This window comes from Brevibacillus sp. NL20B1 (assembly GCF_018195675.1).
Classification (GTDB): domain Bacteria; phylum Bacillota; class Bacilli; order Brevibacillales; family Brevibacillaceae; genus Brevibacillus; species Brevibacillus aydinogluensis.
Window position 1 is genome coordinate 115,344 of the sequence record NZ_JAGTPT010000005.1, and the last position, 41,545, is coordinate 156,888.

Consider the following 41,545-nt stretch of genomic DNA (forward strand, 5'->3'; position numbering starts at 1 on the left):
GTAAACCCTTTTTGCGCCAACAGGGCGGCCAAAAGCCCGTTCATCGCCGCTTTGCCGGTGTGAAGCTGTTTGGACATCGCACCGTCGACGATAAACTCCCACAGTCCCGCCGCCTGCGTCCCCGCATTGCCCAGCGCGTGGACGATCTGCTCCTCGTCCAGTCGAAGCAGGGAGGCCGCTGCCGCTGCTGCGCCAAACGTGCCGCAGGTGGCGGTGTTGTGCCAGAAACGGTAGTGAGACGGGCTGACCGCCTCGCCGACGCGGAAACAGACGTCGTAGCCGACCGCGACCGCCGCGATCAGTTCTTTGCCGCTTCTGTTCAGCCACTCGGCAACGGCCAGCGCCGCCGGGATGACGACGGTGGCGGCGTGAATGATCGACTGCTTGTGGATGTCGTCCAGTTCAACGACGTGAGAGGCGGCTCCGTTGACCAGTGCCGCGTTGGCGACCGACGACCTGCCGCCGGTGACCAGCGTCGCCTGTCCGCTCCCCCCCAACTCCCTCGCCAGCTCGTCAATCATCCGCACCGGCGGTTTGGCCGCGCCGGCCAGCGCGGAGCCGAGCCAGTCCAGGATGCACAGTTTGGTGAACGCCACCGTCTCCGCCGGCAGGTCTTCATAGCGGGTCCAGGCGATAAAACCGGCCAGTTGTCTGCTCAGTGACATTTACTTCGCCTCCTTTGCCGCCAATACGGATTGCAGGACCTCGATCAAATCATCGTATCGCTCCACCACGTGGGCCCCCGCCTCCCGCAACTTTTGCGCCTTGCCGGACGGGCGTCCCACATTGCCGGAGATCAGTGCCCCGGCATGGCCGAACACCGTTCCCTCCGGCATCCGCTCTGTAAACCGCCCGGCGATGAAGGAAATCAGCGGTTTGCGAAAGCCGCCGCTTTTGACGAACTCGGCCGCCTCTTCCTCAAACGTCGTGCCCGGTTCGGAAAACGTCACGACCGCATGCGTATCCGGGTCTCGTTCGAACAATTCCAGCAGGTCGCGGATCGTCGTGCCGATCAGCGCGTCGCCGCCGATGCCCACGCTGGTGCTGACGCCAAATCCGGCCCGCTTTACCATCCACGACGTTTCCGCCGTCATCCCGCCGCTGCGGGAGATCACGCCGACATGCCCCGGCACGAAGCAGCGGTCGGGGTTGTCGCCGCCGATCGAGCCCAGCTTCACCCGGTCTTTCGGGTTGATCATGCCCACCGTGTTGGGGCCGATGATCCGGACGCCGTTCTGCCTGGCGAGGTGAAGCATCTTGACCGTGTCCAGCTGCGGAATGTTCTCCGTCGTCACCACGATCACCTTGATGCCGTTGTCGATCGCTTCCCGCACGGCATCCAGCGCAAAGGCGGGCGGCACGACAACCAGGCTGGTGTCTGCCTGATGGGCGTCAACCGCTTCCCGCACCGTGTTGTACACGGGAACCCCGTGCACGTGCTGCCCCTTTTTCCCCGGCGTCACCCCGGCCACAACGTTGGTGCCGTAATCGAGCGTGTGGCGGGTCACCATCGTCGCTTCCCGCCCGGTGATTCCCTGGATGACAATGCGCGAGCGCTTGTCTATCAAAATGGCCATACTCTCTCCTCCTCGTTTTCCCGTTTTACGCGTACAAGTCCGGATAGGCGGACTGCATACGCGCGATCATCGCAGCTGCCGCTTCGCAAATCGTCACCTCTTCGCCGTAGTACTCCACGCCCGCCTCGGTAAATATCTGTCTGCCCAGCGCGTCGTTGACGCCCGCTTCCCGCACGACGACGGGAAACGTCCGGGGATCGATGCCCATGTCGGCCAACGCGCGTACGATCCCCCGGGCCATTACGTCGATCTGCGTGTTGTTGGTGATGTTGTGGGCGACAAACAGCCCTTTGACGCCGGGCTTGGAGAGGATTCCTCTGGTCAGGCCGTACACTTTTTCTTCCGGGGGATTGCCACCCGTTTCCGAGTAGTTGGCCGGCCGGCCGCCCAGGTCGACCAGCGCGTCAAAGCTGAGCAGGCTGCCCCCGCCGCCGCCGCACATGAAGCCGATATCCCCGCCGTCCATCTCCGTGTAGCGGGCGGTCCCCCGGTAATCGGCGTCATTCACGGCGATCATTCGCTTTTCCAGCTCCGTCAGCGGACGCCACGCCCGTTCGCCGCCCACTTCGACCAGCCCCTCCAGCCCCTTCTGCCGAAACATCGCGGCGTCGTCGACGGCCATCACCGATGCGGCGGCCACCAGCGAGCCCTGTGCGGTGACGGCGAGCGGATTGATCTCCAGCAGTTGGCAGTCGTAGCGGAGAAAAGCGGCGTACAGCCTGGCGAGGACGTCGCTCGCCTGCAGCAGTTCCCTGCCGTTTAAGCCGAGGCGGCTCCACACCTCTCTCGTCTTGTAGTCGGCCAGCCCCGTCAGCGGATCGACGTGCTCGATCACCACCTTGTCGGGATGCTCGGCCACCAGCTCTTCCACCTCCACGCCCCCTTCGGTCGAGGCGATGATCACCGGCAGTTGTTTCTGCTTGTCAATGGTGATGGAGACGTACAGTTCCTTGGCAATCTCCAGCATTTCCTCGACCAGGATCTTGTCGACCGGAAAGTGGCTGACCGTCATGCCCAAGAGTTCCCGGGCCCGCTCTCTCGCTTCTTCCGGCGTCTTTGCAAAGGTGACGGCCCCCGCCTTGCCCCGCTTCCCGACCGGGACCAGCGCTTTCAGCACCACCGGCTTGCCGAATCGTTTGGCGATTGCTTCCGCCTCCGCGGCGGTGTCCGCCACCCAGTGTTCCGGCGTCGGGACGCCAACCTGACGAATCAACCGTTTGCTGTGATGTTCCAAAACCTTTCCCATTACAAGCTCCTCCTCTGGCTCAACTCGGATATTGGATATTGGATCCAATGCAAAGAAAAATTGTGAAGGATTGAAAAAACAATCCCCACACATGTATCGCTCGGTTACTCGTCCTGCGCCAGGTGTTCCTTAAACGCTTCCCCCGTACGCAAGATGTGTTTGCGGATCACTTCGGACAGCCGCTTGGCATCACCTGATTCGATCAGCTCCAGCATCTCCTTGTGCTCGGCCTGCGACCGCTCCATCTGCCCCGGCAGCATGCCGGGCGTGTGCGGCGGAAAGCCGTGCCACAGCATCTCCAGGATCATGTGCGCCCTGCGCCAGCGACATCCCTTGCGGATCAAACGGTGAAATTCGGCGTTTTTCGCGATGAACTGCTCCGCGTCCTCCCGTTTGACGGCCTGCTCCATCTCTTCGACCAACTGCCCAAGCATCCGTTTGTCGTCATCGGTCAGATGGGGCAGGGAGCGTTCCACCGCGATCGCTTCCAACACCGAGCGCAGATAGTAAATCTCTTCGATGTCATCGGATGTCACCGGTGTCACGATGGCTCCCTTGTGCGGCTCCAGCGTGACCAGCCCCTCTTTTTCCAGTTGGCGCAGCGCCTCCCGGACCGGCATCCGGCTGACGCCCATGGCTTCGGCCAGCTCCTCCTGCACGAGCCGTTCCCCCGGCTGAAACTCCCGCCTGAGAATCGCTTCCCTTAGACGGGAGACGACCCGCTCAAGCAGCGTGGAACGGTCATGTAATCGCAAGTGGCTTCGCTTCATGGGTGTATCCTCCTGACAATCGTGTGCTTTTCCCGTACGCCTGTTGGCAACTATCTCCCATTTTTACAGAATCGGCCGCTTCCAGTCAATTCCCGCTCAGTTGGCCATCTGCACCGGCAGCCAGAGCGAGAGCTGCGGCCAGACGACAATGACGACCAGGACGAGGATCATCAGGGCGATAAACGGCATGATCCCCCTGACCACCTCTTCCAGCTTGGCCCTGGCGATGCCGCTGACCACAAACAGGTTCAGGCCGACAGGAGGCGTCACCATCCCCAATTCCATGTTTACGGTCATGATGATTGCAAAGTGAATGACGTCGATCCCCAGCAGCTTCAAAATCGGCAGGAAGATCGGCAGGGTGATCAGGATGATGGAGGTCGGCTCCAGGAACATGCCCATGATGAAGAACAGGATGTTGCACGCGATCAAAAACGTCCATTTGTTGATGTCGCCTTCCATGATCCAGGCGGCGATGTTTTGCGGAACCTGCTCATTGGTCAGGTACAGGCCGAAGACGGTGGCGCCGGCGATGATGAAGAACACCATCGAACTGGTGTTGACCGTCTCCCGCAGGATCGTCCGCGCGTCCTTCCACGTGATCTGGCGGTAGACGAACACGGCGACGAGCAGGGAGTAGACGCAGGCGACCACGGAGGCTTCCGTCGGCGTCGCGATCCCCTTGTAGATGGAGCCGAGGATCAAGAGCGGTAGCAGTGCGGCGGGAAGCGCCCTGACACTCAAGACGAAGCGGTCGTGCCAGCTCGCTTTCGGCAGGCGGCCGAAGTTTTTCCAGCGGGCGTACACGATGGCCACCACCACGAGGACGGCAGTCAGAAACAGTCCCGGCAAAAACCCGGCCATAAACAGCTTGCCGATGGACTCCTCGGCCACCGTTCCGTACACGATCAGCGGAATGGACGGCGGGATGAGAATCCCCAGCGTGCCGGAGGCGGCCACGAGGCCCATCGCGTATCGCTTGCTGTACCCGGCCTCCACCATTCCCGGGATCATGATCGCTCCGATGGCGGCGGCGGTCGCCGGACTGGAACCGGAGATGGCGGCAAAGACCGCACAGGCGAGAACGGTGACGACGGACAGCCCGCCGGAAAAATGGCCCACCCACGCCCTGAGCGCGTCGATCAGCGCTTTGGAGATGCCGCCACGCGCCATCAGGACGCCGGCGAGAATAAAGCCGGGGATGGCCATCAGCGTGGAAACGTTGAGCGACGAAAAGATTTTTTGCGGCAGCACGTCCAGGTTGAACCCGCTGTCCATGAGCGCGAGCGCGGCCGACACCACCAGCGAGACCGCCACCGGAACCCGCAGGAGCAGCAGCAGAAAAAAGACGAGAAACACTATCCATTCCACTCGATCTTCACCTCTTGTTTCAGGCTGGCCAGCAGGTTGTCAAGGAATCGGTAGCCCAGCATCAGTCCGCTGAGCGGGATCACCAGATAGACGATCCAGAGGAAAATCCCCACATCGGTGGACTGCTGCTGCGTCTTCCAGTAGAGCGCCAGCAGTTTGCCGCCGAAAAAGATGAAACAGAGGCAGAAGAGAACGCCAAGCGCATTGGCAAACACGTTGCACGCCTTCTGGAGGGAGGAAGGCAGGCGGTCGTACAGGACGTCCACCTGGATGTGATGCCCTTCCCTCAAGGCAACCGCCGAGCCGATCAGCGTTCCCCAGACGACGAAGTAGGTGGAAATTTCGTCGACCCACGCTTTCGGGCTGTTAAACAAGTAGCGGCACACCACTCCATAGAAAATCAAGGCAACGCCGATCACGATCAGCGAGCCGGCGAGACAATCTTCAAAAGCGGCATACCGTTCCCGCCATTTGGACATCACTTTCAACCTCCCCGGTTTGGTTGGTTCCCCCAAGGCACCGGTCCCCGGCGGAAACGGTGCCCCGTCTGTTTCTTGAAAGCCGCCCGCGGTCGTTACAGCTGACGGGCGCCGTCGATAAACTCCTTGCCGATCGTCTTTTCAAACTCGCTGTAGAGCGCTTCCATTGCTTTGACGAAGTTTTCCCGTTCCGCTTCGCTGAGATCGATCACCTGCATTTTACCGGAGCCGCGCAGCTTCTCTTCGGAGCCTTTGTCCAACTGGACGGCCAGCTCCCGCTCGTATGCGGTCGCTTCCGCCATCGATTCGTCGAAGGCCTTGCGGATGTCTTCGGGCAGGGCGCTGTACCACTGCTTGTTGGTCAGGACGATGTAGTCGATCCGCCCGTGGTTGGACACCAGCAGGTACTTTTGCACTTCCTCGTACTTCTGCGTGTCGATGTTGTTCCAGGTGTTTTCCTGGCCGTCCACCGTTCCCTGCTGCAGGGCGGTGTAGGTTTCCCCGAACGGAATGGTTGCGGCCCCCGCTCCCAGCGCCTTGAACTGCGCTTCCAGCACCTTGCCCGCCTGCGTGCGGAATTTTTGCCCTTTGAAATCTTCCGGCTTGGCAATCGGTTTGGTGGAGGTGAACACTTTAAACCCGTTTTCCCACATGGCCAGCCCCTGCAGATTTTTGCTTTCCAGGGAATTCATCAGCTTTTTGCCCAGCTCCCCGTCCCAGAATTTGATGACCGCCTCGTGGTTTTTAAAGAGGAACGGCATGTCGACAATCTGGAAGGAAGGGTTGAAGCCGACCAGCTTCGTCGCCGAAGGAGCGATGACATGGACGTTCCCCGCCTGCAGCGCTTCCAGTTCGTCCTTGTCGCCGTACAGTTGGGAAGACGGATATACTTCCACCTTTACCCTGCCGCCGGTCTTTTCCGCCAGCAGTTCGGCGAACCTGTTCGCGGCCTTGCCCTTTGGACTATCAGCCGTGGTGACGTGAGAGAACTTGACGATCAGCGGATTCTCTTTCGTGTAGGCGTTACTGTCCTGCGGCTTGGAACCGCCGCATCCCGCCGCTGTCAGCAGCAGTGCAGCGAGACAGCCTGCCATCCATGCGTGCCAACCTCTTTTCATGCGAAGACCCCCTTTTTTGGTATGGATCGCTTTCCAACCTGACGTTCGTTAATGCTGAAAATTCCGAAAAATTTTCGCGGACGACCTGCTTTCCCCGATGTATCCGCTGTCTCCTGCGAACCATCGCGATTTGCGCCAAGGCTACTCCTGCTTCAACACCTGATTCCGCACGCGCCGGACCCGTTCGCTGACCGATTCGGGACCGTGACCGCGCTTGTACACCATGAAGGTGCGGGTAAACTGGATGACCACCTCGTCGCGCTGGTTGTAGCCAACCGTTTTCACCTTGACGATGCCGACGTGGGGGCGGGACTTGGACTCCCGCTTCTCCAACACCTCGCTGTACGAGTAGATGGTGTCACCTTCAAAGACGGGGGCGGGAAGCCGCACGTCGTCCCAGCCGAGATTGGCCATCACGTTCTGCGAGACGTCCGCCACCGATTGGCCGGTGACCAGCGCCAGCGTAAACGTGGAGTCCACCAGTGGCCGCCCAAAATCGGTCCTGGCCGCGTACTCGGCGTCAAAGTGGATGGGATTGGTGTTCTGTGTCAGCAGGGTGAACCAGATGTTGTCCGTCTGCGTCACGGTCCGGCCGAGCGGATGGGGATACACGTCCCCCACCTCGAAATCCTCGTAAAACCGCCCTGTCCATCCTTCCTGTATGCTCATGGCTCCTCCTCTCTCCAGACTTAATGGATATTGGATCCAATTCTTAAGATCATGATAGTATTCCCATCAAACCCTTGTCAATCCTTTTATTAAAGCGCTTTCATTAAAAAACGGCTACATGTAGCCAAGCCAGGACCACCAGGTTACGGCCATCAGATAGGTGATCGCCGTCGTCGCCAGCGTCAGCCAGAAACCGGGCTTGAAGAAATCCTGCTGCGTCACCCAGCCGGTCCCGTGCACCATCACGCCCGGGATCGTCTCCACCACCAGGATGAAGCCGAACAGACACGTTAGCCCCGCGACAAACGCCAGCAGCAGGGCGGGCGCACTCTGCGCCTGGGCGGACAGCGCCATCACCACCGGAACCGTCGCGATGACAGCCGTGGACACGTTGGACGTCACCTTGTGAATCAGCTGGGTCAGAATCGTCACCGTCAGGACCGCCAACGCCGGATTGGAAAAGAGGTACAGCGTGAGGTCGTTCTCCATCCATCTGGACAAGTAGTCCGTCACCCCCGTCTCGTAGAGCGCCCTGCCCAGCGAAAGCGTAACGCCCAGCATGATCAAGGGGGCAAATTGGATGTCGAGAATTTTGTCCCAGTCGGCCACCTTGATGCCGGGCCAGGCCATCAGCACGGCACCGATCAGTGCCGGAATCACAGGAGGCCAACCGTGGATGCCTTCCAGCGCCCACATTGCGCAGACGGCGCAGAGAATGGCCAGGAGCCGTTTTTCCCGCGCAGTCATCGGCCCGAGCTCCGCGATCATCTCCTTCATTTTTGCCTTGAGCCCTGTGGGGATTCCGTCTTTCTCGGGAAAACAGCGGTACAGCACCCACCAGGAGACGGGAACCAGGATCAGCCACATCGGCAGCGCCAGCAGCAGCCAGTCCAGGTAGGTGACGCGCTGCTGCAGGTAGGTGTTGATCAAATCAACGGTGATGACGTTGCCGATCGCCGCCGGCAGCACGGCGGTTCCGCTGATGCCGCAGCCGACCACCACGCCCATCATCCATGTTTTCCCCTGCACATCGCCCGCCTTCACGCCCAGGATGGAAGTGATTGAAAACACGATCGGCAGCAGCATGGCGGTGCGAACCGCAGCCGCCGGGATGAAGAAGGCCATCACCTGCGGGATGAGGATGATGCCGGCGAGGACACCGCCCTTCTTTTCCCCGAACCAATACAGCAGCTGGAACGCCAACCGCTTGCCAAGCGGGGTCTGCTCCACCGCGCTGGCGATCATCATGCCCGCCACGATGAGGAATATGGCCGGCGAGGCGAAGCCGGACAGGATCAAATCGGTGGAAACCGCCCCCGCCATGGGCAAAGCAAATAAGACGAGCACGGCCGTCATGGAAAACGGAATCGGCTCCAGCACCCACAAGACGATGACCGCGAGCGTAATCGCCAGCGTCACCCGCGGCGCGTACTCCATGTAGTCCCATAGGCCAACGTACACGAGGAGGAAGGCCAGTGCCGAAAGTGCGAACCAGAGCGGCTTTTTCAGCACGAGCCACATCCCTTTTTTCTTCTGCTGAACCGCGACACGTTCCTTTTCTGTTTGTGGATTAATGGTGGACATAGGTTTTCCCTCGTACGAAAAGGATTTTTCTTTTAGGATATTGTATCCATTTTTAATTGTCTATCTATTTTGATTATTTTCAAAAACGTCCGGGAGATATCAAATCTCCCGGACGTTTCCCTCCGTTCCGTAGCCTGATGACAGTCTGCGAGTGTTGCCTCGGTTCAGGCCAGACCATGCTTCTACAGCAGAGCCGACACCGCGAACGGGCGTTACGCCCGTTTCGGCGCCAGTTCGACCGCCTGACGGATCGCCTCTTTCATGCTCAGCTCGTCAGCCACGCCTTTTCCGGCAATATCGAACGCTGTGCCGTGATCGACACTGGTGCGGATAATCGGAAGTCCGACGGTAATGTTCACCCCGGCTTCCAGGCCGAGCACCTTGACAGGGCCGTGTCCCTGATCGTGATACATCGCGACGACAATGTCGAAGTCTCCCCGCGTCGCGCGGAAAAAGAGGGTGTCTGCCGGGAGCGGTCCCACCGCGTCAATGCCCTCCTGCTGCGCCTGCCGCACCGCGGGCACCACTTTTTCCTCTTCTTCACCGTATCCGAACAACCCGTTTTCGCCCGCGTGCGGGTTGATTCCGCAAACGGCTATCTTCGGGGAGGAGATCCCCGCCTTCTTCAAGGTCTCATGAGCCATGACGATGACTTTGTAGACCCGCTCCGGCGTGATCATGTTCACCGCATCGATCAACCCCACGTGGGTGGTCACATGGATCACTCTCAGTTTGGGAGCGGACAGCATCATGGACACATCCTTGGTATTGGTCAGCTCCGCAAGTATTTCCGTGTGACCCGGGTAGATGTGCCCGCCCTTGTGCAGCGCTTCCTTGTTGAGCGGCGCCGTGCAGATGGCGTCGATCTCCCCGGATTTCGCCAGGTCGATCGCCTTTTCCAGGAAGCGAAACGCGGCGTCCCCGGCCTGGGCGGATACCTGTCCAAACGGCAGGTCTTCCGGCAGCAGATCAAGGTCGAGGCAGTCGATCACGCCGTGTTCGTACTTCGCCGTGCCCGCATCACTGACCCGGCTCACGGACAACCCGGCTCCCGTGATGCGGTTGGCGCGTTCCAACATTTTCGCGTCGCCGATGACAAGCGGCCGGCACATCTGATAGACAGCCGGATCTGCCAGCGCCTTTACAATAATTTCCGGACCGATCCCGGCGGCATCGCCCATCGTAATGCCTACAATCGGTTTACTCATGTTGCCGATCTCCTTTCAAAACATGTAACGCATGAAGCAGCGTGTGCCTGGTGCCAAAAGCTCCCGCCTTCGTAACGACAAACAGCGGATGTGCACCAACGATGCGGCTGAGCGGAATCCCCGGCTCAATCTCGTCCAGGAGCTGAATGCCGCTGACACCCAAGTGGCGGCATACGGCTTTTGCCGTGTCTCCTCCGGTGAGAATCAACCCCTGCAGGTCATGCCGGGCGGCAATGGCTGCGGCGGCGGTGCCCAGCGCATCCGCGATCCGGTTGGAGATGTCCGTGTCCGTCATCCCCCGAGCCTCTCCCAACGCCTTGGCCCCTTTTACATGGGCGGAGGTGGCAAGGGAATAGAACGCCGCATTCCGTCCGCTCTGGACCGCTTCCTCCAGCTCATGGACACACCGCTTTAGTTCCCGCTGCTGCTCGTCCTCCCCTGCCAGCAGGGCGAGGGGATTCAGTTCCACGCAAGCCACGTGCGGCTCTTCGCAAACGCGCCTCACCTGATCCTGTGTCGTTTGCGAGATGCTTCCCGCAACCAGCAGCACCGGTTTTCCGGACGGAGCAATCATCACCTTCGGCCGGAGGCGTCCCGCAAGCCCAAGCGTCACGGGAAGAGCATCGGCCAATCCCGCAGAGCCGGTCCACAAGATTCGTGCCCTGTACCCCGACATGATTGACGCAATCCGCTGCATGTCGCTGTCCGACTCGGCGTCGAAGACCATCACGTCCACGCCGTCCTGCCGCAGTCTGTCCACCTGTGCCCGAACGGCTTCCTCTCCCTCCCGCAGCACTGCCAGCGGGACCAGTCCCGTTTTCCGTTTGGATTGAGAGGCGATCAGCTTGAGGATGTCCGATTCGCTTACCGGGCATTTGGGATCGCGGGCCATCTCCGTCTGGTCGATCGGCGTCCCGTTGAGAAAGTGTCTCCCGCCTCTCGTCACACGGCCGATTTTGGGATATGCCGGGGCGACGACGGCGAAATCAAACGAAATCGTGTCCATCACCGCGTCAATTTCCGCCCCAAGATTGCCGCGCAGCGTCGAATCCAGTTTTTTGTAAACATGCTGGAACTCCAGTTCACGCAAATACTGCGCCGCTTGCCTCACCCTGGCGTACGCGTCTGACATCGGGAGGGAGCGGCTGTCCGTATCCATGACCGCGACGTCCGCATCGACGCACTCCGCAGCTGCGTTTTTCCAATCAAAAAGAACGCGTGTCTCCAAGCCCATCCGCGCAAACTTAACGCCTGAATCCGAGGCGCCTGTCAGATCGTCTGCGATGATGCCTATTTTTCTCATGACTGTTGCCTCGCCTTCTGTCCATGTTTCTCCCCTCCCGGGCTGTCTGGCCAAACCGTCCGCACATCATCGTCCGAGCCGCAGCGAAATAGCAGGACAGCCAGCCGGGAGCCTTTTTCTTCTGACGATCGAAGCGGAGCGTCCCGAGCCGCCTGCCGCGGGACCCTCCCTTCTTCTCGATGGCTCATCATTGAGCCGTGTTGCTGTTGACGCCGATCCGCTTCGCCCACCAAGCCGTTACGATCGGTGCCAGAATGGCGGTCACGATCACGCAGGAAGCAATCAGCGCCGTTGCCGACGGCACCAATGGTTCGTACACGGGATTGGCGGCAGCTACTGCGGCCGGCACACCCACGGCGTTACCCGCGGTGGTGGCTGCAGCCAAACCGGCAATGCCGTTGCCGCCGGTCAATTTGTCTGCGGCAAAAAGCACGATGCCGGTGATGGCGACCACCGCCACTCCCAACAATACCCCCAGCAGGCCGGCTTTCCACACATTCTGAAGATTCAGACCTGCGCCGAGCGCAAAGGCGAAGAACGGCACCAGTACCGGCACGGCTTTGCCCAGATAGTCGCGCATGTCTTTGTCGAGGTTGCCGAGGATCATGCCGACGACGAGCGGCAAAATGGCGCCGACCAGCGTTTCCCAGGGAAAGGCGGAAAGACCTGCCACACCCAGCGTCACCATCGTCAGGAACGGCCCCGACTCCAGACTCATGATCGAGTACGCCCCGACGTCTTCCTTTTTCCCGAACTGTCCCATCAGGGCCATGTACATGCCGCCATTCGTGTCGTTCATCGCGGCCACGATCGCCAATACGGACACTCCGGCAAAGAATCCACTTTCAATCATGCCTTCGCCGAGAAATTTCGCTGCGATAAAGCCAAGCACGACAGCCGTCCCCACTTTGGCAGCCAGCAGGGCACCGCCCTTTTTCGCGATATACGGCGTCGCCTTGAAGTCGATGGTCGCGCCCATGCACACATAGAAAACAGCCAGAATCGGGAGTGAGCCGGTCAAAAGCGCGCCTGTAAACGAACCAAACGTCTTCGCCGCCTCGGGAAACACGGTATTGATCACCGCACCGAGCAGCAGCGGAATGATCATCATCCCGCCCGGAATCCGTTCAATGGATGCTTTAATTTTCATGCGCAAGTGCCCCCTTTGATGTCATTGTTTAAAAATGAAACAATAACTATTTGAAATCGTTTTCAGTAGTCATTGTAAGACGAATCAAAGGGGAGATTCAATATTCAAACTGTTTATTTTTTCAACACATCTCCTAATTTTCTCCACAGCGTTGTTCGATTGATGCCCAATCGTTTGGCCGTGCGTGATTGATTCATGCCTTCTTCTTTCAGCACGTGCAGCAAAATTTGCCGTTCAATTTCTTCCCACGTTCCCTCCAAATTCAATTCGCCCAGGGGCAGCCCCGCGTTTCCGGCCCGTGTTTCCGCACTGTACCGCTGCCACGCTTCCTGCCATTCTTCCAGGCCCACATAGTGGCCCTCCGTCAGCAGCAGCATTTCTTCCACGACGTTTTGGAATTCTTTCAGGTTGCCGGGCCAGTCGTATTCGGCGAGCCGTTCAATTACCTCTTCCCTGATGCCGACGATGTGCTTGCCGTACGCCGAATTGTGATGGGCGATGAGCACACGCACCAATTCTCCTATGTCCTCTACGCGTTCCCGCAGCGGAGGAATGCGCAGTTGGCACTCGGCGAGCTGGTGGAGCAGATGAGAGGAAAAGCCGCCTCGTTTCGCGACCTGTCCGGGCGACAGGGGGGAGGAGGCAATCAGCCGCAGCCGCCCCCCTTTTTGCAGCTCGGCCGCCAACTGATCCTGCAGGCGAACAGGCAGCTTGTCCACTTCCTCCAGGTACAGGGTTCCTCCAGATGCGGTTGCAAGCAAACCTGGTTTTCCTTCCGTTCCGAACAGTTCTTCCGCCAGCCTCTCTTCCTCTGCGGATGAACAGCAGACGGAATAGAATCGGTGCCGGCCTTGTCTGCTCGCTGCGTGGATAGCCTGGGCAAAATGCATGCGGCCGCTGCCCATCTCCCCGGTGAGCCAGACGCTTTTGTTCGTCTGCGCGTATGTCTGGGCCCGCTTTACCGTTTTCGCAATCTCCCGGCTGGACCCGATCACCTGCGCAAACGCAGCCAGCCGCTCCGGCGTCTGTATCTCCCGGAATGGCTGTGGCGGCACGCCCTTGCTATCCTGCAGGTAGAGCATGAAAGCGGACGGCTCCTCCTTTGTGCGGGCAGCAATCCGGATATCGCACAAACGGCCTTGTATCGCCACGTGTTCCGCTGTGACCGTTGTGCCGTCCGGCTGGTCGGCGGAAAGCAGGGACGCAACTGCCGGCGGAATCGCGTCGGCATTGCCCAGCCACGCCTGCGCCGCCGGATTCGCGTACAGGATGTCGCCGTTCGCACGCACCGCCAGCACACCTGTCGTGTCGTGCTGCAGGAGTTCCTCGTAAAAGCGCGCCTTTTCCAGCCCCTTCATGTAGATATCGTGGACGTACACCAGCTCCGTCAACATCTCCTGGACGGACTCGCGGCCAGACGTGATGAGGATGCCGTGATAACCCATTTCCTGTGCGGTCCTCACCGTGACGACATCGCCCAGTACGATTTGCGCGCCCTGATTGGTCGCACGCTCCAGCGCGCCTCTGACTTCCGACTCATGGTGAACAGGGTAAACGGGTATTTCAAGGTTGAGCAGGCTGGAGACCGTCGCCGCCCCCTGGCAGATTCCCGGGAAGCCGATGATGGCCGGCTTGCTGTTGGAATCCTTGATCAATGTGAGCACACGCAGGATGTCGTATCCGGAGACGGGAATGTCCACGACCGGAATGGACACGTGCTTGCGGATGAGCTGAGCCGTTCCGCCGCGGCTGACAATCGCGTCATACCTTTGCTTCTCGGCCTGCAGCACAATGGGCAGAGCCTCTTCCAGATCAGCGATTTCCACATCCATCTCGATCCGGTCGTCTTCTTTTGCAATGTCCAGCAGCAAATCACGCAAGCCCGGGTACGGCGCGATGCCTTTTACCTTGATTTTCGCCATGTTCTTGCCCCCAATATGTTGCGAAATGAAACAGATATCGCTAAAATTATACAACTTTGGCCGGAAAAAGCAAAAGAACCGGAACACCCGTTGTCCGGGCTTCCGGTTCACGAGATTTCGTTCAAGGTTTCCCCAGGGTTCGGAACACCTGCTCCGCTTCCTGATCGCGCCGCTTTGTCTCTCCCGCCGCAGTCAACCGCAGGAAGCGGTCGTCCAGCAGTTCGGCCAGAACGGCCCGGCGCTGTGTCTCGTCCAGTCCGAGCGCGAGCACCCTGTCCCGCATCGCGCCCAAAAAGGCTGTGTATTCTGCGTACTCCGGACCGAACTGCTCCTCCAACTGCCGGCGCAGTTTTTTTGCCAGACCGGGGTTGTGTCCGCCCGTGGATATGGCGATCTGCAAGTCGCCCCGCTCCACCACGGACGGGACGGTAAACGTGCACAAGTCGGGGCGGTCCACAATGTTGACCCACTGGTGCGAGCCGCACGCCCGGTGAACGGCCAGATTGACGCCGGGATCGTCCGTGGCTGCGATCACCACGACCGCATCCCGCACGTCGTCAGGGTCAAACCGGCGGCGGTGCAGCGTAATGCGCCCCGCTTCCGCCCACGACTGGACTGTCGGCGTGCAGGCGGGACTGACGACCGTGACGACGGCTCCTGTGTTCAGCAGGCCGCCAATCTTTCGCTCCGCCACACGTCCTCCACCGACGACAAGACACTGTTTGTCCCGCAGATTCGCCATCATCGGGTAGAGCCGCACCCTGCCTCACTCCTCGAACCACTTGATCTTCTCCCGCAATTGTACCACGTCTCCGACCAGAATGATCGCGGGGTTGGAGATGCCAGGGTGGCGCTGGACTGTTTCCACGATGGTGGCCAGACTCCCGGTCACTGTCGCCTGCTCCGGCAGCGTCCCCCTGGCGATCACGGCGACGGGCGTGTCCGGCCGGCGTCCATGTTCCAGGAGCCGGGCACAAATCAGCGGCAGATTGGCAATCCCCATGTAAAAGGCGACTGTGTCCACGCCGCGTGCCAGCGCCCGCCACCTTTCCTCCTCCTCTGCCGATTTGCCGCCGCTCAAGTGCCCGGTCACCATGGCAAAGGAAGAGCCGTGCTCCCGATGCGTGACCGGGATGCCGGCGTAGGCGGGAGCGGCGATGCCGGCCGTAACGCCGGGAACGATTTCAAACGGAACGCCTCTTTGCGCCAAATGCTCCGCTTCTTCACCAACCCGGCCAAACACGCACGGATCACCGCCCTTGAGCCGGACGACCGTTTTGCCCTCCAACGCCTTTTCCGCCAGCAGCTCGTTGATCGCCTCCTGCCGCATCGTGTGGTTGCGCGGCAGTTTGCCGCAGTAGATGCGTTCGGCGTCTTCCCGGACGTGCTCCAGCAGCGCCGGATTGGCCAACCGGTCGTAGATGACCACATCCGCCGCGCGCAAACACTCCAGCCCTTTGACGGTGATCAGCTTGGAATCGCCCGGGCCCGCACCGACAAGGTACACCTTGCCGCGCTGCGTCATCGATTGCTCACCCCTGCCGACTCAAATGTCGCCATCTCCCGAATCATCCGGGTGGCCGCCTCCACGATCGGAAACGCCACCGCCGCCCCGCTTCCTTCGCCCAGCCTGAGGCCCAGGTCGATCAGCGGCTCCATGCCCAGTGCCCGGAGCGCGTGGAGATGACCCGGTTCCTGGGAGCGGTGGCCCGCAATCAGGTATTCAGCCGCTCCCGGATTGAGACGGACGGCCAGCAGTGCCGCCACCGTGGAGATGAAGCCGTCCACCAGCACGGGGATGCGGCGTGCCGCGGCTCCGAGCACGGCTCCTGCCATGGCGCCGATTTCCAGACCGCCTACTTTGGCCAGCGCCTCCAGCGGCCGATCCGGGTCGGGGCGATGCCGGTCGAGGGCCTGTTTGACGACTGCTTTTTTCCGCTCCCACGCCGCGTCGTCGACACCTGTCCCACGGCCCACCAATTCGTCCGGCTGCGCACCGGTAAGCGCCGCCAGCAGGGCGCTGCTGGCCGTAGTGTTTCCGATTCCCATCTCACCGATGATCAACAGCTTTGCTCCCTCGTCGATGATCGCTTCGGCGCTCTCCAGGCCGACTCGGATGGCACGCTCCGCCTCATCCAGGGTCATGGCCTCCTCCCGCAGCATGTTGCCGGTGCCGGGCCTGATTTTTTTTCGCCACACACCAGGCACTTCCACATCGGCAGCCACCCCCACGTCCACCACGTGCAGCAGAGCTCCGATCTGGCGGGAAAAGACGTTGATCGCCGCTCCCCCGGCCGCGAAGTTGGCGACCATCTGGACAGTCACTTCCTGCGGATAAGCGGAGACTCCTTCGGCGGCCACGCCGTGGTCGGCGGCAAAGACCAGCACGCCGGGCGGCGTTACGGAAGGAAGCGCGTTACCCGTCATCGCCGCCAGCCGGACAGCCAGCTCTTCCAGCCGGCCCAGGCTGCCCAGCGGTTTTGTCAGCTGATCCACGCGGCGTCTGGCCTCGATCGCAGCCGCTTCGTTCAGCGGTTCTATTTTTCCATACGGTTGTGTCCTGTTTGTGTTCATTTTCCCACCCCATTTTCCTGAAACGCTCTCATCTGCTCCTCGATCAGATCCAGCCGCACGTGTCGCCTGACGCAGTCGGCCAGCAGGTCGAAGCCGCGCTCCCGCAGCGCGACAAATGACGGCCGTTCGCCAAGCGGCGCCAGTCCCTTCCGTGCGCGCAGCTCATCGAGCAGCATCCAGCGGAATTCATCGTTGTGAAACAATCCGTGCAGATACGTGCCGAGCACCCGCCGCTTGGGATCATAAAACCCCTCGGCGCGATCGGCAAGCCGGATGAACGGAGCCGCCCCGTCGGCAAATACGGAACGCCCCATGTGGATTTCGTATCCCTCCAGCCGAATCCGCCTGCCTGCAAATGACGCTTCGCCGCTGCTCTGAACGGTGATCTTGCGCCGCTCCAGCGTGGTCGTCATCGGGATCAAGCCCATGCCTTCCACCGATTGACGCGGTGATTCCACCCCGTCCGGGTCGTTGATCGTCCGGCCCAGCATCTGATAGCCGCCGCACAGGCCGACCAGATACGAGCGTCCTGCGTCATGCACCGCGAGAATTGCCCGCTCCAAACCCGTCTTACGCAGGAACAAGAGGTCTTCCAGCGTGTTCTTGCTGCCGGGGAGCAGAATCAGATCGGGCTGCCCCAGCTCTTCCGGCCGGGAGACATAGCGCACGGTGCAGTCCGGCTCGACGAAAAACGGATCGGCGTCGGTAAAGTTGGAAATGCGCGGATAGCGGATCACGGCGACATCAATCTCCCGGGCCGTTTCCGTTTGCCCCTGGTAGCGGTGCAGGATGAGCGAATCCTCCGCGTCGATCCACAGGTCGGGAATGAACGGAACGACGCCCAGCACCGGTTTGCCCGTATACTGTTCAAACCAGTCCAACCCCGGCTTGAGCAGGGACAAATCGCCGCGAAACCGGTTGATGATCACGCCGATCACCCGCTCCCGATCCTGCGGCTCCAGCAATTGCAGCGTACCTACCAGGCTGGCGAAGACGCCGCCCCGTTCGATGTCGGCCACCAGGATGACCGGCGCGTTGGCGAGGCGAGCCACCCGCATGTTGACCAATTCCCGATCGTTCAGGTTGACCTCGGCCGGACTGCCCGCTCCCTCGATCACGATCCGCTCGTACGCAGCAGCCAGCCGGCCGTACGCTTCCCGGATCACGCGCAGTCCCTCCTCAAAAAAATCGCTGCGGTAGGCGAGCGCCTTCATGTTGGCGTACGGTTCGCCATTGACCACAATCTGCGATTCCGCGTCCCTGGTCGGCTTGATCAGGATCGGATTCATGTCGGTGGTGGCGACGATGCCGGCCGCCTCCGCCTGCACGCCCTGCGCCCGTCCGATCTCCTTGCCGTCCAGGGTGACGTAGGAGTTGAGCGCCATGTTTTGCGATTTGAAAGGAGCTGTCTTGTAGCCGTCCTGGGCAAAGATGCGGCAAAAGGCCGTCGCCAGCACGCTCTTCCCGGCGTCAGAACTGGTTCCCTGAATCATTAGCGGCAATGCCTTAGCCACGCGCCTTCACCTCCCGACACCGCTCCACCCAGCGCTTGGGCAGGGCGGGGTTGGAAGCGAAGTGCAGATGGGTGTAGCCGGCCACCAGATTGCCGCGGGCGTACCCCTCCGGTTTCGTGCCGCGCAGTCCCTTTGTCTGATACGCGTACGGCATCGTGTGTTCAGGCGCAAACGTGGAGTAGTGAAACTCGTGCCCATGGACGAGTTCGTCCGGGCCGATCAGGAAGTTTTCCGCTGTCCCCCGCACCTCCCGGTAGCCGAGCGCGGCCAGCCGTTTCTGCATCGTCACCGCGCCGGGGATGATTCCGGCCATCGGGTAGGTGTGTCCGTCCGTCGTCACGATCGCATCGGTCAGGTACATGAATCCGCCGCACTCCGCCAGCGTCGGCAGTCCATCGCGCACAGCCCGGCGGATCGACTCCAACACCGTCCGGCTGCGCGACAGCTCGGCGGCAAACTCCTCGGGAAACCCGCCGCCGATATAGAGGCCGTCCGCCTCCTGCGGCACGGGCTCGCCAGCCAGCGGGGAGAAAGAGAGAAGTTCCGCTCCGTTTGCCTCCAGCAGCTCCAGGTTTTCCGGATAGTAAAAGTGGAATGCCGCGTCCCTGGCGACGGCGATCTTCACCCGCTTCTCTTTGGGAACAGCGGGGACGGGAGCAAACAGCTTCCGCTCCGCAGAAAACGGTTCTGCCTGCGCCAGCTCCCAGACGCGGTCTACATCCACAGACTCCGCCACCCGTTCGGCCAGACGGTCAAACAGCGGCTGCAGTTCGCCCCGTTCCACCGACGGCACCAGGCCGAGATGGCGTTCGGGGATTTCCAGGCCGTCCTCCCGCCTGAGGTAGCCCACGACCGGCACGCCGCACTCCTGCTCGACGGCAGCCTTGATGATCTGATAGTGCCCCTCGCTGCCCGCTTTGTTGGCGATCACGCCGACGATCTTCACCTGCGGGTTGAGCATTTGAAAGCCCTTGACGATGGCTGCCGCGCTGCGGGCCATGCTCTGGCAGTTGACCACCAGCAGCACGGGCGATGCCGTCAGCAGGCTGATTTCCGCCGTGCTGCCCCGGTCGCTGGTCGGCTCCTTACCGTCGTACATGCCCATCACGCCCTCGATCACGGCGATGTCCGCCCCTTCCGAACCACGGGCAAAAATCTCCCGGACGGTGTCGTGCGGCAGCATCCAACTGTCCAGGTTTCGCGACACCCTTCCTGTCACTGCCGTGTGGTAGGTTGGGTCGATGTAATCCGGGCCGCACTTGAACCCCTGGACGACGTACCCTTTTTTCTTCAAGGCCGCCATCAGGCCGATGGTGACGGTCGTCTTGCCGGCACCGCTGCCCGTTCCGGCGATCACGATCCGGCGGTCGTTGGCACGCATGGACGTCCCTCCTCGCCGTACGGCATCAGTCCCACAGATATGGTGACGTTGCCCGATTTTTTCTTGGTCAGCACCAGTTTCTCCACGCCCGCGTACAGCTTGGCCGCCGGTTCGCTCACCCCGTACGCGCCGGTGTACTTGAACACCGTGTCCGACGGCTCCTCCATCGGCACGCGGTTCAGCTCATCCGGCGCATACCAGACAAACGGCCAGCCGTATTTTTCACACACGGCGATCAGACCTGCTTCATCCTTTTTCAAGTCGATCGTGGCCACCGCCTTGACGCTCTTCACGGAGAATTGCAGCTCCTCCAGCGTTTCCTTGATCACCGCCTCGATCTCTTCCGCCGACGTGCCGCGGTTGCAGCCGATGCCGAGCACAATCACCTTGGGCCGGTACAGGACCCCGTTGTCCAAAATGGCTTGTTCCTCGCGGGTAAGCAGACGGTGCGTCACCACCAGCGCCGCTTGCGGCCGGTCAGCCAGCGCATCCGGTATGGTCTCGTACACCCGAATGTTGGGGGGCATCGGCGTGTCGTGCATCCACCAGTTCCGCTCCCCCGACTCCTGCACTACGGCGACGCGTTCCTCATTGACCACGGAGGCGCTGACCGGGGTTAGCTTATCTGCGGACTCCCACTCCCAGCCAAAACGGCGGCCAAACAGGTCGACAGGTATCGTCTTCTGCACGTCGGAGGCGGTCGTGATCACCGGCCGCGCTCCCATCACCGCTGCCACTTCCCGCGCCAGTTCGTTGGCGCCGCCGAGGTGTCCGGACAGCACGCTGATCACATGTTCTCCCTTGTCGTCGATCACCACCACACCGGGATCGGTCTTTTTGTCCGTCAATAGCGGTGCGATCATTCGCACGACGGCACCGAGCGAGATAATCACGATCAGTCCCTTGTAGGCCGGCCAAAGCGCGGGAAACAGCAGGCGCACGCTGCCGGAAAACAGCTGGATGCCCTTTGCTTCCTCGTCGCCCTTGGCAAACTTGCTCATGTAGTAGAGATCCGTCCCCGGAAACGATGCGTAGAGCCGGCGCGCCATCTCCACACCGTGCTTGGTGATGGCGATGATCGCGTACTCCCCTTTCTGCCGGATGGCGGGAATCTCTCCTTCCGTCAATTCGATGATCATCCCTCTGTCACACCTTTTCTGTACCCATGGGTAAAGGATTTGTCGTACAGCCTGGAGCGGTGCTGCCTGCTCTTTTCGTGTAGCGACGGGTCAAGCGCCCGGCCGGCCAGAATCATCGCGTGCGAGCGAATGCCGTGCTTGGCCATCTCTTCGTCCAGATCTTTCAGCGTGGTGCGGACGATCACCTGGTCCGGCCAGCTTGCCCGCTGCACCACCGCCACCGGTGTATCTTCGCTCCAGCCAGCTTCCGTCAGCTCGCGGACCACTTTTTTCGTCAGGGTGGCGCTCAAAAACAGGGCGATCGTGCAGTGATGCTCCGCCAGCGCACGCAGCTTTTCCCGTTCCGGCACCGGAGTGCGCCCCTCCGCTCGGGTGAGGATCAGCGTCTGCGTCAGCTCGGGGATGGTCAATTCCGCCCCCAGCGCCGCCGCCGCGGCAAAGACGGAGCTGACGCCCGGCACGATCTCCACGTCTATGCCCGCCTGTTTCAGGAGAGCGATCTGCTCCATCGTCGCGCCGTAGACGGACGGGTCGCCGGTGTGCAGTCGGACCACTGTTTTCCCCTGGCGGACGCGGTCGACCATCAAGTCCACCATTTCTTCCAGTGCCATGCCGGAGCTTTGCAGGATTTCCGCGCCCGGCTTGGCCTTAGCCGCCAGTTCGCCGCTGACGAGCGAGTCGGTGTAGAGGACGACATCCGCCTGCTGCAGCAGTTTCAGCCCTTTTACGGTAATCAGATCGGGATCGCCAGGACCCGCTCCCACGATGTACAGTTTCATGTCCTTTTCACCACCATCAGTGTAAGGTAACCAAGCTCTGCCCGCTCCAGCTCGCGGACGTCCGTCCACACCATTTCTTCGGCGGAGGTCACTTTCGTGGCGACGGCCGCCTTGTCGACGAGATCCAGCTCGCGCAGCAGCTCGATGATCATCGGCAGCACCTTGGCCACCTTCAAAAAGACGACGCAGTCGTGCGAAAGCAGCGCCTGTCGCATCGCCTCCCGGTCGTCCGTGGCCGGAATGATGCCGATCTGCTCATCGCCGTCCGCAAGCGGCAGGCCGAGCCGGGAAGCGGCGCCGAGAAACGAGGAGACGCCCGGCACGGAGACGATCCGCACCTCGGGATGTGCCGCCTGCATCACCCGCATCATGTGAATAAACGTGCTGTAAAACAGCGGATCGCCCTCGGTGACAAAGGCGACGTCCTTGCCTTGGCGCAGCCGCTCCCAGACAATCTTCACTGTGTTGGCCCACTCCCGCTCCAGCACGTCCTTGTCCTTGGTCATCGGAAAGACCAGTCCGAGCATCTCCTTGCCGTCCGAAGGCTTGACGTACAACTCGGCAATCTGGTGGGCGTAGCTTTTGCTGCCCATCCGCTTTTTCGGGTAGGCGACCACCGGCGCCTGCTGCAGCAGGCGAAATGCCTTGACCGTAATCAGCTCCGGATCGCCGGGGCCGACGCCGATGCCGTACAGGGTTCCAATCCCGCTCATGCGCTGTCTCCTCCTCTCTGTCTCCACTCCTGCTTGGCCCAGGCAGTGATGATGTAGACGGGGTTGAGCCCCTCGAACCGGGTCATGTTCAGGATTGGCTTGCTGCGCGACAGCTGCGTCAGCGTCACCGCCGTCTCAAAGTGTTCCTCCGCAAACGCCTGCAGCGCCGAGTACAGCGTCTCGATCGTGGCCGCATTGACGACGATCCGGCCGTTTGGCCTCAAGCGGCTGCAGCATACGCGCAAAAGCTCACGCAGTTCGCCGCCGCTGCCGCCGATAAAAACCGCGTCCGGATCGGGAAACTGCTCCAGGCCCTCCGGCGCTCTGGCGTGCAAGACGGTGAAATCGGTGCGGAACCTGGCCATGTTCTGGCGGCAGTTTTCCAAATCATCCGCGTTTTTTTCCACCGCGTACACCTCGCCTTCCCGGGCGATCCGCGCCGCTTCAATCGCCACCGAACCGGTGCAGGTGCCGATGTCCCAGACGACGCTTTTGGCGTGAAGCTGCATCTGCGCCAGGCTGAGTATGCGCACTTCCTTTTTCGTAATCAGCCCTTTGTCCGGCTTGCGCTGGGCAAACGCTTCGTCGGCGATGCCGAGCGGCCAGACAGGACTCTCCCGCCGCCTGCGCAGGATCACCACGTTCAGGTCGGAAAAGGTGCCCTCCGCCATCTCCTCCAGCGTGTACCAGCCGCTCCGCTCTTCCTGGCTGCCCAGGTTTTCGCCTACAAACGCGTCGTACTCGGTCATGCCAAACGAAAGCAGGTAGCGGGCGATGGCGGCGGGATTGTTCTGGCGATCGGTCAAAAGGGCCACCTTGTCCCTGCCGTCGATCCGCTGCGCCAGTCCCTTCATGCTGCGCCCGTGCACGCTGGCAAAGTAGGCATCCTGCCACGATTCGCCCATTCTGGCAAAGGCGAGCTGAATCGAGCTGAGATGCGGGTAAATTTCCACGTGCAGCTTTTTGGCCAGCAGGCTGCCAACGCCGTAAAACAGCGGATCGCCCGAGGCGAGGATTACCGTTTTCCGCTTCTCCTCGCGCAACCGGTCCGCCAGCGCCATCAGGCCTCCCTTCAGCACCAGCTTTTCGCCCGTGTACTCGGGAAAAAAGGAGAGGTGCCGTTCTCCCCCGACCAACAGTTCGCTCTCCATGATCCATGTGCGGTACAACGGCAGCAAGCTCTGCTGTCCGTCGTCCCCGATTCCGATCACCTTAATCGCCTGTGTCATTCACTGTCACCCTTCCCAACAGGGACCCTTTCATCGTAATCAACACAGTCTCAATCTCCATGCCGCCGCCCACTTCCTTCAGGCCGGCGCGGCAGCAGCTTTCGCACAGCTTGTCAAAAAAAGCGGGGCAATCCGCCATCAAGTCGCCCACCTGTGCTGCTGTATTGGCTTCTTTCGCCTGCCGCACCAGCTCGTCGGGCGCCCCCGCCTCGGCCGCAAGCCCGGCGAGAAAATCAAAATTGACCGGCGCGCTCTTGGAATGAACCATCATCACCCCTTGGGCCACTTTGGAGAACTTCCCCATCATCCCGACCAGGGTTACCTTTTTCACCTGCTTACGCTTGCACTGCTGCAGGGAAAACCCGACAAAATCCCCCATCTCGATGAATGCTTCCTCCGGCAGTTCGGGGTACAGCTGCATGCCGAACTGCTCGCTTTTGCCGCCGGTGGACAGCACGAGGTGCGCGCATCCCGCCTCGCGGGCCACGTTGATCGCCTGAGCGATGCTGGCCTTGTAGGCGGCAGTGGAAAAGGGGACGACAATGCCGCGCGTGCCGAGAATGGAAATGCCGCCGACGATGCCGAGCCGCCCGTTCATCGTCTTTTTCGCGATCTCCTCTCCGGCGGGCACGGAAATAACCACGCGCACGCCCCGCTCCACGCCGTACTCTCCCAGCACGGACTGAACCGCCTCTCGAATCATTTTCCGGGGGACAGGGTTGATCGCCGCCTCGCCGACCGGCACCGGCAGTCCCGGCTTGGTCACCCGGCCCACGCCGACGCCGCCGTCCAGCTCCATGCCTGGCTCGTCCCGCCAGGTGACCGTGCTGAGGATCAAGGCGCCGTGAGTCGCATCGGGGTCGTCTCCGCCATCCTTGATGATGCCCGCTGTCGCCTCGTCGGCAGTCCACTCGCAGCTCTCCAGTTGAAACGTCACATCCATGCCGGCCGGCAGGGGAATGGTGGCCTGCGTCTGCCGCTTTTGGGTGATCAGGGCGGTGAGAGCCGCCTTGGTCGCCGCAGCCGCGCACGCGCCCGTGGTGTAGCCGTGGCGGAGCGGTTTGGCTTCCTTTTCTTCCGTCGCCGCTTTTGCCGCCATGACCTATCCCAACCGTTCCGCCATCAGCGAGAGTGCGTTGACCGCCGCCACGGTGACCGGACTGCCGCCCTTGCGCCCGATGTTGGTGATGAACGGCACGTCCAGTTTGGCCAGCTCTTCCTTTGATTCGGCGGCGGAGACGAATCCGACCGGCATACCGATGATGAGGCCCGGTTTGGCCTCTCCTTCCTTCACCAGGCGGATCAGCTCCAACAATGCGGTCGGCGCGTTGCCGATGGCGAAAATGCCGCCCTCCGCCTCCTTGACCGCCTTGCGCATGGAGATGATCGCCCGCGTCGTGTTGAGCCGCTTCGCCTCTTCCATGACGTCCTTGTCGGAGATGTACACTTTCACCTGACCGCCGAACTTTTCGATCCGTTGTTTGCTGATCCCCACCTGCACCATCTGCACGTCGGCCACAACGATTTTGCCGCTGCGGATGGCTTCAATGCCCGCGCGGACGGCGTCCGGGTGAAAGACCAGGCTGCGTCCCAGCTCAAAGTCGGCAGAAGCGTGAATCACGCGCTGCACCACCGGGAACTGCTCCTCGGTAAACGGATGCTCTCCCAGCTCCTTCGTAATGATCTGAAAACTCTTGTCCTCGATCTCCTGCGGCTGCACCGTCAGCGGTCTAAACTCCGTGCGAAAGTCCATGTCGCGCTCCTCCCTTTCTTTGCAGGCAGCTTTCGATCTCGTCAGCGGGCCCGTCCCGCGAAAGCGGCCCCGGATCCCGGGGCCCGGGGCTGTTTATCCCACGGCAGGGACAGCCAATTCCCGCAGCTGCCCGATGACGCCGTCAAAATCGGTATACGCAGTGCCGTACTCAATCTGCGGCCGGGCGATCACAATCGTCTCGATGCCCATTTCCAGGGCCGCTTCCACTTTTTCGTCAAACGCGCCTGCGCGGCCGCTCTCCTTGGTGATCATCAGCGTCACGCCGTAATGGTTGTAGAGCGCCTTGTTCAGTTCCTTGGAAAACGGCCCCTGCATGGCGACGATGTTCTTTTGCTCGATGCCCAGTTCCTCGCACTTCTGCATGTTGTCCACGCGCGGCAGCATCCGGGCGACCAGCGTCGTGTCCGGCAGGCCGAGCAGCCGGTCGGTGAAAATCTTCAGCGTCTTGCTGCCGGTCGTCAGCATGATCACGCCGCGTTTCTGCGCCGCCACTTCGGCCGCCTCGACGTAATCCTTCACCACGGTGATGTTGTCATGTCCGGGTGAGGCGACGCTTTCCCGCTCGTAGCGAATGTAGGGGACACCCGCCTCCCTGGCGCCGGCCATGGCGTTTTTCGACGCTTCTTCCGCGTAGGGGTGGCTTGCGTCCACCACGGCCTGCACGCCTTTGGCTGTAATCAACCGGCAAATGTCCTCCGCGTTCAGACGGCCCACCTGCACCGGCAAACCGGCTTCGGCCATGCTTTTGGCAGCGTTCTCCGTCACGACGGTGGTCAACAGGTCGTATCCCGCCGCCATGATCCGCAGGGCCAACTCCCGTGCGTCGCTGGTTCCGGCCAATACGAGAATCATCGCTCGTCCCTCCTACTTCGCCCCCTGCGGCATGTGCTCGTGATGGTGGTCATGGCTGCCGCCGCGGCTGTGGTCATGATCGTGGCTGTGGTCATGATCGTGACTGTGGCCGTGATGATGCCCGTGGCCATGATCGTGGTCGTGATGATGGTGGTGATGATGGCCGATGTGCTCCATCGCCGCCAGCCTGTACTGGCAGGTGTCACAGTTCAGCCTTACTTCGCCGTGCAGCGCCTCTTCCACCCGCTCTTTCAGCACCGCCTTGAGCAGCGGGTGGTAGCCGAAATATTCCGCCAGGGTAAAGCGGACTTCGGGATAACGCGCGCGAAAGTGCCCCAATTGATCCGCCATCCGCTTGATCAGCACGCCGGTAAACAGAAAGTACGGCAGTACCACCACGTGGCGCGCCCCCAGCTTGACACAGCGCTCCACCCCTTCTTCGTACAGGGGAAAGGTGACGCCCATGAAGGCCGTCTCCACCCATTTCGCCCGCCATCGCTCCCAGAACAGGCGGGACATCTTGTAGATGTCACTGTTGGCGTCCGGATCGCTGCTGCCCCGGCCGATGACCAGCACGGCCAGCTCCTCGTCATCCGCCCCGGAGGCGAATCCGGCTTCCGCCATGCGCGCCGCCAATATGTCCAGCACCTGCTCGTGGACGCCAATCGGCCGCCCGTAGATAAATTGCACGTGCGGATGCTTTTCCTTCGCCTCGTCGATGGCCGCCGGAATGTGAATCTTGGCGTGGCCGGCGGAAAACAGGATGATCGGGATGACCGCCACCCGGGTCGCCCCTCGCTTCACACAGGTGTCCAGTCCTTGCAGCACGTCCGGCTGTTCAAACTCCAGAAAACACGTTTCGATGATGGGTATGTCCAACTCCGGGGCCAACGCGGCCACAAACTGCCTGACTTCTTCGTTTCCCTCGGGGTCCTTGCTCCCGTGGCCGACAAACAACACCGCGTCCATGTCTCGTCCTCCTTATTCGCCCGCGGGCACGCTCCAGACCGGCGAGCAGACTCAATCCCCGCAGACGGCGTTTTCAATCTTTGGCGCAGGCATCTCCTGCCAGACAAATCCCTCAATCTCACCGACGCGCTGAAAAAACTTGTGAAACCGTTCGTTCGGGAAGGCATCCCGCTTGTACCGCGCCACAATCCGCTCAATCAGCGGCACGATCTCCTCAGGCTCAATGCCCTCCGCCACCGGTATGCCGGCGTGAGCGCTGCGCCCCACCGTTTTGGCGCCGAGGAACAGGTCAACCTTTCCCTTGCGAAAGACGATGCCGATGTCTTCCTTGACTGCGCCGTAGCAGGCCATGCCGCAGCCGTTGACCCCGATCTTCAGTTCCTTGGGCATCGTCTGGCCGCCCAGCTTTTGCTGAAGCTCCTCTGCGTAGGGAATCCCGTCCTTTTTCTCCCCGTCGCAGAAGTCGCACGCCTTCACCTGTACCACGTCACCGGTCGGCATCAGCAGCAGCCCCAGCTGGCGCAGGCGTTCTGTCACCGTATTGGGATCGGCGGTCGGGACGCGCAGGATGATCTGGTGATGCGGCGTGTATTCGATTTCCCCTTTTTCTCCTGCCAGTTCGGCCAGCGCGAGCATCTGCCGAGGCGTAAACTTCTTGTTTGCCACCCCCGGGCTGACTGCGCACTCGAAAATCATTTCGGGCACAAACCCGCTGGGGGGCCTGCCAGCTGGCGGAGCAGCGGTTGCCGCTCCCTCGTCCCCATGAAGCGCAGCAAGTGCCTGCATCGCCCAGTCGTACGGCGTCCGCACGGCGTCAGGCTGCTCTCGCTGACCGGCCGACATGTCCGCGACAGCCGCGGCTGACTCCTCCGCGGCAGGAGATGGCGCCGCCTGAACCAGGCCGCTGCCTGCCTGTGCTTCCAGCGACCACGGCTCGTTTTCCACCCGCAGTCGCTGGTGCGGCTTCAGCGCCTGTTCGTCCGACGACAGCGTATACTTGCGCTGATAGCCGCGCGGGGTAATCATCAGCCCGTCGTAGACAAAGGTGGAGGAATTGCCGATGATGACCGTCGTCAGCATGCCGATGTCGTGCTCCAGCATCTTGCCCAGCGTGGTCAGCTCGATCCGCTGCCGCTCTCGATAGGCGCTTTTGACGATGCCGACCGGGGTGTCGGGCGAGCGGTACTTGAGCAGGATGCGCTGCGCCTCCACGATTTGGCGCGTCCGCCGTCCGCTGCGCGGGTTGTACAAGGCGATGACGAAATCTGCCTGTCCCGCTGCGTCGATACGCTTGGCGATCCGTTCCCACGGCGTCAGGTGGTCGCTCAGGCTGATGGTGCAGGCGTCGTGCATGATCGGTGCCCCAAGCAGAGCCCCGCAGGAGTTGATTGCAGAGATGCCCGGGATCACCTCCACCTCCACACCGCCCTCCCGCGACCAGCCCTGCTCCACCAGCACTTCGTAGATCAGCCCGGCCATGCCGTACACGCCCGCGTCGCCGCTGGAGATCACCGCCACTGTTTTGCCTGCTTCCGCCTGCCGGACGGCTTCCCGCGCCCGGCTCACTTCTTCGGTCATGCCGGTGCTGACGATCTCCTGATCGGTCAAGAGGCCGCAGATCAAGTCCACATAGGTGGTGTACCCGATGATCACGTCACTTTCCTCGATCGCTTCCCTGGCCCGCTTGGTAATGTGTTCGAAACTGCCCGGCCCGAAGCCGACGACAAACAATTTTCCGCTCATGAGGAGCCTCCTTTCCATAACGGTCCCTATGGGCCCGTGCTCACCGAAATCGCGAAGGCCGCCGCCATGCAGAAGACAAGCCCCAGGACCGACACCAGCTTCATCAGCCGGACCGCCGCAGCGATGTCGTCCGGGCGGAGCGGCCGGAGAGGATTGCCCAGCTTGGCCCGGTTGGACGGCACGCCCTGGTAGTAGTTGAGTCCGCCAAGCTGCACGCCGAGCGCGCCCGCCACGCCCGCTTCCGGCAGCCCGCTGTTGGGGCTGGGGTGCAGCCTGGCGTCGCGCCGGATTACCGCCCAGCACTGGCGCCAGTCCAGCCGTATCAGCCAACTGACGGCGACGAGCAAAAGGGCGGTCAGGCGGGCGGGCAGGTAATTGAGCAAATCGTCAAACCGCGCCGACGCCCAGCCGAGATTGCGGTACTTCTCGTTCTTGTAGCCGACCATCGAGTCCAGGGTATTGGCCGCCCGATAGGCCATCGCCAGCGGCGCGCCGCCCAGCGCGGCGTACACCAGCGGAGAGATGATCGCGTCGACGATGTTCTCCGCCACGGTCTCCACCGCCCCCCGGCAAATTTCCGATTCATCCAGCTGCTCCGTGTCCCGGCCGACGACCATGGAGAGCGACTGGCGGGCCGCCGCCCAATCACCTCTTTGCAGGTGGTGAAAAATCTCCATGCCGGCGTCGGCCAAGCCTTTGGTGGCAATGGTGGTGGAAATCAGCCAGACTTCCAGAGCGATGGCCAGCCAGGGATGGACCCATCCCGCCGCGTACAGCAGTGCCCAGGTGACGACAAGGCTGCCGCCTGCAATCAACAGCGGGAACAAAATACCGGCCGCTTTCAGGTGCTCTTCCCGCTTGACCAGCGCGCGCAGCAGCCGCTCCAGCCCCATGATGCACCAGCCTATTCCGACCACCGGATGCGGCAGACTGCGCGGATCGCCCACCACCCGGTCTATCCCGTACGCTGCCAGCAATATCAATGCCTCGTTCATCTCGTCCCTCTCTTTGTTTCCACACGCGGTGGTTCCGTTCTATTACCCATGCGGGAGGCAGGAATGGGCTTTTTTTCCCGCAAATCGCCGCTCTGCGGTAGGGCTCACAAGCTGCTCTGCATGGAAACATGCTTCTCGCCCGATGCAGAAGGATTGTCTTCCATCCGTGCCGCCGTCCAGCGGCGTCCGTCCCACTTAGCGACGATAACGCCGCCGTGGCCCACGCCGTCCACCTGCCAGTAGCGGCGGGGATCGTTTTCCACCCAGGCCGCCTGAAACCAGCGGATAACACCGCCGTGGGTCACCAGACAGACGGTATCGTCCATGGAAACAGACCTCATCAGCTGCATCAGCCAGCGATCCACCCGCTCCCCCAACTGGGTCAGGGTTTCCCCGCCCGGCGGCGCACAGTCAAACGGATTGTCGTACCAGCGGCGGGCGAGTTCGCCGTCCCGTGCCATCAGCTCGTCATAGGTGAGCCGCTCCCACGCGCCAAACGACAGCTCGCGCAGGGCGGGCACGGCGCGGGGCCCCAGTCCCCAGACAGCTGCCAGCCGTTCCGCCGTTTGCCGGCAGCGGAGCAAATCGCTGGTGTAAAGCGCCGCCGGGCGTTCCGAAGCGAGCATCCGGGCTGCCTGCTCCGCCTGGGCGCAGCCGTGTTCGTTCAGCGGCACATCGCTGTGTCCCAGGTAGCGGCCGGTGCGGTTCTCCTCCGTCTGTCCGTGTCTCACCCAGATCCACCTCACGGCCACCAGCTCCCGATCAGGATGAGCAGAATCACGGCTTCGGCGCTCTCGATCAGGGCGCCGTAGCAGTCGCCGGTCAGGCCGCCCAGCTTGCCGGCGACCGAGCGGGCAAACAGCAGGCTGATGACGAGCGACAGCACGACAGCCGTCACCGCCCGGATGTCGGCAAGCCACCAGCCCAACGCCAGCACAAAAAGATAACCGGCGCCGATGTGGAAAGGACGGAGCGCCTCGCCGATGCTTTTGCCGACGCCCTTTTCTCCGGTGACGTACGGCCAGCAGCGGATCGCCAGCAGCACATGCGTGCGTGCGGCGGCGGGCACCAGCAGCAGACAGGCGGCAAGCTGCCGATGGTCGAGCTCGGCCAGCGCCGCCGTCTTGACCAGAAGCAGCACAATCGCCGCCAGCACCCCCATCGCTCCGGTCCGGCTGTCTTTCATGATCGCCAGCATCTGTTCCCGCGGCCGGCTGCTGCCCAGACCGTCGGCCAGGTCCATCCAGCCGTCCAGATGCAGTCCGCCGGTGATGTAGACCCAGCAGGCCATCGTCAACACGGCAGCAGTCAGCGGCGCAAACGCCCACAAGGCCGCCTGATGCACCCCACACAGCACGAGGCCGATCACCAGTCCGACAGCCGGGTACCAGACGACGCTCTTCTTCCAGGCCTCTTCCGACGGGCGCAGCCAGGGAACAGGGATGCGGGTAAAAAACGACAGTGCATGAAAAAACGCGTTCATCCTTTTATCCTCCAGGGAATGCCTGCCAAAACGGCATAGACCGTATCAGCCCGGCTGGCGGCCAGCTGGTTGACGTCGCCCAGCACGTCGGCAAACCAGCGGCCCAGCTTGGTCATCGCGACGCCGCCCAGACCCACCTCGCTGGTCACGGCGATAACGGTACGGCCGTCGCTGCAGGCTTCATCCAGCCACTGCTCCGCTTCCTCCAGGAGCGCCCGCCCGATTGCTTCGTCCCGCCAGGACGCTTCCGGCACACTCATCAGCCGTGTGCTGACCCACGTCGACAGGCAGTCCAACAGCACCACCGGATACCTCTTCAGTTGCGGCAGGGTCACAGCCAGGGTGCCATCTGTTTCGGCCAGTCCCCAATTGCGGGGCCGCCGCGCCCGATGCCGCTCAATCCGTTGCTTCATTTCCTCGTCCCATGCCTGGCCGGTGGCCACGTACAAGACGGGGCCTCCCGCCTGTGCAGCCAGTTTTTCGGCGAAGCGGCTCTTCCCCGAGCGGACGCCTCCGGTAACGACGATCAGGCTCAGCGCCGCTCCCTCCTTTCACGCCAGACGTCCCGCAAGGCCGTCAACAGGCGGTCGTTTTCCGGCCGGGTGCGGACTGCGATGCGAAAATCACCGGGCGTCAAGCCGGGGTACATGGCACAACTGCGAATCAAGATGCCCCGTCTGCCCAGCAGCTCCTGCAGTTCCGCCGCCGTTATCTGAGCCGGACAGCGCACGAGCAGAAAGTTGGCTTCGCCCGGCCAGACGCGCCAGCCCAGTTCCTGCGCGATGGCACCGGACAGATAGGAACGCTCTTTGGCAATCAGCCGTCTGGTTTTCGCTTCGTAGTCCGCTTCCTCCAGGCAAAGCTCCCCGGCCGCAAGCGCCAGACTGTTGACGCTCCAGCTGACCTGCTTTTCCCGCAGCCGCTCAATCAGCGCGGGCACGGCGACGGCGTAGCCGAGGCGCAGCCCGGGAATGGCGAACATCTTCGTCAGCGAGCGCATCACCAGCACGCGCGGAAACCGGGAAAGCTGGTCTGCCAGCGTAAACTGACGCTCCTCCGCGACAAAGTCGAGAAACGCCTCGTCGATCACCAGATGCGTGTCTGTCCTGTCGGTCCAGCCGGCCATCCGCAGCAGTTCTTCCGGTTCATACAAGAGGCCGGTCGGGTTGTTGGGAGAACCGACAAAGACAAGGTCTGCCTGTTCAAACAGCCGGTCCAGCTCCGCCTCGTCCGGCTTGAAGCCGCGATCTTCCCGCCCCGGGCAGGTCAGCACGCGGGCGCCGAACTGCCTGGAAAGTTGGGCATATTCGGAAAAACAAGGCGTGACGATGCCGACCGTCTGCGGCTTCAGTGCGAGGATCGCCAGGGCCATCGCCTCGGCCGCCCCGTTGGTCGGCAGAAGCCACGATGCCGGCAGGTTCAGCTTTGCCGCCAATGCGCTGCGAAACGACCGGTGCCCCGGATCGGGATAGTGAACCACCCGAGGCAGCACCTCCCGCAGTCCTTCCAGCACGCGGGCAGGCGGGCCCAGCGGGTTGATGTTGGCGCTGAAATCGACAAATTGCCCGACTTCCACACCGAAGCGCTCCGCCGCCGTAACCAGATCGCCGCCGTGACCGAACACCTCCAACACGGCGGTCATCAATACTCCACCCCCAGCACGGCGGGGATGCCTTCGTCATAGTAGTGCTTGACCGCTTTCATCTCCGTTACCAGATCGGCAATCGCGATGATTTCCGGCCGCGCGTCCCGTCCCGTAATCACCAGATGCACGTGGCTCGGCCTGTTTTTGATCGTGTCCACTACATCGTCCAGCGGCAGCACGTCCGCTACGGGAAAACGATCAATCGCCAGCGCGTTGTTCAATTCGTCGAGAATCACCATGTCGTATTCGCCGCCCAATACCTGCTCCTTGGCGTATCGCCACGCTTCCCGCAGAGCGGCGCGGTGCTCCTCGGGCGTTTTCGTCCAGGTAAAGCCGATGCCTTTTTGCACCATCTCGATGCCCAACCGGTCAAAGACGATTTTTTCCCCGTAGGTGCGTTCCGGCGACTTGATAAACTGTACCACCAACACACGCTTGCCGCGGCCGGTCGCCCGTACGGCCAGCCCCAGCGCCGCCGTTGTCTTCCCTTTTCCGTCCCCGGTGTACACCAGGACCAGTCCTCGCTTGTTGTCGGATTTGTTCATCGACCATTTCCTCCCCCTCTGGCCGGCCAACCAGGGACGCGATGCCAAACGGTCCGCCCCTTGTGCCAGCTCATCTACCGTTCACGGTGTCTTTTCAGATACAATTAAAAAACGCTTTGCTTTCCTCGAAAACCAAAGGAAGCAAAGCGTCGACACGACGTCCACGACAATCCTCACCTTTTCCTTTGACCCGAAGGAAATCAGTGCTCACGCAAAACAGGCAGGTCTCCTGGCTTGAGGATCGCCGCTTTCCTTCTCCTTCCCACTCCCGCTGGAGCAGTGGATGGCTGTCGCCGCGAAGGAAAACTCCCCTCTTACAGTGGCGGGACCGCGTTGGATTTTCACCAAACTTCCCTTTTAACTTCACCCGCCCGGAAGCGTCCGCGCAGGTGAAGACCTGTTTGCCGTATGCAGTTGTCGGTGCCGCACATGACCGGCACTTGTCTCCATCATAACAAAAGTGGCCGTGGATAGGAAGGAAAAAGCGAGCGGGCAATGGGCTGACTTTTAATCGACGGGCGCCATCGAGCCATCTGGATTCAAAATTTCTTCTGCTCTGGTTCCATTCACATTGGAGTAAACATGCAGATTGCGATTGGGGCCTTGAAGGTAAGCGATGGTGTACAGGTAGACTCGTTCATCTTTCCAGCCGATGAAGAAGGCGGCTCCTACTTTTCCGCTGCGAATCCCCTCTTGATCAATGACATGGTCGGGCACAGAGGACTGGTAATCCTCCTCGGTGAAAAAGCGGTACAGCCAGAATTCATCACAGCCGTTTTCGAGATCCCCCTAGTCATCCACGAGAACGTACCTGTCACCGAACAGTGCGGCGACTTCTTGTTTGGTTGAGCCGATTGTTACGTTGTCTTTTATCCTGGCAACGGTTTGCAGCACTTCTTCTTCACGGACCGTCTGTCTTTCGGGTGGGAGTACGAAGATTCTGTCAAATAAATCAAAGGGATAACAGGCGACCAGGATCGCGGCCATGACTGCGGGAATCAGATATAGGTACGTTTTTCCTTGCAAAATGGTTTGTCCCCCTTCGTTCTTTGAACAGCAGCGAAAACACGTCACGCTTGCATTTACCTTCTACCAATATTTACTATAATATTATATTGCTGGAATTTATTGAACCCGCCCGAACCAATCAGGCCTGATCTGATAATGCTCCACGCACAAAAAAGCAGCCCTGCATGCAGCCGGAGATCATTCCGGTGCACGAGGGCTGTGTTCGCCTTTTAGTTTATCTTCTTCCCCGCTCCGCTGTTTTGGGCCGTACCTGTGCAGCGGGTATGCTTATCCGCTCTTTGCCCATCAGCAGGATCCCTACGACCGCCAGACAGGCCGGAATCAGCGCCCACATGAACGTCTGCGCAATCGACGAGGAGAGGACTGCGGTAATCTGCTCCAGGACAGGTGCCGGAATGGACGCCCGGGTTTCCGGAGTCAGCACCGCCCGCGGGTCAACCAGCCCCCCTGCCGGAATGCCGCTTCCACCGGCAAATACCTCTTCCAAGCCGCTCTGGAACAGGTTGCGCTGTACGATTCCAAACACGCTCACGCCCAGCGTCATGCCCAGCGAGCGGAAAAACGAGTTGGTCGAGCTGGCCGAACCGCGTTGACGCATGTCAAAGTTGTGGATCGCAGCCATGCCCAGGACGGAGAAGGAAAAACCGACGCCAAACCCGGTAAGGACCATGTAGACGGTCACCAGACTGCGCGAGACCTCCGGTGTCAGCGTCCCCAACAAAAACAAGCCGGACAGGAAAAAGGCGGCGGACAGCAGCATGATGTTGCGGTAGCTGGTCTTCGTCGTCAGCATCCCGCCCGTTTGGCTGCCGAGTACCGATCCGAGCATCATCGGAGTGAGCAGCAGCCCCGAGTTGGACGCCGAGCCGCCAAACACTCCCTGGATAAAGATCGGAATGTAGACGGTCGTGATGATGAAGGACGCGCCGTACAGAAGAGACACCATATTGCTTGCGGCAAACAGCCGCTGTCTGAACATGGAAAACGAAATGATCGGCTCGGCCGCCCGTCTCTCCACGTACAAAAACACGGCAAACAGCACGGCAAACGCGGCAAACAGACCGAGAATCACCGCAGAGTCCCAGGCGTATTGATTGCCGCCCAGCTCCAGTGCAAACATCAGGCTGACCACCGCTCCCACCAGCGTGATCGCACCCCACCAGTCAATGCTCTGCTTGCTGTGTTCCAGCGACTCCTTGTAGTACGCGGAGATAAACCAGAGCGACAGAAGACCGATCGGCACGTTGATGTAAAAGACCCAGTGCCAGCCAAAGTAATCGGTGATGTAGGCGCCGAGCAGGGGACCGACAACACTGGACGTGCCGAACACCGCTCCGAACAGGCCAGTCATTTTCCCTCGCTTCTCCGGTGGGAACACGTCAAAAATGATCGTAAAGGCAATCGGCATCAGCGCTCCGCCGCCAATCCCCTGGATGGCCCGGTAGATGCTGAGCTGAACAATGCTGCCTGCCGTCCCGCAGAGGATCGATCCGAGCAAAAACACGATCAACCCAAACACGTAAAACCGTTTGCGGCCGTACATGTCGGACAGTTTGCCGAAGATGGGCATCCCCGCCATCGTCGCCACCATGTACGCCGACGTGACCCAGACAAACTTGTCCAGACCGCCCAACTGGCCGACGATCGTACCCATCGCGGTGGCGACGATCGTGTTGTCCATGGACGCCATCAACAGACCGAGCAGGAGCCCGGCAACCACAAATTTCACATTCGACTTCTTGGCAATCACGCCGATCTCCTCCTCTTTCAACTTCTCTATGAACTTGATTATTGCCAATGTGGCCCGGAAAAAATAAACCTTCCCTCCTGGTCTATACGGAGAGAAGGATATGGAAATTTCAACAAGTATCAGCTTTTTAGCACGTCGTGGTCGACGTAGCGCTCGCCGTTCAGCTCGCTGATGACGTTGATCGCCACCCTGGCCCCGTCACCGGCGGTGATGATCGTATGCACACTGACGCCGGCGCACGTTCCGGCCGCCCAAATGCCCTCCACACTGGTCTTGCCGTCCCGGTCGACGTCAATCACCGTTTTGATCCGCGGCTCGGTGCCGGGCTTGGTCGCCACGCCGATCTTTTCCGCCAGATCGACCAGGATGCCGGTAGCGAGAATCACGTGTTTCGCTTCAAACGTCCCTGCGCTGTCTGTCTCCAGCGTAAAGCCCTGTTCCGTTTTGACGATGTTGGTCACCTGGCCGGACACCAATTCCGCGCCAAATTTCTCCGCCTGCTTTTTCCCGATATCCACCAGGTCAGGCCCGGTGATCTCCATTACGCCGTAGTGATTTTCCACCCAGGCTCGTTTGGTGATGCTCTTGTCACTGTCGATCAGCAGCGTTTTTTTGCCAGCCTTCGCCGTAAACAGCGCCGCGCTGGCTCCTGCCGGTCCTGCCCCAATAATCGCAATCTCGTACATTCTGACATGCCCCCTTCCAGTTTTTATGATACCCAACTTAATCATATACCAAGTATGGAAAAAAGAAAATCCACCGGGCACATCGGGGCCAGTCTCAACAAAAAAACCTCTTGAGCTTGATAGCCCAAGAGGTTTCGCCTCGTTTCGCCTTGTCTTTCGACCTTACTGCACCATGGTGTTGAAGCTCATGACCCAAATGGAGCCGGCGACGATCGTCAGCACGATCACTCCGCCCAGGATCAGTGCCTGCACATTGTAGCGGGGTTTCTCCCCTTCGCGGATGTGCATGAAGAAGAACAACTGAACGAACAGCTGCAGAACGGCCATCGCCATGATTGCAACAACCAGTGCAGTACCGGTCAGCACCTTGTTCATGACCAGCACCAGCGGGATGATGGTCAGCACGATCGACAGAACAAACCCGATGACGTACGACTTGAGGGAGCCGTGCCCCTCTCCGTGACCATGACTGTCGTGTTGCATCATCTTACATCACCCCCATGAGATAGACGACCGTAAAGAGGAAGATCCAGACGACGTCAAGGAAGTGCCAGTACAGGCCCAGATTGGTGACTTTGCGCTTGGTGACCGCCGTGATGCCGTGTTTGCCCAACTGAATCATCAGCGCAGCCATCCAGAACAGACCGAGCGTCACGTGCAGACCGTGCGTACCCACCAGCACGTAGAACGCGGACCAGAATGCACTGGTGGAAATGGCGGCGCCTTCCGAGACCAGATGTGCAAACTCGGTCACTTCCAGCACGACGAACGACAGACCCAGGATGGCAGTGATCGCCAGCCAGCCAATCACCTGTTTCACTTTTCCCTTGTGCATGGCCAGCATCGCCACCCCGCTGGTGAAGCTGCTGGTCAGCAGGATAAACGTAGAAGCAATCACGCCCGGGAGTTGGAACAGCTCTTTACCGGTCGGCCCACCCGCGTAGCTGTGCATCAATACGGCATAGGTGGCAAACAACGTGCCAAACAGAACGCAGTCCGTAACCAGGAAGATCCAGAACCCGACGACCTTGAGAGATTCGTGGTCCTCGTGTCCGTGGTCGTGGTCATGATGTGCCATCGCTTGTTGCATTATACAGCCCTCCCCAGAGAAGCCTCGGTGCGTCTCACTTCGTCCACAGGGATGTAGTAGTCCGTGTCATACTGGAACGAACGCACCAGCATCGAGATGCCGACACCTGCCAGACCAATCACGATCCACCAGGTCCAGCCCCATACGAAACCAAATCCGGCAATGAACCAGAAGAACGACATGATAAACGGAATGCCCGAGTTTTTCGGCATGTGAATCGGCTCCAGCTTGGCCGGCGTTTCGTTTGCCGTGCCGTTTGCTCTCGCCTGCTTGGTCGCCCACCAGTCATCCCGCTCTTTGACCTGCGGAATGACAGCGAAGTTGTACAGCGGCGCCGGAGACGGAATCGACCATTCCAGCGTGCGTGCGTTCCACGGGTCGCCCGTGGTGTCGCGCTCGCCGTGTTTAATGCTGTAGGCGATCTGCCATACCTGGAAGATGAAGCCGAATCCCATCAAGAACGCGCCGACGGTAGAAACCATGTTGAGCGGTGCCCAGCCGAGGTCCCATCCGTACGTGTAAAGGCGTCGGGTCATGCCCATGAAGCCAAGTGCGTACTGCGGCATGAAGCAGACGTAGAAACCGATGTTCCAGAGCCAGAAGCCCCATTTGCCCAAGCGTTCATCCAGCTTGAAGCCAAACATTTTCGGCCACCAGTAGTAAATCCCTGCGAGGTATCCGAACACGACCCCGCCGATCAGCACTTGGTGGAAGTGCGCGATCAGGAAGTAACTGTTGTGGTATTGGTAGTCCGCCGGAGCGACAGCCAGCATCACACCGGTCGCACCCCCGACCAGGAAGCACGGGATAAATGCGATCGTCCACAGCATCGGCTGTTTCAACTGAATCCGTCCGCGGTACATCGTGAACAGCCAGTTGAACACCTTCACCCCGGTCGGAATGGCGATTGCCATCGTCGTGATCGCAAAGAACGCGTTGACGTTTGCCCCCGCACCCATGGTGAAGAAGTGGTGCACCCAGGTGAAGAAGGACAGCACGCTGATGATCACCATTGCGAAGACCATCGACTTGTAACCGAAAACCTGTTTCTTGGCGAACGTTGCCACGATCTCAGAGAAGATACCAAAGGCCGGCAGCACCACGATGTATACTTCCGGGTGGCCCCACATCCAGATCAGGTTGACGTACATCATCGGGTTCCCGCCGCCGTCCATCGTGAAGAAGTGAGCGCCGAGGAAGCGGTCGATGAAGAGCAGTGCCAGCGTCACCGTCAGGATCGGGAACGCGTAGATAATCGTGATACAGCTCGACAGAACCGACCAGGAGAACAGCGGCATCTTCATCAGCGACATGCCCGGTGCACGCATTTTCAGGATGGTCACCAGGAAGTTGATCCCGGTGGCCAAACTACCGATACCGGAAATCTGAATCCCCCAGATGTAGAAGTCCTGTCCGACACCCGGGCTGAACATTTTCTCCGACAGCGGCGGATACGCGAGCCAGCCGGACTCTGCAGAACCCCCGATCACAAAGGAGAGGTTGAACAGCATTGCACCAAAGAAGAACAGCCAGAAGCTGAGTGCGTTCAAAAACGGATACGCGACGTCGCGCGCGCCGATCTGCAGCGGCACGACGATGTTGAACAGCGCGAACATCATCGGCATCGCCATGAACAGAATCATGATCGTGCCGTGCGTCGTAAAGATCGCGTTGTAGTGCTCGGAGTGCAGAAACTCCACATTGGGCATGGTGAGCTGCATCCGCATCAGAAGCGCATCCACGCCGCCGCGGAACAGCATCAAGAGCGAGCAGATCAGGTACATGATCCCGATCTTCTTGTGATCGACGGTTGTCAACCATTCGCGCCACAGCCAGCCCCATTTTTTGTACTTGGTCAGGACAAACACGATGGCCAGGGTGGTCAGCACAATAGCCACATCCGCCCCGTAAATCAACGGGTCACCGGTGACAAAAAACGTGGATGCAAAAGACTTGATGTCCTCCCACATACGGTGATCCTCCTCCCTTTCCGTTTATGTGTTACTGGTTCGATACGGACATTTCATGCTGGTGTGAAGCCTGGGCGTCATTCGCGCCGTGGCTGCTGTGTTCTCCACCGCCTTGATGTCCTTCATGTTGATTGTCGTTGTTTTTCAGATTGTTCTTGTAGTGGTTCATGCCGTTTGGATGATTGCCGTGTACGTGGCCGTATTTCATCACGATTTCCTCGAACAGCCCTTTCGGGAAAGCCGAATACGTCAAGCGGTCGGACAGACCCGGTTTCACCAGGTTTTCGTAATCCTGTTTGGTCATGCCCGGCGCAGTGTTTTTCACCTGCTGCACCCACTGGTCAAACTTCTCCTGCGGTTCGGCAATTACCTTGAACTGCATGTGGGCAAAGCCTTTCCCCGTGAAGTTGGCCCCGGTGCCGTAGTACTCACCCGGCTCATCCGCCTGCATCCACAAGCCCATCGCCATGCCCGGCATCGTATAGATCTGGCCAGCCAACTGCGGTACCCAGAACGAGTTCATCGGCGCCTCGGCGGTCAGCTCAAATTGAACGGGAACGTCCGTCGGAATATGCACGTAGTTAACAGTAGCGATGTTTTGTTCAGGATAAGTAAACAACCATTTCCAGTCGAGCGACGTAACCTGTACCGTGATCGGCTTTACGTCTTTTTTGGGAGGCTCAACCAGCGCATAGGTATCGCGCACCGTAAAATAACCAAGAATGGCAATAATGACGACAGGAATCCCCCACCAGATCAGCTCCAGCGTGGTGTTGTGCGCCCATTCCGGTTGGTACGGAGCCTTGTTCCCCGGTTTGTCCCGATAGCGCCATACGATGTAGAAGGTGATCGCAAACACCGGCAGGATCACGATCGAGACGAGAATAATGGAAGTAATAATCAGATTGTACTGCGTTTCAGCAACGGGCCCCTTCGGATTGAGGACCAGGTATTCGCTCCCGCATCCGCTCAACAGGACGCAGGCCAATACCGCCATGATCCAAAACTGGACCCGTCCGAGCCACTTTCTAGCTGCCATTTCTTCCTACCCCTCCTAACGTTCCAACAGAAAGGAAACGACCGTTCACATTCAGTTTTAATAAACTTGCTTTTTGCCTTCATATCGTATCAAAAGCGCATTTGTTTTGTACCTTCGTTTGCACACCGTTCAAGAATTCGCCGCTTTTTCGTGACAAAGTGTTCACATATACTTCACTTTTTGCTCAAAACTTTGTTACCAATATCCTGTTTTTCTAACCCCCACCTAATAATGGTTGATTTTTCAATA

At 60.5% G+C, this 41,545-nt stretch carries 41 protein-coding genes and 1 riboswitch (1 of these 42 running past the window's edge); all 41 genes read right to left on the reverse strand.

Annotation, left to right across the window (positions count from 1 at the left end):
- A protein-coding gene (locus tag KDN35_RS05420) for an MmgE/PrpD family protein (RefSeq protein ID WP_171565817.1) crosses the window boundary here: on the reverse strand, positions 1–665 show its start. It extends 688 nt beyond the left edge of the window; 665 of the gene's 1,353 nt are visible here — the first part of the coding sequence; the start codon lies at positions 663–665; the stop codon falls past the left edge of the window.
- A complete protein-coding gene (locus KDN35_RS05425; RefSeq protein ID WP_171565818.1) occupies positions 666–1,577 on the reverse strand; it encodes a succinate--CoA ligase subunit alpha in 912 nt (303 codons plus the stop codon).
- Positions 1,578–1,602: 25 nt separating this feature from the next.
- The gene (locus KDN35_RS05430; protein ID WP_171565819.1) at positions 1,603–2,823 is read right to left on the reverse strand and encodes a succinate--CoA ligase subunit beta; all 1,221 of its coding nucleotides are present in this window, start codon (positions 2,821–2,823) and stop codon (positions 1,603–1,605) included.
- 104 nt (positions 2,824–2,927) lie between these two features.
- On the reverse strand, positions 2,928–3,593 hold the full coding sequence (locus tag KDN35_RS05435) for a GntR family transcriptional regulator (RefSeq protein WP_171565820.1): 666 nt from the start codon (positions 3,591–3,593) through the stop codon (positions 2,928–2,930).
- Between the two features lie 96 nt (positions 3,594–3,689).
- Positions 3,690–4,964, reverse strand: a complete 1,275-nt coding sequence (locus tag KDN35_RS05440) for a TRAP transporter large permease (protein ID WP_171565821.1) — start codon at positions 4,962–4,964, stop codon at positions 3,690–3,692.
- Positions 4,952–5,443, reverse strand: a complete 492-nt coding sequence (locus KDN35_RS05445; protein ID WP_171565822.1) for a TRAP transporter small permease — start codon at positions 5,441–5,443, stop codon at positions 4,952–4,954. Before KDN35_RS05445 ends, KDN35_RS05440 begins: the two co-directional genes overlap by 13 nt.
- A 95-nt stretch (positions 5,444–5,538) precedes the next feature.
- Positions 5,539–6,561: a TRAP transporter substrate-binding protein gene (locus tag KDN35_RS05450; protein ID WP_212132314.1), complete on the reverse strand. Its 1,023-nt coding sequence runs from the start codon at positions 6,559–6,561 to the stop codon at positions 5,539–5,541.
- Between the two features lie 141 nt (positions 6,562–6,702).
- Positions 6,703–7,230: a MaoC family dehydratase gene (locus KDN35_RS05455; protein WP_171565824.1), complete on the reverse strand. Its 528-nt coding sequence runs from the start codon at positions 7,228–7,230 to the stop codon at positions 6,703–6,705.
- A 114-nt stretch (positions 7,231–7,344) separates the two neighbouring features.
- Positions 7,345–8,814, reverse strand: a complete 1,470-nt coding sequence (locus tag KDN35_RS05460) for an SLC13 family permease (protein WP_212132315.1) — start codon at positions 8,812–8,814, stop codon at positions 7,345–7,347.
- Positions 8,815–9,026: 212 nt separating this feature from the next.
- Positions 9,027–10,022, reverse strand: a complete 996-nt coding sequence (pdxA, locus tag KDN35_RS05465; protein ID WP_171565826.1) for a 4-hydroxythreonine-4-phosphate dehydrogenase PdxA — start codon at positions 10,020–10,022, stop codon at positions 9,027–9,029.
- Positions 10,015–11,325, reverse strand: a complete 1,311-nt coding sequence (locus tag KDN35_RS05470; protein WP_212132316.1) for a four-carbon acid sugar kinase family protein — start codon at positions 11,323–11,325, stop codon at positions 10,015–10,017. The genes pdxA and KDN35_RS05470 overlap by 8 nt, the downstream gene beginning before the upstream one ends.
- Positions 11,326–11,512: 187 nt before the next feature.
- On the reverse strand, positions 11,513–12,475 hold the full coding sequence (locus KDN35_RS05475; protein WP_212132317.1) for a 2-keto-3-deoxygluconate permease: 963 nt from the start codon (positions 12,473–12,475) through the stop codon (positions 11,513–11,515).
- Between the two features lie 113 nt (positions 12,476–12,588).
- Positions 12,589–14,397, reverse strand: coding sequence for a sigma-54-dependent Fis family transcriptional regulator (locus tag KDN35_RS05480; RefSeq protein ID WP_212132318.1), 1,809 nt, complete (start codon positions 14,395–14,397; stop codon positions 12,589–12,591).
- Between the two features lie 121 nt (positions 14,398–14,518).
- Positions 14,519–15,157: a precorrin-2 dehydrogenase/sirohydrochlorin ferrochelatase family protein gene (locus KDN35_RS05485; protein ID WP_212132319.1), complete on the reverse strand. Its 639-nt coding sequence runs from the start codon at positions 15,155–15,157 to the stop codon at positions 14,519–14,521.
- A 6-nt stretch (positions 15,158–15,163) separates the two neighbouring features.
- Positions 15,164–15,922, reverse strand: coding sequence for a uroporphyrinogen-III C-methyltransferase (cobA, locus tag KDN35_RS05490; RefSeq protein ID WP_171565830.1), 759 nt, complete (start codon positions 15,920–15,922; stop codon positions 15,164–15,166).
- On the reverse strand, positions 15,919–16,971 hold the full coding sequence (gene cobT, locus KDN35_RS05495; protein WP_171565831.1) for a nicotinate-nucleotide--dimethylbenzimidazole phosphoribosyltransferase: 1,053 nt from the start codon (positions 16,969–16,971) through the stop codon (positions 15,919–15,921). The genes cobA and cobT overlap by 4 nt, the downstream gene beginning before the upstream one ends.
- Positions 16,968–18,485 (reverse strand): cobyric acid synthase, encoded by a 1,518-nt coding sequence (locus KDN35_RS05500; RefSeq protein ID WP_212132320.1) that lies wholly within the window; start codon positions 18,483–18,485, stop codon positions 16,968–16,970. The genes cobT and KDN35_RS05500 overlap by 4 nt, the downstream gene beginning before the upstream one ends.
- Positions 18,478–19,866 carry a cobyrinic acid a,c-diamide synthase CobB gene (locus KDN35_RS05505; protein ID WP_212132321.1) on the reverse strand — a complete coding sequence of 463 codons (1,389 nt, stop codon included), beginning with the start codon at positions 19,864–19,866 and terminating at the stop codon, positions 18,478–18,480. The genes KDN35_RS05500 and KDN35_RS05505 overlap by 8 nt, the downstream gene beginning before the upstream one ends.
- Positions 19,839–21,005: a cobalt-precorrin 5A hydrolase gene (locus KDN35_RS05510; RefSeq protein WP_171565834.1), complete on the reverse strand. Its 1,167-nt coding sequence runs from the start codon at positions 21,003–21,005 to the stop codon at positions 19,839–19,841. The genes KDN35_RS05505 and KDN35_RS05510 overlap by 28 nt, the downstream gene beginning before the upstream one ends.
- Positions 21,002–21,784, reverse strand: a complete 783-nt coding sequence (cobM, locus tag KDN35_RS05515) for a precorrin-4 C(11)-methyltransferase (protein WP_171565835.1) — start codon at positions 21,782–21,784, stop codon at positions 21,002–21,004. Before cobM ends, KDN35_RS05510 begins: the two co-directional genes overlap by 4 nt.
- The gene (gene cobI / locus KDN35_RS05520; RefSeq protein WP_212132322.1) at positions 21,781–22,497 is read right to left on the reverse strand and encodes a precorrin-2 C(20)-methyltransferase; all 717 of its coding nucleotides are present in this window, start codon (positions 22,495–22,497) and stop codon (positions 21,781–21,783) included. Before cobI ends, cobM begins: the two co-directional genes overlap by 4 nt.
- The gene (gene cbiE / locus KDN35_RS05525) at positions 22,494–23,726 is read right to left on the reverse strand and encodes a precorrin-6y C5,15-methyltransferase (decarboxylating) subunit CbiE (RefSeq protein WP_212132323.1); all 1,233 of its coding nucleotides are present in this window, start codon (positions 23,724–23,726) and stop codon (positions 22,494–22,496) included. Before cbiE ends, cobI begins: the two co-directional genes overlap by 4 nt.
- The gene (locus KDN35_RS05530; protein ID WP_212132324.1) at positions 23,710–24,825 is read right to left on the reverse strand and encodes a cobalt-precorrin-5B (C(1))-methyltransferase; all 1,116 of its coding nucleotides are present in this window, start codon (positions 24,823–24,825) and stop codon (positions 23,710–23,712) included. Before KDN35_RS05530 ends, cbiE begins: the two co-directional genes overlap by 17 nt.
- Before the next feature lie 3 nt (positions 24,826–24,828).
- Positions 24,829–25,479, reverse strand: coding sequence for a precorrin-8X methylmutase (locus tag KDN35_RS05535; RefSeq protein WP_212132325.1), 651 nt, complete (start codon positions 25,477–25,479; stop codon positions 24,829–24,831).
- 93 nt (positions 25,480–25,572) lie between these two features.
- On the reverse strand, positions 25,573–26,352 hold the full coding sequence (gene cobK, locus KDN35_RS05540; RefSeq protein ID WP_212132326.1) for a precorrin-6A reductase: 780 nt from the start codon (positions 26,350–26,352) through the stop codon (positions 25,573–25,575).
- Positions 26,353–26,364: 12 nt separating this feature from the next.
- On the reverse strand, positions 26,365–27,321 hold the full coding sequence (locus tag KDN35_RS05545) for a sirohydrochlorin chelatase (RefSeq protein WP_171565841.1): 957 nt from the start codon (positions 27,319–27,321) through the stop codon (positions 26,365–26,367).
- A 51-nt stretch (positions 27,322–27,372) separates the two neighbouring features.
- The gene (gene cobJ, locus KDN35_RS05550; protein WP_171565842.1) at positions 27,373–29,064 is read right to left on the reverse strand and encodes a precorrin-3B C(17)-methyltransferase; all 1,692 of its coding nucleotides are present in this window, start codon (positions 29,062–29,064) and stop codon (positions 27,373–27,375) included.
- Positions 29,065–29,090: 26 nt separating this feature from the next.
- Entirely contained in the window at positions 29,091–30,059 is a 969-nt protein-coding gene (gene cbiB, locus KDN35_RS05555; protein WP_171565843.1) for an adenosylcobinamide-phosphate synthase CbiB, read from the reverse strand.
- 104 nt (positions 30,060–30,163) lie between these two features.
- Complete coding sequence (locus KDN35_RS05560) at positions 30,164–30,805, reverse strand: histidine phosphatase family protein (protein ID WP_171565844.1); 642 nt, start codon at positions 30,803–30,805, stop codon at positions 30,164–30,166.
- Positions 30,802–31,542: an adenosylcobinamide-GDP ribazoletransferase gene (gene cobS / locus KDN35_RS05565; protein ID WP_212132327.1), complete on the reverse strand. Its 741-nt coding sequence runs from the start codon at positions 31,540–31,542 to the stop codon at positions 30,802–30,804. The genes KDN35_RS05560 and cobS overlap by 4 nt, the downstream gene beginning before the upstream one ends.
- Positions 31,539–32,078 (reverse strand): bifunctional adenosylcobinamide kinase/adenosylcobinamide-phosphate guanylyltransferase, encoded by a 540-nt coding sequence (gene cobU / locus KDN35_RS05570; RefSeq protein WP_171565871.1) that lies wholly within the window; start codon positions 32,076–32,078, stop codon positions 31,539–31,541. Before cobU ends, cobS begins: the two co-directional genes overlap by 4 nt.
- The gene (gene cobD, locus KDN35_RS05575) at positions 32,075–33,184 is read right to left on the reverse strand and encodes a threonine-phosphate decarboxylase CobD (protein ID WP_171565846.1); all 1,110 of its coding nucleotides are present in this window, start codon (positions 33,182–33,184) and stop codon (positions 32,075–32,077) included. The genes cobU and cobD overlap by 4 nt, the downstream gene beginning before the upstream one ends.
- Positions 33,184–33,732, reverse strand: a complete 549-nt coding sequence (gene cobO / locus KDN35_RS05580; protein WP_171565847.1) for a cob(I)yrinic acid a,c-diamide adenosyltransferase — start codon at positions 33,730–33,732, stop codon at positions 33,184–33,186. The genes cobD and cobO overlap by 1 nt, the downstream gene beginning before the upstream one ends.
- A 202-nt stretch (positions 33,733–33,934) precedes the next feature.
- A riboswitch (cobalamin riboswitch) is annotated at positions 33,935–34,148 on the reverse strand.
- Positions 34,149–34,239: 91 nt separating this feature from the next.
- The gene (locus KDN35_RS05585; protein WP_212132328.1) at positions 34,240–34,449 is read right to left on the reverse strand and encodes a hypothetical protein; all 210 of its coding nucleotides are present in this window, start codon (positions 34,447–34,449) and stop codon (positions 34,240–34,242) included.
- 72 nt (positions 34,450–34,521) lie between these two features.
- A complete protein-coding gene (locus KDN35_RS05590) occupies positions 34,522–34,719 on the reverse strand; it encodes a hypothetical protein (protein ID WP_212132329.1) in 198 nt (65 codons plus the stop codon).
- 256 nt (positions 34,720–34,975) lie between these two features.
- A complete protein-coding gene (locus tag KDN35_RS05595) occupies positions 34,976–36,511 on the reverse strand; it encodes an MDR family MFS transporter (protein ID WP_212132336.1) in 1,536 nt (511 codons plus the stop codon).
- Between the two features lie 119 nt (positions 36,512–36,630).
- A complete protein-coding gene (locus KDN35_RS05600) occupies positions 36,631–37,197 on the reverse strand; it encodes an FAD-dependent oxidoreductase (RefSeq protein ID WP_171565850.1) in 567 nt (188 codons plus the stop codon).
- A gap of 162 nt (positions 37,198–37,359) precedes the next feature.
- Positions 37,360–37,683, reverse strand: coding sequence for a cytochrome o ubiquinol oxidase subunit IV (gene cyoD / locus KDN35_RS05605; RefSeq protein WP_171565851.1), 324 nt, complete (start codon positions 37,681–37,683; stop codon positions 37,360–37,362).
- Position 37,684: 1 nt separating this feature from the next.
- Positions 37,685–38,287 carry a cytochrome o ubiquinol oxidase subunit III gene (gene cyoC / locus KDN35_RS05610; RefSeq protein ID WP_230076591.1) on the reverse strand — a complete coding sequence of 201 codons (603 nt, stop codon included), beginning with the start codon at positions 38,285–38,287 and terminating at the stop codon, positions 37,685–37,687.
- Positions 38,287–40,257: a cbb3-type cytochrome c oxidase subunit I gene (locus KDN35_RS05615; protein WP_171565852.1), complete on the reverse strand. Its 1,971-nt coding sequence runs from the start codon at positions 40,255–40,257 to the stop codon at positions 38,287–38,289. The genes cyoC and KDN35_RS05615 overlap by 1 nt, the downstream gene beginning before the upstream one ends.
- A gap of 31 nt (positions 40,258–40,288) precedes the next feature.
- Positions 40,289–41,296 (reverse strand): cytochrome c oxidase subunit II, encoded by a 1,008-nt coding sequence (gene coxB / locus KDN35_RS05620; RefSeq protein WP_212132330.1) that lies wholly within the window; start codon positions 41,294–41,296, stop codon positions 40,289–40,291.
- Positions 41,297–41,545: the final 249 nt, after the last annotated feature.

What these genes read in the sequence shown, in the direction of transcription:
- cbiB (WP_171565843.1), bottom strand. Translation starts at nt 30,059, where the DNA reads ATGAACGAGGCATTGATATTGCTGGCAGCGTACGGGATAGACCGGGTG.
- cobD (WP_171565846.1), bottom strand. Translation starts at nt 33,184, where the DNA reads ATGACCGCCGTGTTGGAGGTGTTCGGTCACGGCGGCGATCTGGTTACG.
- KDN35_RS05590 (WP_212132329.1), bottom strand. Translation starts at nt 34,719, where the DNA reads ATGGCCGCGATCCTGGTCGCCTGTTATCCCTTTGATTTATTTGACAGA.
- KDN35_RS05600 (WP_171565850.1), bottom strand. Translation starts at nt 37,197, where the DNA reads ATGTACGAGATTGCGATTATTGGGGCAGGACCGGCAGGAGCCAGCGCG.
- KDN35_RS05475 (WP_212132317.1), bottom strand. Translation starts at nt 12,475, where the DNA reads ATGAAAATTAAAGCATCCATTGAACGGATTCCGGGCGGGATGATGATC.
- KDN35_RS05430 (WP_171565819.1), bottom strand. Translation starts at nt 2,823, where the DNA reads ATGGGAAAGGTTTTGGAACATCACAGCAAACGGTTGATTCGTCAGGTT.
- pdxA (WP_171565826.1), bottom strand. Translation starts at nt 10,022, where the DNA reads ATGAGTAAACCGATTGTAGGCATTACGATGGGCGATGCCGCCGGGATC.
- KDN35_RS05455 (WP_171565824.1), bottom strand. Translation starts at nt 7,230, where the DNA reads ATGAGCATACAGGAAGGATGGACAGGGCGGTTTTACGAGGATTTCGAG.
- KDN35_RS05450 (WP_212132314.1), bottom strand. Translation starts at nt 6,561, where the DNA reads ATGAAAAGAGGTTGGCACGCATGGATGGCAGGCTGTCTCGCTGCACTG.
- cobI (WP_212132322.1), bottom strand. Translation starts at nt 22,497, where the DNA reads ATGAGCGGGATTGGAACCCTGTACGGCATCGGCGTCGGCCCCGGCGAT.
- cbiE (WP_212132323.1), bottom strand. Translation starts at nt 23,726, where the DNA reads ATGACACAGGCGATTAAGGTGATCGGAATCGGGGACGACGGACAGCAG.
- cobO (WP_171565847.1), bottom strand. Translation starts at nt 33,732, where the DNA reads ATGAACAAATCCGACAACAAGCGAGGACTGGTCCTGGTGTACACCGGG.
- cobM (WP_171565835.1), bottom strand. Translation starts at nt 21,784, where the DNA reads ATGAAACTGTACATCGTGGGAGCGGGTCCTGGCGATCCCGATCTGATT.
- KDN35_RS05505 (WP_212132321.1), bottom strand. Translation starts at nt 19,866, where the DNA reads ATGCGTGCCAACGACCGCCGGATCGTGATCGCCGGAACGGGCAGCGGT.
- KDN35_RS05510 (WP_171565834.1), bottom strand. Translation starts at nt 21,005, where the DNA reads ATGATCATCGAATTGACGGAAGGAGAGATTCCCGCCATCCGGCAGAAA.
- cobT (WP_171565831.1), bottom strand. Translation starts at nt 16,971, where the DNA reads ATGAACACAAACAGGACACAACCGTATGGAAAAATAGAACCGCTGAAC.
- KDN35_RS05530 (WP_212132324.1), bottom strand. Translation starts at nt 24,825, where the DNA reads ATGGCGGCAAAAGCGGCGACGGAAGAAAAGGAAGCCAAACCGCTCCGC.
- KDN35_RS05545 (WP_171565841.1), bottom strand. Translation starts at nt 27,321, where the DNA reads ATGGACGCGGTGTTGTTTGTCGGCCACGGGAGCAAGGACCCCGAGGGA.
- KDN35_RS05445 (WP_171565822.1), bottom strand. Translation starts at nt 5,443, where the DNA reads ATGTCCAAATGGCGGGAACGGTATGCCGCTTTTGAAGATTGTCTCGCC.
- KDN35_RS05425 (WP_171565818.1), bottom strand. Translation starts at nt 1,577, where the DNA reads ATGGCCATTTTGATAGACAAGCGCTCGCGCATTGTCATCCAGGGAATC.
- cobA (WP_171565830.1), bottom strand. Translation starts at nt 15,922, where the DNA reads ATGACGCAGCGCGGCAAGGTGTACCTTGTCGGTGCGGGCCCGGGCGAT.
- KDN35_RS05435 (WP_171565820.1), bottom strand. Translation starts at nt 3,593, where the DNA reads ATGAAGCGAAGCCACTTGCGATTACATGACCGTTCCACGCTGCTTGAG.
- coxB (WP_212132330.1), bottom strand. Translation starts at nt 41,296, where the DNA reads ATGGCAGCTAGAAAGTGGCTCGGACGGGTCCAGTTTTGGATCATGGCG.
- cobJ (WP_171565842.1), bottom strand. Translation starts at nt 29,064, where the DNA reads ATGAGCGGAAAATTGTTTGTCGTCGGCTTCGGGCCGGGCAGTTTCGAA.
- cobK (WP_212132326.1), bottom strand. Translation starts at nt 26,352, where the DNA reads ATGATTCTCGTATTGGCCGGAACCAGCGACGCACGGGAGTTGGCCCTG.
- KDN35_RS05460 (WP_212132315.1), bottom strand. Translation starts at nt 8,814, where the DNA reads ATGTCCACCATTAATCCACAAACAGAAAAGGAACGTGTCGCGGTTCAG.
- KDN35_RS05480 (WP_212132318.1), bottom strand. Translation starts at nt 14,397, where the DNA reads ATGGCGAAAATCAAGGTAAAAGGCATCGCGCCGTACCCGGGCTTGCGT.
- cobS (WP_212132327.1), bottom strand. Translation starts at nt 31,542, where the DNA reads ATGAACGCGTTTTTTCATGCACTGTCGTTTTTTACCCGCATCCCTGTT.
- cyoD (WP_171565851.1), bottom strand. Translation starts at nt 37,683, where the DNA reads ATGATGCAACACGACAGTCATGGTCACGGAGAGGGGCACGGCTCCCTC.
- KDN35_RS05615 (WP_171565852.1), bottom strand. Translation starts at nt 40,257, where the DNA reads ATGTGGGAGGACATCAAGTCTTTTGCATCCACGTTTTTTGTCACCGGT.
- KDN35_RS05470 (WP_212132316.1), bottom strand. Translation starts at nt 11,325, where the DNA reads ATGAGAAAAATAGGCATCATCGCAGACGATCTGACAGGCGCCTCGGAT.
- cyoC (WP_230076591.1), bottom strand. Translation starts at nt 38,287, where the DNA reads ATGCAACAAGCGATGGCACATCATGACCACGACCACGGACACGAGGAC.
- KDN35_RS05535 (WP_212132325.1), bottom strand. Translation starts at nt 25,479, where the DNA reads ATGGACTTTCGCACGGAGTTTAGACCGCTGACGGTGCAGCCGCAGGAG.